This is a genomic window from Agrobacterium tumefaciens (assembly GCF_009649785.1).
GTDB classification, from domain to species: Bacteria; Pseudomonadota; Alphaproteobacteria; order Rhizobiales; family Rhizobiaceae; genus Agrobacterium; species Agrobacterium tumefaciens.
Genome location: NZ_WJOK01000026.1, coordinates 1 through 57,671, shown reverse-complemented (window position 1 = coordinate 57,671; position 57,671 = coordinate 1). Strand labels below are relative to the sequence as shown.

The window sequence follows — 57,671 nt, the reverse complement described above, 5'->3', positions numbered from 1 at the left end:
GTCAATCCTCAGGTCTTCGAGGAAGCGAAGCACTGGTATCCGTTGCAGCGCATCGTGAGGCCTGAGGATGTCGCCAACGCCGTCGCTTTTCTAGCCGGGCCACAGGCAGCGGCCATCAGCGGCGTGTGCCTGCCGGTGGATTGCGGCCTGACGGCAGGGCAGGCGCCGCTCGCCCGCACTTTCTCACAATCCGAACACTACTGACCGAAGTCCTCTCGGGCTTGAAGCACAATAAAGGGGAGCATCATGGCGCTCGCACAATTTCGTCTCGAAAACTCATGGCATCCGCTCGACGATTCCGCATCGGGTGGCTTCACCTTCACCCTGTTCAATCTTTCCAGCGAGCCGGTGAAGGATTTCCGGATCGTCTATACGTCGCTGACGCGGACCATCGACAAGCCCGTCTGCGGCAATGCCGTCTATCTGCGCCGCAATGCCAATTTCCATGAATTTGCGCCGCCAACGGGTTTCGTGCTCGAAGCCGGGAAATCGTGGCGTTTCACCGTTGACGGCCTGCTCAGGCCTGCCCGCCATCGCACAGACGGTGCGAAATCCGCCTATATCAGCCTTGCCGACGGCACACATCGCGCGGTTGATGTCGCTGACCTGATGCTTGACGGGCGCCATAGCGAGCCGGCGCCAGCCCTGCTTCCTGAAGGAAAGCTCGATCTGCCCTTCGCCATCCAGCCCTGGCCTGCGGAAATCGATGCCGCGCCGGGCGAAGACTTTCCCGTCGCACTCTTCCCGACGGAAGAGGCAGGCAAGGAAGAAGTGCTTGCGGTGGAAACTGTTTCGTCGCTGTTCCGCAGGCTTTTTGCCGTTGGTCACGTGCCTTTCAGCCTCGCGCCTGTTCATGAGGGCAAACCGCTTCGTTTCAAGCAACATAGCGGTCTGGAAGCTGAAGGTTATCGCCTGTCTTTCTCTGATGACGCCGTCGTCGTGGAATATTCGGCCGCTGCAGGTCTGCAATACGGCCTGACTGTGCTCGCGCAATTGCTGCACGGCGCGCGCACCGATACCAAATTCCGTTTCCCGGTTTCCGGCACCATCGCCGATGCGCCGCGTTACAGCTGGCGCGGTTGCCATCTGGATGTCTCGCGACAATTCTATCCGGCCGGTGATGTCGTGCGGCTGATCGACATTCTTGCATGGCTGCGCATGAACCGGTTCCATTGGCACCTGACGGATGACGAAGCTTGGCGTCTCGAAATCAAGGCTTACCCGCTGCTGACGACAGTCGGCGCGACGCGCGGCCCGGATGCGCCGCTTCTGCCGCAGCTCGGCAATGGGGCTGAGCCGGTTTCCGGTTATTACACGCAGGATGATGTTCGCATGGTCGTCGCGCATGCGGCGGCACTGAACATCGAAATCGTGCCGGAGGTCGATATTCCCGGCCACAGCACGGCAGCTCTCGTTGCCTATCCGGAGCTGACGGATGGGCAGGAAGCGCCGGACAGCTATCGCTCCGTACAGGGCTATCCCAACAATGCGCTCAATCCCGCCATCGAGCCGACCTATGAATTCCTTGGCAAGATATTCGACGAGATGGTGGAGCTTTTCCCCTCGCGGCTGATCCATATCGGCGGCGACGAGGTAGCAGATGGCTCCTGGCTTGCCTCGCCGCTTGCCAAGTCGTTGATGGAAAAGGAAGGCCTCGACGGCACCTTCGGTGTCCAGTCCTATTTCATGAAACGTATTCAGGGGATGCTGCATGAGCGCGGCCGCCAGCTTGCCGGCTGGGACGAAGTTTCGCACGGCGGCGGCGTCGATCCCTCGGGAACATTGCTGATGGCCTGGCAGAAGCCGGAAGTTGGCCTGGAGCTTGCAAAGCAGGGCTACGACGTCGTGATGACGCCGGGACAGGCCTATTATCTCGACATGGTGCAGGATGAAGCCTGGCAGGAGCCGGGCGCAAGCTGGGCCGGCACCGTTCCGCCGTCGCACACATATGCTTACGAGGCAGTCGGTGAGTTTCCCGAGGAATTGAAGGAGCGAATGAAAGGCGTTCAGGCCTGCATCTGGTCCGAGCATTTCCTCAATCGCGCCTATTTCAACCATCTGGTTTTCCCGAGGCTGCCCGCCATTGCCGAAGCGGCGTGGACGCCGAAAGCGCAGAAGGACTGGCTGCGTTTCTCCGCCATCGTCCGCTTGAGCCCGGTCTATTGAGAGGAAGGCGAGATGCGTATTGCCGTTGGTGGAATTCATACCGAATGCAGCACCTATTCGCCGGTGCTGATGCGTCAGGAAGATTTTCGCGTCTTTCGCGGCGCGGAGTTGCTGGAAGCAGAGTATTTCAATTTCCTCGGCGAAGGCGGAGCGGAAGTGTTGCCGCTTCTGCATGCGCGGGCGGTGCCGGGTGGTCCCGTGTCGCGCGCGGCCTATGATGTGTTCAAGCAGGAATTCTTGGAGCGTCTCAAGGCTTGCCTGCCGCTCGACGGGCTTTATCTCGCCATGCATGGCGCGATGAATGTCGAGGGAATGGACGATGCGGAAGGGGACTGGATTTCCAGCGCCCGCGCCGTAGTCGGACCGGATGTGATCATTTCCGCCAGCTACGACCTGCACGGCAATGTCAGCCAGTCGATCATCGACCAATTGGATATTTTCGCCGGCTACCGAACTGCGCCGCATATCGATGTGCGCGAGACGATGGTGCGGGCGTGGACGATGCTCATCAAGGCTCTGAAAACGGGCGAGAAGCCCGGTGTGGCATGGGCGAAAATCCCCGTTCTCCTGCCGGGTGAAAAAACCTCCACGGAAGATGAACCGGCCAAAAGCCTCTATGCCGTCTTGCCGGACTACGACGCGCGGCCCGGCATTTGGGATGCGAATTTCATGATCGGCTACGTCTGGGCCGATGAACCAAGGGCGACGGCCTGCGCTGTCGTTACCGGGACGGACAGAGAGGCCGCGCAGGCGGTCGCCTCGGAGATTGCGCAATCCTACTGGAATGCCCGACAGGATTTCCGTTTCGGTCCCGTGACCGAACCGCTCGAGGTCATCATGGATATTGCGGAAAAAACAACAACCGGGCCGATCATTCTGGCGGATTCCGGCGACAATCCGACCGGCGGCGGGGTGGGCGATCGCGCCGATGTTCTGGCGGCGTTGATTGCGCGCAATTGGCAGGGCGCGTTGATCGGCGGCATCACCGACAGGCCAGCGGTCGAGGCTTGTTTTGCGGCGGGCGAGGGCGCGGCGCTTTCCCTGAAGATCGGCGGCAGTCTCGATCCCGAAAGCCCTTCCATCACTGTCGAAGCCAAGGTCCTGAAACTGGACGATCCAGGTGCTTCCGATCAGCGGCAAGCGGTAGTCGTCATCGATGGCATTACCGTCATTCTGGCTGCAAGGCGCAGGCCCTATCACATGATCGCGGATTTCACCCGTCTGGGCTTCGATCCGAAGGCGGTAAGGCTGCTGGTCGTCAAGTCAGGTTATCTTTCGCCGGAGCTTGCGCCCATCGCCAATCCTAATCTCATGGCGTTGACGGAGGGGGTTATCAATCAGGATATCGAAAACCTCCCCAATCGCCGCCGGGATGGCGATTTTTACCCATGGAAACCGCATTTCAACTATATCCCGAAACCCATCCTTTCGGCCCGCTGGCGATGACAGCGGTTCGATAGCATTTCATTCAGCGATCCGGCCGTGCCGGATCATCTCAGGCGAACCTTCATGCCGTCGGCTCTTTCCATCGTTTTCAACAATCCGTCGATCCGCATCGGGGCGCTCGCCATCCTGTTCTTCGGATTTTCGAATGCCGCCACCGCCCCCTATCAGGCGGTGATCGGCATTCGCGAAATCGGGCTCAGCAACACCGTCTATTCCCTACTGATGCTGTTTGCCGCCATCATCAATGTCAGCGCCAGCGTCCTGATGGGCATCGTTGCAGACCGGCTCGGCGAATATCGCAAACCCATGCTGCTGATCGCGCTTTTCGGCGTCAGCGGCTATTTGCTGGTTTATCTTGTTGGCAATGCCACCGCCTTCGTGACCGCGAAGCTGCTGCTCCTGCCGATTTTCGGGGCAATGAACTCTCTGATTTTCGCGCATGTGCGCGCCGATGCCCGCAATCTTTCGACGGGCGACATGATCGCCGTGAATTCGATCATGCGGGCCACGATTTCGCTTTCATGGGTGCTGGTGCCTGGTATCGTCGGTATTTTTCTGGTAAATTCCGGCAATATGCTGATGGCTTTCCTGTTTTCAGGCATCTGCGCGCTTATCTGCTTTCTGCTTGTCGCTTTCTGCCTGCCGCGCACGGCGACGCCGGCATCGGTGAACACGCAGGCACGCTTCGGTGTCCGCGCTTCACTTGCGGAAATCGGGGAGCGACGGGTGCTGCTGCGGATCATCGCCATCGCGCTCATCTGCTCGATGCTGCATCTCAATGATTCCATCCGCTCGCTCATCATAACGGGTCAGGCAAAGGGAACGGTCGCGGATATCGGTATCGTCGCTGGCATCGTTGCCGCGCTGGAAATCGTCTTCATTCTGCTGTGGGGCTGGATCGAAAAAAAGGTGCCGCAAACACTGACCCTTGCGGCGGGAGCGGGGCTTTATGCCATCTACCTCATCCTGCAGGGTCTCGCGACGGCACCTTGGCATATCTACGCGCAGACCTTGATCAGCGCGCTCGGCGCAGCCGCCATCATCAGTATCCCGATCACCTATCTGCAGGAACTGATTGCGGATCGGCCGGGGCTTGGAAGCTCGCTGATTGCCGTCAACATCTTCCTCGGCGCGGGCTTGGGTGCGCTGATTTTTGCCGTCGGCACGCTCGTCACGAGCTATTCAGGCACTTCAATCCTGGGAGCGATTGTGGGTCTCGGCGGCGTTTACATGCTCTACGCGCTTGATGGGAAGGGCCGCCGCAGGTAGAGCGTCGGACCGAAAAGTGTGGGCGGTTTTCGGATAAGCCGGCGCGAAAACACGGCATGTTCAAAAGAAAGAGGTTACGATGATTCTCGAGATTTGCGTGGACGACGTGGCCGGTCTGGAAGCGGCGGTCAGGGGTGGGGCCGACCGAATAGAACTTTGCGCGGCATTGTCCGGTGGCGGTGTGACGCCGTCTGCGGGTTTCATGCACCGGGCGGCGGCCTACGCCCTGCCGGTGAGCGTGATGATCAGGCCGCGCGCCGGGGATTTCGTGTTCACGCGCGACGAAGCCGATGTGATGAAACGCGATATCGATGCGGCGCGCGCGGCGGGGCTTTCCGGCGTGGTGCTCGGTGCCTCGCTTGGCGATGGCTCGCTTGATATTCCCCTGCTCGAAGAACTGCGCCGCCACGCCGACGGGCTCGATATGACGCTGCACCGGGCGATCGACGTTGTTCCCGACATGGATGAAGCATTGGAGGCCGCTATCGCGCTGGGGTTCCCGAGAATTCTGACCTCCGGGGGCGCGCGTTCGGCGCTTGAGGGCATCGAGACCTTGGCGCGATTATCCGAGCTTGCCGCCGGGCGGATTGTCATCATGCCGGGGGCCGGGGTGCGTCCACCCGTCGTGCAGACATTGCTGGACCGCTTTCCCATTACGGAGATCCACGCATCCTGTTCCGCCATTCCGTTTTACGATCCGGAAAGCCGGGTGGCGAAACTCGGTTTCACCGGCGCGGGGCGCAAGGGCACGGATGAAGAGGCCGTTCGAGAGTTAAAGGCGATCCTCACCGCTCATCAAAAAGGCGGCGCAAAGCTCTAGCCGTTCCTGCGGCGCCATCGAGATCGAGGTGGATCACGTCCGGTCCCGGCAGGGCCAATGCCGCCCTGATGGCATCGGCCATGGATTGCGCAGAGATTTCCTTCTCTTCCAGAACCTGTGCCAGTCCCAGCCGCGCCAGCCGTTCGGCGCGGGCGCTCTGTTCCGTTTCGCCATCGGCCGCAAACGGGATCAGAAGCGAGCGGCATTTTGCCTGTAGAATATCGCAGACGGTGTTGTAACCGGCCTGCGAAACCGAAAGCCGTGCGCCGGCAAGCAGGCTTGCGAAATCCTTGCGGAAGCGGAAGATGGACACATTTTCGGGCGCCTGCGCCGAGATCGCATCGAAATCTGCCTGCGGCATGTTGGGGCCGGTTATGAGGCACCAGCTTTTGATCTCTTCCAGCAGAGGCGATGCCTCAAGTGCGGCCCGGATAAGGGCTGCACCAACGGCACCTCCGCCAGCGGAAACGACGATATCGAATTTTTCCGCCGGTTCCGGCGATGGCAGCGGCGCGACGAGGCCGGTATAGACAACGCGCTGGCTGATTTCGCCGGCAAGGGGAAAGGTCTCCTCCAGCCGGACGAAATCCGGATCTCCGTGGACCAGCACCGCGTCGAAATGTTTCTTCACCAGCGACACGGTTTCTTCGTCCCGGCCGGGTTTGGTTTTTTCCTGCAGAATATCGCGCAGCGACGTCATGACGAGCGGGCGTGGTTCACTGTCCTCGATCTCGTGCAGAAGCGGCAGCAATTCGAAACGCACCTGCCTGCGGCCGAAGGGGAAGGCCTCTATGATGACGATATCCGGCTTTGCGCCGTGATAAGCGCCGATCAGCATATCCGTTCGCAGCTTCTTGAAGTCGTCATCGACCGGTTTGCCGGAACTATCGACAAGGCCGGAAAAGCTGCCGTCGCTAACGGCGATCGGCGGCAATTCGACATGGCGGATGCCTTCGCCCGGAAAGCCGGGAACCGGGGTGCCACCTGTCACCAGAACGACATCGAAACCATCAGCCTGAAGGGCATTGGCAACGCGGCTGGCGCGGGCGATATGGCCGATGCCCAGAAGGTGCTGGACGTAGAAGAAAACGGAAGGGCGCTTTTCCGTATCGGTCATGGCGTTTTTTCCCACTCGGTTTCGAACAGCGTCTTCAACTCGGCAATGCTGGTGCGGTTGTCGAAGGCGGTTCGCACACGGTTTTCCGCCGCACTACCCAGACGCTCACGCAATTGTGGATCGGTAATCGCCGTGCGCAGAGCCTCGGCGAAGGCAACCGGATTTTCGGGCTCCGTCAGCAGGCCGTTTTCACCGTCCACGAAGAATTCCGGAATGCCTGATATATTGGTGGAAATGCAGGTCAGCGCCTGGCTGGCGGCCTCGACCAGCACATTGGGAAGACCGTCGCGGTCACCATCGCTGGTGATGCGGCAGGCAAGGGCGAAGAGGTCGGCCTCGCGGTAATTCTCCAGCACCTGTTTCTGTTCCATGGCGCCGGTCCAGACGATCCTGTCGGCGATGCCAAGCTCGTCGGCGAGTTTTTTCAACCCGGCAAGTTCGTCGCCGCCACCGATATGGGTGAAACGCCAATGGATGTCCTGTGGAAGCGAGGCCAAAGCCTGCAACAGAATATCGATGCCCTTTTTCTTGACGGCCCGTCCAACACTCAAAATCCTGACTGGATCATGAGCGTCCGATCCATCTCTTTGCGGACGCGGCGTGTCGAAATGCGGGAAGCGGGTGAGATCAAGACCGTGATAGCTCAAATGCACATTCTGTTTGACGCCGGAAAGGGTGCGAAGATGCTGAAAGCCGCTTGCGGTGCAGGTCACGGCCCAGCGGGCGCTTTCCAGCTTTGCGGCAAGGTCCCGGTCGCTGGAGGTCCAGATATCCTTGGCGTGGGCCGAAATCGTCCAGGGCGTGCCGGTGATAAGATGGGTATAGGCGGCGACCGAGGCGGGTGTGTGGATGAAGTGGACATGCAGCCACCCGGCATCTACAGGCCATTCGTGCGCCAACACGGCCGCCTGCCCGAAACGGCGGAAGCGGTTGCGGCTGAGATCATGCGGCAGATCGCTGAAAAACCGACGCAGCGCCTTGGTGAAGCCTGGCTTTTTGCGGCATGCCCACAGGGCCTTCAGCACGCGGATGGGCTCGTCATGCAGATATTCCGGCAGGTAGGTCACGGGTGCGCGGATTTCATCGTGAACGGGGTGGCGTTTTTTATCCGTCGGGCGGCGCATGGACATGAGTTCCAGCTTAAGGCCAGCCTTTTCAAGCCCCAGAAGTTCCTGGGCGATGAAAGTCTCGGACAGGCGCGGATAGCCCTTGAGGAGCACCACGATTTTTTTTGTGTCGGTCACGTTGCGCGTGTCTCTTTTGAAGCGGTGGTTGTCGGGGAGCCGGTCACGCCGTCAGCGTTATTGGCACCTTGTCGCCCTCGGGCGGCAGCCATTCGGCTATCCGTTTCGAAATGTTTTCCAGACCATCGAGCTTCAGGTCCTGCGAATTGACGGAAGGCGGCGCGCGATTCGGCAGCGCTTTAAGAGCTGCCGCCATTTTTGCCGGATTCTCGGCATCCTCAGGTAAAAGCATGTCGAAAAGGCCGAGCTCCGACGCGCGGCTTGCGCGGATAAGCTGCTCCTCTCTCGGCACCGTGCGCGGCACGACGAGGGCAGGCTTGTCGAACGACAATATCTCGCAGACGGTGTTGTAGCCGCCCATCGACACGACGGCCTGAGCGCCGGCAACGAGGTCTTCCATGCGGTTGTCGAATTCGATGATCTCGATGTACGGAATATCGGCAACACTGCTCATGAATCGCTGGCGCTGGTCTGCCGGCATGTAAGGGCCAAGCACCACGAGCGCCTTGTGTGTCAGTTCGCTATCATGACGGTAGGCGTTGATGACGTCATCGATCAATTCGCTGCCGTCACCGCCGCCGCCAGTGGTGATGAGAAGATAGTCGCCCTCCGGCCGGTGCGCCACGGTTTCCGCCTGCGTTTTGGAGCGTTGCAGGAAGCCGACGAAATCCATCTTGTCGCGAACGGTCTGGGGAACGTCGAGCCCCGTCAAGGGGTCGTGGAAGTCCGGCGGGCCATAAATCCAGACGTGGTCATAGAACTTGCCGATCTTGGTCATCACGTCATTGCGCTTCCACTCCGCTTCAAGCAGCTGCGGTGCATCCATGACGTCACGGAGGCCGATGACAAGCTTGGTTCCCTGTCCCTTGAGATACGCAAGCGTTTCCTCCACCTCGCCACGAAGACCCATGGGCTCCTTGTCGACGATGAAGATATCCGGCTGGAAGCTTTCGGCAGTGTGATAGATGATGGAGCGGCGCATCTTCAGTGTTTCCTGAAGATCGATATGCCGGTCCATGGAGGTGTATTCGCCGTTGCGCAGCTTGATGACGCTCGGGATTTTCACGAAATCGACACGAGCGCGATAATCGAAGGCGCCGGCGATAGTCGCGCCCGAAATGATAAGCACGTTGAGGCCGCGATAATCCTCCACCAGCGCGTGAGCGATCGTGCGACAGCGCCGCAAATGTCCGAGGCCGAAGGAATCGTGGCTGTACATGAGGATGCGTGCGTCGTTCAGACGGGAGGTCATCGGCCACACCTCTTTTTGCCTTTCCCAAAAAAGGCGATGGCGGAAGAGCAGTTTATCAAGGCGTGTTCCATTTTATCTGAAGGGATCCGCAGCATCACGTAGTCCGTCACCGAAGAAATTAAAGGCCAGAATGACGAGAACAACCGGAATCGTCGGGATGAGAAGCCACGGATATAGCGCAATGACGCTGACGCTGCGCGCCTCCGTGAGCAGAATTCCCCAACTTGTGATCGGCGGCCTGAGGCCGAGACCAAGGAAGCTCAGCGCGGTTTCGCCGAGAATCATGCCCGGTATCGTCAGCGTCGCCGAGGCGATCAGATGTGACATGAAGCCGGGGATAAGGTGCCTGCCGATGATGCGCGGTGTGCCGGCGCCCATCAGTTGTGCAGCCAAAACATAGTCTTCCTCGCGCAATGCCAGCAATTTGGAGCGCACGGCGCGCGCCAGTCCCGTCCAGTCCAGCATGCCGAGAATGATGGTGATGCCGAGATAGACGAGGATCGGACTCCAGGTCACCGGCATGATTGCTGCGAGTGCGAGCCACAGCGGAATGCTCGGAATGGATTGCAGGACTTCGATGATACGCTGGACGATGAGATCGAAAGTGCCGCCGCGATAACCTGCAAGTCCGCCGATCACAATGCCGAGAACGAAGCTCATGGCGACACCGAGAAGGCCGATCGTCAGAGAGATGCGCGCGCCGTAGATGATTCGCGACAGCACGTCTCGTCCAAGCCGGTCGGTGCCGAGCAGGAACATTTCACCACCTTCGGCCGGACATACGAGGTGGGTTCTAGCCTCGATCATGCCCCAGAAATGATAGGTATCGCCCTTGCAGAAGAAACGCAGCGGCTGGATATCCGTCGGCACATCCCGGTAGACGCGCCGCAGATTGTCCATGTCGAGCGTCATTTCCCGACCATAGACGAAAGGCCCGACAAATTTTCCGTCATTGAAAAGGTGAATGGCCTGGGGTGGGGCGTAGATATGCTCGATATTGCGGGTGTGAAGATTGTAAGGCGCGAGGAACTCGCTGATCAGGATCGAAAGATAAAGCACCACCAGAAAGGCGCCGGACCAGACGGCGATCTTGTGCTGGCGGAACTGCCACCACATGAGCCGCAGCTGCGACGCCTTGCTGAAGGCCGCCATTCCGGACGTATTGGGTTCGATGAGCGACGGGTCGAACGGCGCCGTCGAAACGTAGTGGGGCAGCGCTTCGCCGGATGTCGGGATGGATGAAGTCATTTGACGTTACCACCTCCGAAGCGGATTCTCGGGTCAAGTATGGCAAGGGCGATATCCGACACAAGAACGCCGATCACCGTGAGGAAAGCAAGGAACATCAGGAAGGAGCCGGCCAGGTACATGTCCTGGCTTTGCAGCGCCCGGATGAGCATCGGACCGGTTGTTTCGAGTGACAGCACGACGGCGGTGATTTCCGCGCCTGATATGATGGCGGGCAGGATCGAGCCGATGTCCGAGATGAAGAAATTCAGCGCCATGCGCAGCGGATATTTGATCAGCACTTTGAAAGGGTGAAGCCCCTTGGCGCGGGCGGTTACGACATATTGTTTCTGCAACTCGTCCAAGAGGTTGGCGCGCAGGCGGCGGATCATGCCGGCCGTGCCCGCCGTTCCGATGATGAGGACGGGTATCCAGATATGTTCGAGAATCGATTTGAACTTTGGCCAGCTCATCGCCTGGTTCAGATATTCCCGATCCATCAGATGGCCGATGGAGATACCGAACCAGATATTGGCGAAATACATCAGGATCAGCGCCAGCATGAAGTTGGGGATGGCGATGCCAAGCAGACCGAGGAAGGTCAGGCCGTAGTCGCCCCAGCTATATTTGTGCGTGGCGGAGTAGATGCCGATCGGGAAGGCAAGAATCCAGGTGACGATGATGGTGACGAAGGACACCAGAACCGTCAACCACAGACGGTCTCCCACAACCTCGTTTACCGGGAGCTGATATTCGAAAGAATAACCGAAATCGCCAACCAGCATGCCGGTTGCCCAGCGGAAGTAACGGATCGGCGCCGGCTGGTCGAAGCCATAGCGGACGCGCAACTCCTCGATTTCGGCAAGGTTTGCGGTCTCGCCCATGGCGCGCAGTTCGGCGACGTAGCTTTCGAAATAATCGCCCGGCGGCAATTCGATGATGGTGAAGACCAGCATCGAGATCAGGATCAGCGTTGGGATCATGACGAGGATGCGCTTGAGAATATACCGCAGCATATCAGGCGTCTCCGTCATACCAGAAGGCATCCGGCATGTAGATGCCGAGATACGATGTGGGTTCAAAGCCGAAAAGCGCCTTTTCCGGCACGTTTCGCATGCGTTTGACATGGACGACGGGTTGCAGCGCGCCGTTGACGATGCCGATGGAAAATACCTGCTGCGTGTAGATACCAAGCATTTCCAGCCAGATTGCCTCGCGCTCTTCCTCGGTGACGCTTCGGCGCCATTTTTTCAGGAGATCGAGCAGATGCGCTGCTTCCGGCAGGTCAGGCTCCTTGCCCTCGCGCCCGCCGGACAGATAGTGGATGCCCCAGACCGGCCATTGCAACTGGTCGTCGCCGGTGGGCGCAAGGCCCGAAGGCAACATGTCGGGGGTCGGCACGCCATTGTCCATGCCCATCCACACCGACATCAGCACCTCGCCGCCCATGGCACGCTTGCGGAAGACATCGCGCTGGGTCGGGCGGACCGAAACCGCAATGCCGATATGCCGCCAGTGGTCCGTGACCAGTTCCATCACGTCCGTTTCGAGCGTGCTTTCGCCTGTGGTCTCGACGATGATATAGGCTGGACGGCCGTCCGGCAGAAGCCGGTAGCCGGCGCTGTCGCGCTTATCGAGACCTGCTTCGTCAAGCAACCTGTTGGCCATCGCCCGGTCGAAGGCACTCCAGGCCTCGGCAAATTCCGGTCGGTAAAGCGGGCTTTCCGGCAAGACGGTGTCGGCGCTTTCCTTGGCCAGCCCGTAAAAGCAGACCATGTTGATTTCGTGCCGGTTTATAGCGAGCGACATTGCGCGGCGCACGCGCACGTCCTGGAAACAGCTCCGCCATACAGGATCGGCGCAGTTCAGATTGGGCAGAAGCGCAATGCGCGACCCTTGAGAGCGTTTGTAGAGGTTCACCTTCAGAGGAAAGCGCTTTTCGGCATCCTTCAGGAAGGTGTAGTCGGCGAAATCGAGGCCGAAATATTGCAGATCGCTGTCACCCGACGCCGTCTTGGCCGAGATGATGTCGGAGGAGGTGACGTTCAGCAGGAACCGGTCGAGATAGGGCAGTTGAAGGCCGTTTTCGTCGACACGGTGATAATAGGGATTGCGTTCGAAAACGAACTGTTCGGCCGGTGGCGAAGTCGTATTGCGCCAGGCGTCCAGCGTCGGCAGAGCGGGATTTTCTGGACGGACCTGCCGCGACATCTTGATATGCAGACCGCTCCAGTCATCCGCCTTGTTCTTCTTGATGAGCTTGGCGAGGTTTTCCGCGGTCTGATATTTGATGTGGAACTGCTTCATATAGGCGGCGGGCAGGAAAAGCCGCGCGGGCGATGCTGCTGCGAGCTTTGCCAGAAAATCGGGGTTCGGACCTTCCCAGGTATAGCGCACCGTCAGCCGGTCAATGACTTCGATCTGGGGAGGATTGTTGTTGACCAGCAGTTCGATTGGCGGGCCGCCCTTGTGAATTTCCTTGTTGAGAGCAACATCCTCCCAGAAATACCGGAAATCCTCGGAGGTTAAATCGCTGCCGTCGGACCATTTGTGGCCTTCTCGCAGCTTGAAGGTGAAGATGCGTTCGTCCTGAACGTCGTAGCTTTCCAGAATGTCGGGATGAAGCTCGAATTTTTCGTCGTAACCAACCAGGCGGGCATAGTTGCTGATGGGCATAAGCCGGATATCGCGCTGGCCGCCGATCAGCATGCGCACGGAACCGCCGTGTTTTCCGGGCTCCCGGCCGAGCGCCTTCATATCGATGACGCGCGGGTTTTTCGGCAAGCGCTCGGCAATATCAGGCAGCTCACCTTTTTCCCTCTTTTCCTTGAAGTAGGCGGGGTCGGTATAGGCAGCGCGCGCATAGGTCGGCAAAAAGACGGAGGCCATCAAGGCAAGGGTGGTGCGGCGCGTAATCACGAGCGAAGCTCCCTGATGTCGGCATTGCCATTTGCGAGAACGAAATGGCCATCGCCAAGATCGGCAGAGATCATTTCGCCGTCACCCTCGTCGCGGAATTGCTTGCCCCAGTCGAACTTGCCCGTCGCGCTGATCTTGCCGATGGTGCGGAAATCGAGCGGACGGTCGAGATCGGGAAAAGGCACGGCCGCCAGCAACGATTTTGTATAGGGGTGAACCGGAGAGCGCATCATGATTTCCCGCGGCGCCAGCTCGACGATGCGGCCCTCGCACATCACCGCCACGCGGTCCGCCATGTAATCCACCACCGCCAGATTGTGCGAGATGAAGAGGTAGGTAAGTCCGAGGTCCTTCTGCAAATCCTTGAGCAGGTTGAGGATTTGCGCCTGCACCGAGACATCTAGGGCAGAAACGGGTTCGTCGCAGATCAGCAGTTCGGGACCCAACGCCAGGGCTCTGGCAATGCCGATACGCTGCCTCTGGCCGCCTGAGAAACTGTGCGGATAACGGTTCAGCGCGCTTTCTCCAAGGCCGATTGCCTTGACGAGATTACGGACTTTTTCCGCGCGGTATTTCGCATCGCCCCGTCCATGGATTTCAAGTGGCTCGCTCAAAATATTGCGCACGGTCATGCGCGGTGAAAGCGATGAGATCGGGTCCTGGAAGACCATCTGTATCTTCGACCGCAATTCCTTTAGATCGCCGTCCCTAGCATTGAGGACGTCGATATCGCCCTGCGGCCGGTGAAATGTCACGGAGCCTTCATCCGGGCGAACGGCGCGCATGAGGATTTTGCTGACGGTTGTCTTGCCGCTGCCGCTTTCGCCGACGAGGCCAAGGCATTCTCCCCGGCGGATTTCAAAACTGACGCTGTTCACCGCCTTGGTGGCATTGGCATCGCGGCGGCTGAACCAGCTGGACTTCCGGGTCGTGAAGGTCTTGCTGATATTCTCCACGGTCAAGAGCGGGCCGGGGGTCTTGTTCACTGCGGCGGTCTTCTTGCCGACAAGGCTTTCGTGGTCGACGGTGATCTCACGAAGCGCCTTCAGCCTCTCACCCGGCTTCATGTCGAAATGCGGCACGGCGGCCATCAGGCCCTTGAGATAGGGGTGGCTCGGTGCCTTGAAAATATCGTCGACCGTTCCGGCTTCCATGATCTCGCCCTGATAGATCACGGCAACCTCGTCGGCGATGTTTGCCACCACGCCGAGATCGTGGGTGATGAGCAGCATGCTCATGTTCAGCCGGCTCTGGAGATCGCGCAGGAGTTTGAGGATTTGCGCCTGTATGGTTACATCAAGAGCCGTCGTCGGTTCGTCGGCGATCAGAAGCGCGGGGCGACAGATCAGTGCCATGGCGATCATGGCGCGCTGGCGCATGCCGCCCGACAATTCGAAGGGATACATGTTCACGACCTTCTTCGGGTTGGAAAACCCTACAAGGTCGAGCGTCTCATACATTTTTTCCGCGCGCTCGGCCGGCGACAGGATGCTGTGGATTCTCAGCGCTTCGTCAATCTGGTTGCCGATCGTATGCAACGGCGAAAAAGACGTCATGGGTTCCTGAAAAATCAGCCCGATGCGATTTCCGCGTATAGCGCGGATTTCCCGGCCGTCCTTCGGCAGTTGCAGCAGATCGACGGGGCCGGCTGCGGCATTTGCGGGATCGGTAAACAGCACGCGGCCGTTCACGCGCGCCGTCTTGGGGTGGATGCCCATGATGGTCTGGCCGATGACGGATTTTCCGGAGCCGGATTCTCCGACAAGCGCGGTCACTTTTCCCGGAAGAATGCGAAGGCTGGCACCCCTCACGGCGTCAATCGTGCCACCCATAAGAGAAAACGAGACCCGCAGATTTTCAATACGGAGCAAATCTGCGCCTGCGCTCATGCTAAAGGGTTCCTTGCCGTCTCTCTTTATCGTTGTCTTGTGACAATTTGCTCAGGAGGGCTTAAAGGCACGTTATCGTAGGGTTTGTTGTCTGTCTATGCCTCTGAAACATCGAATTGTTTAGCAAATTCAAAGCCGGCTTCCAAATTGCAATGGCTTGCCTGATGGCTTGTGTTTGGCGATATGTTAACGAACGTTCCCGGGTGAGGATCCATGTCCGACAAGAAATATTACGATGCCCAGCTGGATAGAGCCCGGCAGTTGCAAAACCAAGGACAATATGCGGAAGCGCATGCGCTTCTCTTATCGCTGGTTGCAGTAAAAGACGGGCACCTGATGGGTGAACGGACAGTGCTCGGTCTGCCGCGCCGGCTGCATGCGGCACGGCTGCGTCTTGCCAAGGCTGAAGGCGATGTGGTCGCGAGGATCGGCTATCAATATACGCTGGTTCCGCCGCCGCAGGTGCTTGCAAAATATGCGCATTTTTCCCTGGAGGAACACCGCGCTATCAATCTGAAAAGCAGGGAGGACGTGCCCAGGCGCATCCACCAGATTTGGATCGGAGACAAGGCCCCGCCCGTATCGGTCAAGGCCTGGGCCGCCCATGCCGCCTCGCATGGTTACGAATATCACCTCTGGCGGGAGGCCGATCTTGAGCGGGAAGGCGTGTTTTCGAATGACGTCTTCAGGACGATGCTGGAAGATGGCGATTATCCCGGCGCTGTCGATGTGGCCCGCTATGTCGTGCTGGAGCGTTTTGGTGGCATCTATCTTGATTGCGACTGGTATCCGGCGCGGGATGATGCGAGTTTCGATGCTTTCCTGCCACTGGTAGGGCTGACGGCGTTTGATGAAGAAACACCGCGCGATACCGGGCAGGGCAGCATGCTTCTTGCCAACTCTTTCATTGCGACACCTGCTGGCCATCCGGTCTTCCGCAGGATGCTGGAGGCGTTTCCGAGGATTCTTGAGGAAATGCCGCGTGCGCCAGCCTGGTGGTCGACGGGTCCGCTGATCTTTACCGTTATCGCTCGGGCTGGGAGCATCAGCCTTGCGCCAGCGGGGTTTGTTGCCGCTTCTCTTGCCGATCGCGCCGCGTTGCAGGAGGTCGAAGCTGTCAGGCGCGAACTTGCCACCAAGACGGGTGGTTTGCTGATTGCCTGGAAGTCATGGTGATATCTGGTTGATGAGTTCCGCCGAGGAACGCCAGCGCGCGGCAGGATGTTTGCCGGTAATTTCGAACAGCCGTTTCAGAAAACGCCAGACGTTGTCATCATGCACGAGATGATGGGTGAGGATGCCGGTCGTGCCGCCGTGCTCCGCAGTCTGCAGGATGCGGGCGGCGGTCTCGGCGAAAAGGATGTCGTCTTCGCGCCCACCGCGGCTGCCGTGCCAGTCAATCACGTCGACATGGGTGTTCAGGCAAGGTGGCACGGCGTCTTTCTCCGGGCCGAAAACCGAAAGCGCTCGATATCCGAGGTCTGCCAGTCCCTGCACCACATTGGCATCTATGCGGTTCCACGGCGGAACGAGCATAGGCACGAAACGCCTGCCATGCAGATCGTGCAGTTTTTCCAGCCCGGATTGCAATTCGTCGAGAACGATGGACAGGTCACGGTGTGATCCGAGTTCCTGTTTCTTTTCTTTCTCGGTGGCATAGTTCGTATGGGACCAGCCATGCACGGCGACATGGGCAATGTCAGTCGTATCCAGGTGCTGCGCGAGCTTGTCCGTCGTCATCTCGGGGATAACCGCAAGCGTGACCGGCGCGGAAAAGCTGCTGCAAAGATCGAGCAGCGTGTCGAGCGCCGGTGTCGGTTCCACCGCATCGTCGTCCCTGAGCCAGAGATCGGCCGTTATGCCGCGTCGTCCACATTCATCCAGTGCCGCTACGAGTGTTTCCAGACTCATGATGTTCGTGCCTTTGCTCGCAACAGGATATCGTTCAGTTCTCTTGCGGCGTTTTCCAGAGATCGTTCATTTTTTACGAACTGGCGGGCTGCACTTGCCAATTCCTCACGCCGCTTGTCGTCGCCGAGCAGAGTTTCGATTGCTCCAGCATAGGCGGCTGTATCATTTTCCGGTGTCAGTAATCCGGTGGTTCCGGATTTTACCACTTCGGGGACGCCGGCCACCGCTTCGGCGATAACCGGCAGGCCCGCAGCCTGTGCCTCGAGATAGGCGAGACCGTAGGCTTCGCCATGCCCCGGCCAGACGTAAACCGATGCTTTTGAAAGAAGTTCTGCGATTTCGTTTGCGTTTTTTTCTCCGTGCCAGACAAGACGGCGATCGGGGAAAGAGCTGAACATGGCTTGCACGGCAGCGCGTTCCGGCCCGTCGCCGATGATATCCAATGTCCAGTTCAAATCCTGCGGCAACAGCGCAAGCGCTTCGCGAAGCGCGCGATAGCTGTCGAACTTGTCGCCCGCCCGCATCATGGCGACGGTGATGAGTTTTCCCGGTGTGGGGCGCGGAGCAATTTCAAGAAAATTACTGGCATCGATAAAGGGCGCCAACATCGCCGAGCGGAGTGCGGGAGAGGCGCGGACAAGCCCGTCGCGATCACGCACGGTGAAGCAGATATTGATGGCGGCAGCGTTCAATGCGGCCAGTAACTCGTTCTGAACCGCCTGCCAGCCCATGCCATTGCGCTTGGGGGAATAGGAGGCCTCGGCGGTGACGTAGGCAATACCGAAACGTCTGCTTATTTCCGGCCCGAGCAAGTCCGGGGCCTTGTAATAGGGGTGATAACAAAACCACAGATCCGGCGCGCCTTCCCGCTGCCAGCGCTCCGTGATGGTCTCGATTTCGTGCGTCGCAGCATCGGCAAGCAAGGACCGCGCCGGATCGTCAGCCTGTTTGAGAAAGCTGCGCAGCTCGGAAGCGACGGAAACATCGTGGCCGCCCATCGCCATCGCCTGCATCAGCAGGCGGGCCATCAGCCGGTCTCCGGAGGGAACGGGATGGTTGGGCGATTTGAGCGGTGAATAAAAAGCGATCCTCATCCGGATGGTTGTGCGTCGCCCATGGCTCCGGCGTCAACCGGAATTTGAGAGGGCCGAGCCTTGACAGCCTGACCATTCTTGCCCAACTGAAAGGCATCTTTTGCACATGCGCGGAGCGTGACACGCTTTGACTTCCCCAGTCGTTTCCCAGAACCTGCTTTCCAGCATCGAAAACAAAAGCGCCAAAGCGGCGGTGATCGGCCTTGGCTATGTCGGCCTGCCTCTAGCCATCACGATCGCCAAGGCCGGTTTCAAGGTCGTCGGTTTCGATATCGATCCCAGCAAAATGGTCGCGATCGATGCCGGCCGCAGCTATATCGAGGCGGTTTCGGACGAGGTGCTGGCAAGCGTCAGGCGCGATGATGGCTTCATCGCAACGTCTGATTTTTCCAGACTGGCTGAATGCGATGTGATTGCCATTTGCGTGCCGACGCCCCTGACGAAATATCGCGAGCCGGACCTCTCCTATGTCGAAAAGACCTGCCGGGACATTGCCGCGCATCTGCGCAAGGGGCAGCTTGTGGTGCTGGAATCGACCACCTATCCCGGCACGACCGACGGAGTTGTGAAGACCATTCTGGAAGCTACCGGACTTGTCTCCGGCGTCGACTTCTTCATCGGTTTTTCGCCCGAGCGGGAAGATCCCGGCAATCGCGACTTCGAGACCTCGACCATTCCAAAGGTCGTTGCAGGCGATGGCGAGGCTGCCGGAAAACTGATGGCTGCATTCTACGGCTCAGTGGTCAAGAAGATCGTTCCGGTCTCGACAAACGCCACGGCCGAGGCGGTGAAAATCACCGAAAACGTCTTCCGTGCTGTCAATATCGCGCTCGTCAATGAACTCAAGGTCGTCTACGAGGCCATGGGCATCGACATCTGGGAAGTGATCGACGCGGCGAAAACCAAGCCGTTCGGTTTCATGCCGTTTTATCCCGGCCCGGGTCTTGGTGGCCACTGCATACCGATCGATCCATTCTATCTCACTTGGAAATCGCGGGAATATGAGTTGCCGACGAGGTTCATCGAGCTCGCCGGCGAGATCAACACCGGCATGCCGCGTCATGTCATCGGACGGGTTGCGGAAGCCCTCGACATCCGTTCCGGCAAGGCGCTCAGCCGCTCCAAGGTGCTGGTGGTCGGTCTCGCCTACAAGAAGAATGTGCCCGATATTCGTGAAAGTCCTTCGCTGAAACTCATAGAACTTATTCAGGAGCGCGGCGGCGAAGCGGCCTATTATGATCCGCACGTGGCAGAAATCCCGAAAACCCGGGAATATAGCCACCTGATGGGCATGAAATCCGTGGCTTGGGACAAGCAGACCGTCAGCGCCTTTGACGCTGTTCTGGTCGCGACCGATCACGACAATGTGGACTATGCCGCTCTTTGCGAATGGTCGCCGCTGATCATCGATACGCGAAACGTCTTCGCACGTCGGGATATCGCCGCAAAACACATCATCAAGGCCTGATCGGCTTCTCCCGGACATTTCCAGCAAAGTCGCCATACGCTTTTACTGAAAATGCCCGGCATTCATGAACGGACGGACTATGAGCAGATTGGACAGTTTTATTCGCCGGCTGACCGCGCAGCGCGATATCCTCAACCACGTCAAGGCCGATCTTGATCTGCCTGACGAAGGTGCGATCATGGAAATAGGCCTTGGAAACGGGCGCACGTTCAATCATTTGCGGGAACTGTTTCCGCAACGCCGTATCGTTGCCTTCGACAGGGCCATGGGTGCACATGCCTCTTCCGTTCCGGCGCAGGAAGATCTCGTCATCGGTGAAATATCGGAAACCGCTCCGGCCTTCATCGGTGTGGAGGCGGCCATGGTGCATGCCGATATCGGCACGGGCTACCCCGAAAAGGATGCCATTACCCTGACATGGCTGCCGGACCTTGCCGCGGGCATGCTGGCAAAAGGCGGCGTTGCGGTCAGCGGTCTGCCTCTGGATCATCCCATGCTGAAGCCTCTGCCGGTGCCGGAAAGCGTGCCGACCGACCGTTATTTTCTCTATCGCAAGATTTGAGGCCGGATGGCCCGTCAGCGAGCGCGCCGGTATTGCCCTATAGGTAACGCTCGCTCTCTTCTTTCGAGAGCAGGAAAACTTTCATTTGCGAGTTTCTCCCGCGAATGGCGATTTTTTCGCTTCGCAGATCGGCAATCTCTTGTCCCGCCTGAATGATGGCGGGTTCGGAAACGACAATGGCGGCGCCGAATTCCTTGGCCTTGGATTCCAGCCTGCTCGCCACATTCACGGTGTCGCCGATGGCGGTCAGGGTTTTCGCTGCGCCATAGCCCATGACGCCGACTATCGTCGGGCCGGCGTGGATGCCTACTACCACTTCCAGCCGGACGGCAAATTGTTTTTCCAGTCCCTCATTCAGGATTGAAAGCTCCCGCAATATGATAGCGGCGGCCTTCATGGCGTTGCGGCAGGCATTTTCTGCATCGTCGCCAAGTCCGAAAAGAGCCATGGCGCCATCACCGATGAATTTGTCGAGATGTCCTCCGGCCTGTTCTACGGCCTGCCCGACGATGGTGAAGTAGCGGTTCAGAAGAAACACGACGTCATATGGCAGTTTCGCCTCGGAAAGCGCGGTGAAATTGCGGATATCACAAAAGAGGATGGCGATCTCCTCTTCCTTGCCCGGCCGTGCCGGTTGCGCATCCGCTGGCAGGTCGCTCTGTTGGGGCGGCGATACCAGAAGCGCTATTCCAATATCCTGGGTGGGCCGCAACTGGCAGCCGAGCCGCACATCTGAATCGGCATGGATGCGCCTCAAAGTGGTTTGTTCGATATCTCCGGGAGGCGGAAGCGGGCCTTTGCTTTCGACAATCCTGACCCGGCAGGTCGAACAGCGTCCTTTGCCGCCGCATACGGAATAATGCGGTACGCCAGCCAGTCTGCTGGCCTCCAGAATGCTGAGCCCGGCAGGGACGCGCGCTTGCGCGCCATGCTCATAACGGATCTCGATAGCCGTCGATCTCTGTCGCCAGCTGCGCACGCCGCGCAAGACGAACACCAGCATGACCGCGCCGACAAAAATCGCTTCCGTTGCGTCGGTAACGAAACGGATACGCGTCTCCATCTCCCGTTGTAACGGTATGTCGTCTCTTTGAACGGTGGTATCTGCAAGCCCGGGAGGAAGTGAGTATTTTCTGTCCACCTCCTCCAGCCAGCGGCCGGCATCGCTGAAGCCCAGAAGCGCCAACAAAGGTAGCATCACCGCCACAGTCATGAATATCCCGGCAATTTTGGGATACCAGTCCCGGTACCGCAACCAGAAAAACAGGCCGATACACCCGTGGGTCCAGATCACGATCAATGCGAGGCTTTGCCACGCGCCGGCCATGGGGTTGTTGATCCAGAGCCGGCGAACGACCGAGTAATATCCCACGTCGATGTTGTAGATCATGTGCGACACGCGAATATTGACGGCGTGGCTGATGATCAAAAACGGGATCGACAGGCCAAGTATGGCTTGCAGCGCTTCGCGAAGCGGCATGCGCAATGTCCGGCGCTGATAAAGCGAGCGCAGGACAAGACAGACGTGCACCACAACCGACCCATAAAACAGCAGGCTGCTGACGGGATTGAGCCAGATCAGGCTGAACCATTTTCGCGCCCGCTCGGCGGTATCGATAGAGATGAGAGCGAGCGAATGGTTGAAAAGATGGGAAAATACAAAGGCAAAAATGATGAGGCCGGACAAGATCCGGGCGCGTCTCAAATTGGTCTCCGAAAAGAAACGGATCATGCAAATCCCATCATGCGGTCATTTGGCGCAGAATCATCATTAAGTGTGCTCTGGTGTCTTTAATGCAGGGTATCTCGTGGCAATATCGTGGAGCAATGGGCCGGCGATGGTCAATTGTGCGTGTTCGAACGTCGGTTCGCCGCATGATACAAATCAGGCTTCAAAAAAGCGTCAAACGCAGGCCAGCAACACGAGATTGGTGACCGCGATCAGAGGTCGATGATCTGGCCGTCCATTGTCGCGAATGCACCGCTGAACTGGGCTTTTGCCTGTTTTTCGATATCGTCCAGCTCATCGTCGCTGCGGCTTGGGGCGTGGTGGATGAAGCCGACATTTTTTGCGCCTGCCAGTTTGGCAAGGCGGATCGCCTCCTGCCAGGACGAATGGCCATAACCGCGATAAAGGCCCATCTCCTCATCGGTAAACATGGCGTCGTAGAGGAAGAGATCGACGTCCTTGATCAGATCAAGCACGTTCTTGTCGATATTGCCCGGTTCATGTTCCGTATCGGTGATGATGGCGAATGACTTTCCCGCCCAGTCCAGGCGATACCCGATGGCGTTGCCCGGATGATTGAGCATTCCAGTTCGGATCGAGAGGCCCGGATGAACATCCAGGACGTCGCCCGGCATAAAGTCACGGGTTGCCATTTTTGCGCAGCAGACTTCCAGCGGTACGGGGAACCATGGCGGGCTCATGAAGTCCTTGAGCATTTCCCGCGTTGTCATGGTGCCGGCTAGATGACCCGACCAGATGGCGACATCGTTGGAGCTATTGTAGAACGGCTTGAAATAGGGAAAGCCGACGATGTGGTCGTAATGGCAGTGAGAAAAGAACAGGTTGACGTCGGTAATACCTTCCGCCCGCAACGCCAGACCAGCAGGGTGTAACCCCGAACCCGCGTCGAACAAAAGAACATGATCTCCGCATCGTACCTCGATGCAGATGGTATTCCCGCCATATTTTCGGAAGTTTTCACCTGAAACAGGAAGCGTTCCCCGCGCACCCCAGATCTTTACCCGAAAATCTTTATTACCTTCCCGACTTACTATGTCGGAATCGAACGCCATGACACACCCCGATTACAACGGAATCTTGCACGCTTCCTCCCATGAAGCCCGTTGTCTCTACAGATTATTATATCCGCTCTCTTTTGGCGGACGCCCTTACCCTTATTCAGTCAGCATTTCATTTATATTGCAATGGTGCGACATTTATTTTTCCAACATCGCCATCCACGGTAGCAAGAAATTGCGGCTCATGTTCTCGCGTTTGCACGCGCTTTGCTAAGCTCCGTCGTCGTCTGGGTGAGACGTTCGGCAAGAACGCGCATGACCTTGATGGTAATGTCAGGGAAATCGGACATGAGCTTGAAGAACTGTTCCTTGCCGATACGCAGGGCTTCCACGTTGGTGGAGGCGCGCACGGTTGCGGTTCTGACGCTGTCGCAGAGAATGGCGATTTCACCGACGATCGCATTGCCGGTCATTTCGGCCACTTTTAACGTGCCCGACGGAGAATCGACCAGAACATCCACTTTGCCGGTCAAAAGGACGTAAGCCGCATCGCCGACATCTCCCTGCCGGAATAGCATGTCGCCGGTGTGATAGGACACGCGGTCGGATGCGAATGCGAGAAGTTTGAGCTTCGACGGTTCCATTTCCGAAAAAAACGGGACGCGTTTCAGCATTTGAATTTCGTCTTTGAAAAGCATTGCCTTACCCTGTTCTTGTTCCACCTCGGTCACTTTCTTGGATTTATGTTGCGACCATATCCTTGAATGTACCGTTTTCCTGCGCAAGAGTCTCGTAACTTCCATCAGCGCTGATAAGGCCCTGATGGACGACGATGACCCGGTCGAACATGCGCGAGAGCGTCGCATTCGACAGAACCCACACGATCGCCGGGTTATTATTGTTCTGTTTCAGGAATGTGATGACCCGTTCGACAATTTCCTCCTGTTGCCGCGGATCGAGGCCGGGAAGGGGGCGATTGAAGACGTAATAGTCGGACTTGCGGATGAGCGCCCTTGCGAGATTGAGCTTCTGCCGCTGGAGTGGCCCGAGCCGCTTGCCGCCGGCGCCGAGGTTGAAATCCAGACCCACCGCAAGCACACGCTCATAGACGCCCTGCTTGCGCATGACCTCGGCCACGATGTGGGTGATGCGCCGTGATGCGTCGGTATAACGATGGCTGACCTTGCCGAAGAGAATATTGTCCAGAAGGCTGGTGGCACTCATGTATTTCGTCGGATCGTAGATTTCGATCACGTTCTTCAGGCTGTCCGGCAGGTTTTCATGGAACATGTGCCGGACTTCAACGATCCGGTTCATGATTTCCGGTGACAGCAGGCCGAAACGCTGCCGGGGCTCAATGTAGAAAAAGCTCAGCCGCAGCATCGCGCGTCTTTCGCTTTCATTGGCCTCGTCGAAACTCCGGCTCTGAAGACGCTGCAGCATTTGCTGATAGACCGGAACATCGTCGGGCGTCATGAATGTGAGCTGCTGGAAGAAGGGGTGGTCACCCGGCAGGTCGGCGAAGATCTCCACGATGTTTTCGGCAATCGTATACCCCATTTCGAACAGGGTTTTGACGAGGCCTGTTTCGCGCATCAGCGAACGGAAATATTCGCTTTCGATGACGGTCCTGATCGACTGTGATGAGTCGCGCATGGTGCCGAACAACAGGTTCTCGCCCACGGTGGCCTCGCTGTTGTAGCTCTCCAGCTCAAATGGAGCGATGAGGCCGCTCAGGTTCTCCTTTTCCAGTTCGGCGCGCAGGACATGTCGCAGTTCCACAATGCGGGCCGCAAGATGCAGGTCGGTCAAAGGGTCGATCGTCGAGCGCAACGCGAATTCCAGAATATCCTGTGAAAGTTCCACGCTGTCGAGCACAGCCAGAACGGCCTGGATGAGGTTTTCCGGCTTGCCGTCACCGGCCGGGCTTGAAGCGTAGTCGATCCATTCGCTGTTGATGTCGATCGTCGGATTGCCCGCAAGCTTGGCTTCGCGGATCTCCCATTTGCGGTGTTCCAGCGCTGCACCTTCGTATTGCTTTTCGACAAGCGGTGCATGCTTGAGACCGTAAAGCAGATTGTCCTTCAGGCTGGCGTGGAAAAAATAGCTGTCCGAGGACACATAGGAGATGCGCCGGCCCGTCAGCGATTCAGGCAATTCCAATATGTCGACGTCGTTGATGCTCACCTTGCCGGAAGTCGGCCAGAGCGTGCGGCCGATAGCGTCCGCGAGCGCCTCTGCTCCCGATCCGCCGACGATGGCGATCACCTCGCCTGCCTCGATCTTCAACGATGCCTGTTCCAGAAGCCGGCTGCCGCTATCGTCTTCCAGCGTCAGATTGCTGACGACGATCGGTGCGGCAATTGCCGCGACTGCTCCCGGTGACAGTTTTTGCACCTTGTCATCGATCATGTTCGACGCATCGAACTGCTCGAAGACCTGCTCGTATTTTACCTGAACATCCTGACGCGCCTGATCCCAGTCGATCAGCTCCTTCAGCGGTCCTGGCAGTTCCTTATAAGCGTTGATGACGGCAACCAGCTGCCCGACATCGAGGCTGCCCTTGAGCGTGAGATAGCCGCCGAGTGCATAAAAGAAGAAAGGGGTGAGCTGCGCGAGGAAGTTATTGATGAATTTGACCAGAAACTTCCACTGGTAGAGATCGTAGCGGATCCTGAAGATGTCGCCGAGCCGGTGCGAGGCATCGGCACGCTCGAAATTGGAGGTGTCATAGGCGTGGATGGTGCCGATGCCGTCGACCATTTCGCCGATGCGCCCGGCAAGCTGGCGTGCGCTTAGCTGCCGCTGGCGCCCGAGTTCGATGAGGCGACGGCGCATTTTGGGGATGATGCCGACCTGGATGGCGGCCATGAAAGCCGCAATCAGACCCAGCCAGAAATTCTGCACGAGAATGAAGAAGAGTGCCGAGAGCGCCTGACCGCCCAGAAGCGCCGGCTGCACAAAGGCGTCGCCGGTAAATCCGCCCAGCGGCTCGACCTCGTCCTTCACCATGCTGGAGATTTCAGCACCCTTGACCCGCTTGAAATGCGTGGGCGGGAACCGCAGGATCCGATCGATAAGTTCGAAACGGATACGCCTGAGAAGCCGCTCGCCGAGGCGGCCCTTGAAGGTGTTGATATAATATTTGAAAAGCCCGTTGATGACGACAAGCGCAAGGAAGGTGAGGCTGAGCGCCATCAGCATCGACATGCGGTTGAGTTCGAGCCCGGGGAAGAGCGTCACGGTGCCCCAATAGGGAATATCGACCGTGAGATGCATGAAAAGCTGGGTCGCGTTTGCCCCTTCGAAGCCGTCTCCCTGAATAGGCCCGTTGACGATCTGTTTGGGCAGATCGAAGGCGAGGAAATAGGGGATCATGGACAGGGCGACGATCAGCAGAATGAAAAGCTGCTGCCGCTTCGTATGCGACCAGATATAACGCGTAAGGCTTTGTTCCATATAAAACTTCTATGACCTGTCGGGCAGGGCCCGGCGTGTTGGTTTGCGCGGTGTCAAGACGGTCAGGCTGCCGGGTGGCGGGATCCCCTCCTGCAAATAGGTATGTGACTCGCTATTTATCAGTATATTCAAGCGGTTTCGAGCAAAATAGCGCCCGTGCCGAGGCTGGCCCACGATCCCCGATATTTGTTTTTGTAACGTGCATTCCACATTCGATATTGAGACGACTACATTTTTAGACTTCCCTAATGTTATTGGTTTTACTGTAGAACAGGACGTTAGGACGCTCCGGTATAGTTATCCCGCAAATGGTTGAGCCGACAAAGGCGTAGTGATTGCAAGGTCGATGGCGATAGATATTTCAGAGCGTGCAAGCGGTGAACCGTCCCCTGACATGTTGTCGCTTTCGGGCATTGCATCCGATGGGTCGATCGCACATCCGGTTTCTTTTCAAGGATGCACGGGTGTTTTTCACCCGGCGCGCAAAGAGGTCAAACAGGATCATGCGGTTCTTTTCGTCAGCCCCTGGGGCATGGAGGAACTGTGCACTCGCAAGTTTCAGCGGGTTGTGGCTGAACGGCTGGCGGCGGCCGGCGTCGCCAGCCTGCGGTTCGACTATCATGGCGCTGGGGATGCGCTCGATCCGGAGAATGTCGGCCGTGCGGCGGATTGGCTTTCGGACACGCGAGCGGCGCTCGATTATCTAAAACGTCTTTCCGGCTGTTCCAGGGTGGTCGTCATCGCTCAGGGTCTCGGCTGTCTGATCGCCATACAGGCGCTCGCCGATGCGGCGGCCGTCGGTTCCATGGCGCTTCTGGCGCCCGTCGTCTCCGGTCGGAGCTATCTTCGCGAACTGGCGATGTGGTCGTCCATGATTGACGATGGCCTTGGTCTTCGTCCCGGGCAGCGCATGGCGGAGGCGGGGGCAATTGCAGGCATGGCCATGCCGGTGGGTGTTGCTGATGCTGTCAAGAAGGTCAATCTTGCAAAGCTGGATACTGCTCCTGCGCGCAGCATTCTGGTGCTGTCGAGACCGGGCCGGGCGAGCGACAGCGATTTTGCCAAACAACTCGCCGCGATTGGTGCCGAGATGGGGGAGGCGGAATTTGAAGGATATGACGATCTCGTATCCAGTCCTACACTCTCGAAAATACCCGGCGATGTGGTGAAGCGGCTTCGGGATTGGGTCCTGTCCCAAACTCATGCCGCGGATGCGGCGGGTCTGCAGGAGAATTTCATCGTCAACGCTCCGCAGCGCGGTCGCGGTTTTCTGGAACAGCCGGTGCAATTTGGCGAAGCCGGCCGGCTTTTCGGTGTTTTTTGCGAGCCTGACGATCGGCCGGCGGTCTCCTCGGTCCTTCTGCTGGGCGCAGCCTACGACCGGCATGCGGGTTGGGGCAGGCTTTCCGTGCAAACGGCCCGTTTGCTCGCACGGGAGGGTATCGCTTCGCTGCGGTTCGACGCGGCCAATATTGCCGACAGCCCCCCGGTCAAAAACGCGCCCGATCAAGTTCTTTACGATGCGGCGCAGAATGACGACGTGGCCGCAGCGCTCGATTTTCTCAGTCGGCGTGGCAAAGGACCCGTCGTTGCTGCTGGGCGCTGCAGTGGCGCCTACCTCGCCTTCAATGGCGCGCTTGCCGATGACCGGATCAGCGGGGTGGTTGCGGTTAATCCGGTTGTGTTCCACTGGCGAAAAGGCCGCTCTGTCGATGAAGCGCTGCACAAACCGCCACGGTCCTTTGGGGAATACAGCCAGCGTTTTCGCCAAGGCGCTACGTTCAAGCGTCTCGTCAGCGGCGATGTCGATGTGGTGAGCGCCGGTCGCAATATCGCCAAGGCGACGCTCAAGAAGCTTTCGATAAAAACGGCAAGGCTTTCCCGCCGGGGGAGCGAGGAAGGGCGTGCCGTCTACGGTGCTTTCGACAAGCTCAAGACAAGGGATGTGTCCATCAGCCTGCTTTACAGCGACAATGACGACGGGCTTGAGCATTTCCGGTATTATTTCAACGCCGATGGCAGGGGCCTGTCGGCCTATCGGAATGTGTCGCTGACGATTATTCCTGACGCCGACCATAATCTTTCAACGCCGGAGGCCAGAAAAGCCTACATCGATGCGGTGAAGCTAATGGCTCTAAAAGGAAAAACGCCGGCTGGAGCCTAGCGAGACGACATCGCCGGAAGGGGGCGTTTCGGATGTTGCTGTCTCCGGCATAAGGTCGATTTTTCTGGTTTCACCGGGTGCGAGATGGAACCAGCTTTCCGAGGCGCGGTAATCTTGCGCCGTGATATGGACGGATTGCGCCAGCCGGTCCGTGCCGATCTCGAGCGACCAGATGCCGTTCGCCTCGCTCACCCCCACCTGAAGGTTGGCGGCGTGCAGTGCTTTTTTCCGACCGAGAGGAAAATGGAACGCGTCTGCGATGACAGATCCGGTCGCGACATCGCGGAGCCGGGCTACCGTCACATCATGGGAGGGCGGGCCGAAGCGATAGGCATAGGTCGTATCGAAAAAGGCGCCGAACAAATCGGTTGCGGCGATGGTCTGGCTCTGTCGCGGCGAGAGCGTGAGCGGCCGTTTGGCATGGACGACAGGTTGCGTGCCATCGCGCAGGCAGGTCAGTTCCAGCATGGCGTCAAGGTTGTCGCCGGTTTCGTTGATGACATGAATGTCCAGCCCGTTGGTGCCTTCATCGGAAAGGCTGACCTGGATGGGACGAAACGCTCTTTTCAGCGCATGCCAGACGGATTTGGGTCTGGCGGTGGCATCGATGATACCCCAGCCAGCGCCGGGAACGAGATCCTGCAAGGTCCAGACCAGGGCGCCCCGGCAAGGGGACGCGTCGCGACGCCATTCGGCGAAGGTTGCTTCCATGACCTCGGCAGTGACGGCACGAGACATGTCGAGATAGAGGCCGCCATCCTCCCGACGCAGCACGTCCGGCTCAACGTCGTAAAGCAGTTTCAGATAATGGTCGCGAATATCCTCGAAATCCCAGGAAGCGCCGCGATCGCGTGGCGTGCGCGCCTTCCAGCGCGGATCATGCACCGCCAGAGCGGGAAGATGTCTGTCCAGCGTTTCCTGTTCGGGAATATTGGCGAAGGCCAGGCACTCTGCAGCAAAGCGGAGATTGGCCCGGCGGGCATCTTCCAGCGGACGGCAATAGGCGCCCACACCGTAATAATGACCAACTCCGGCATTGGGAAAGAAGGGCAAGGCGCCGCCTGAAGGGGAATTCGCCACATAGGCCGCGTCCGGCCGTTTTTCGGTCAGGACTTCGGGCAAAATTGTCTCGGTGAGGGTTCCCTTCCATATCTGCTCCGGCAGACCGAGCATCGCGCCCTGCTGGTACATTTCGCTACCACCGCAAAAAACGATCAGCGAAGGGGAAAGGGCGGTCGCCTCGAGGAACTGCGAGATTTCCGTAACGATGTGCTGGCTGAGCGCCTCATCCTTTGCTGGATAATCAAAATTGGCAAGCATGGCGTCCTGCCAAACCATGATGCCGAGTTCATCGCACAGCGTGAAGAACTCCGGCGTTTCATAGGCCATCGTGCCGCCGATGCGGATCATGTTCATACCGGCTTCGGCAGCTTTTCGAAGCCAAGGCTCATAGTCCGGTCTTGTTCCCGGCAGCCGCACGATGTCGGCGGTCGTCCAGACTGCGCCCCGGCAGAAAACGGGGTGCCCGTTTATCCGGATGCCGAAACCGTTGCCGTCTTTGCCGTAATCCACCTCAACGCGCCTGAAGCCGGTGCGCCCGAGCCTGTGTTGCTTACCATCCAGTTCCAGAACGACTTCATGGAGCGCCGGTCTGCCGTGGGTATGCGGCCACCAGGTCTCGACATCGGGTATCCGGAGTTCGCCCAAGAATTCGCCGTTTTCACCTCTGGAAAGATCGGTGCTGTAACCGGCGCAGGTGAGCCGTGCAGATGGAATGTCGTGGTTCGCCTCCAGGGCGATGTTGACCGTTCCCGTCCCGGTTTCGTCGAGTGAGGACCGGACTGAGCAACGCACGCCTGCCTGTCTTATAAGGCTGATCGGTCGCCATGGTCCGGCGGCATGGATTTCCGGGCACCAGCCTGGCATATATCCGAGCGCCGTGGTGCGGATCAGCCGCAGACCTTGGGTGTTCATCATCTGCGGACGCCAGCGGGCGCGCGGACCGGTTTTTTCGAGCCTCGGCGAAAGTGCCCGGAAGCAGATCGATAGTTCGTCCGCGCCTGTCAGTTCAACCGGCACTTCCAGCCTTTCGAACATGCTCTGGCTGGCGGCGATCAGTTCGCCGTTGAGGAAGATTTCTGCAATCGTCGACAGGCCATCGAAGCGCAGGATCGCCCGCTCCCGCACATCGGAAATCATCGTCAGACGGTACCAGGCATCCCTGTCGTTCAATGGTGTCGGATTGAAACGGTCGAATTTCCCGGCCAGTTCCAGAGCTTGCGCCACTGTTCCGGGAACGGATACGTGAAGGCTTTCAAGAGTTGCGGGAATTTCCGAGGGCGTTTCGCAGGCATTGGCGGACGTCAGTGTCAGCGTCCAGCCTTCGCTTAGTAATTTTTCGCTTTCGCGCGGAAGATAAGTCCTCACGCGGCCTCGCTGGTGTTCGACAATTTTGCCGCAAGGGCTTCCATCACACCATCCCATGCTTCCGCAGCCGGATCGAGCACCGAGGCGAGCGCGTCGAATTTACGGCGCGTGACGGCGCGAGCTAGCTGGAACTGCACGGTCTTGGCGACCTCGGATATGCGCAGCGCGTGGTCTCTCGCTTCAGCAAATTCGCTCTTGTCCAGCCATTCGAGGTGGCTCGCAGCCAGTTCGAAATTGGCGCCGAGCTGGCGCAGCGTATTGAAGGCATATTTGTGGAAAAAGCCGAACGGCCGGTCTGCCACCTTCTCGACCTGAGCCGGAAACACGGCTGCAAAAGACCTGACCGGATTGTCGGATGGTCGCCGTGAAAAATGAAACTTCAGCAGCCGTTCGGCCGTTTTGCGGATATGCGCCGGCGAAGGGTTGCTGTCTGCGAATTTCGCAAATTCCGTATAAGGCAGAAAGGGCGGCTCGCTCTCTGACAGGTGATGCTGGAACAGGCCGTCGAAATCTTCGCCCGACAGGTGGAAAAAGCCGGCATTGTGGAAATAATCGAGTTCCCGGTTTGCGAGGTCCATCCGGTTGATGGCGATGGTGGTCTTGCCATGTTCCTTCCGGTAGCCCACCCCGTGGGTATCGGGCATATAGAAGCTGTCCATCTCGATCAGGCAGATGCGGCCGCGCTCCAGCTGCGCTTCGATATGGTTTTCAACCCGGTCGAAGATCGCAAGTTCGGTGGCGCGAACGCCATAAAGTGCTTCCAGATCTTCCAGCGGCACCTTGAAGAAGGTGAACTGGTCGCCTTCGAAATCCTGCGTCAGTGTGAAGCCGAACATGGCCTCAGGCGGCAACCCTTTCGAGGCCAGCACCTCGATCCACAAATCGATGTAGCAATTGGTCTCCGGCCACATTCTTTCCGAAGAATGAAGCGGGTGCTGCACATAGTTTTTGGGATCGAGACCGGGGAAAATCTGCCGCATGAATGGTTAGCCCCAGAGTGTTTTCAAGGCCTTTTCGGGCCAAGTTTTTACATCCAGTCCGTGATGCGCAAAAAGTGCCAGCGCAATGCGCTCAAGGCCGAAACCGACGCAGGCGGTGTGAGCCACATCACCATTGTCGAGGTTCAATCCCCATTTCTGGCCAAAGGCGTCCTGATGGTAATTGAAGCTCATGCAGGCCGTCGGGTTGGTGGCGGATGTGACGGGGATCAACAGTTCGAATTTCAGGTTCTGGTCGCGCTGGTTGTTGGCGAGCATTTTGCCGGCGCGGCCGAAGAAGGGATCGTTGGCCACGTCGATGGTCACATCAAGGCCCACGGCTTCCATCATCGCCACGCCGCGATCCATCCATGTCTGGCGGAATTCGGTCACATCGCTCTCCGTGCCCATGCGCACATATTCCCGCATGCGGAAAAGCTGCTGACGTGCCGGGTCCTTCGAGGGTTCATGGCGGAAACAATAGGACTGGATGTCGTAGAGACCGCCGCCGAAAGGCAATGCGCCGCGCTTGGCGATGGTCGGATAAAGAGGGTAGCAAGCGGCCGGCGTCAGCACGATATCGGTTGCTTTCTGGTCCTTTGTCCAGTCGCCGCCCTCATCCATGGATTTGAGAAGGCTGACATGGTCAAGTTCGCAACCGCAGAAGGAATGCACCGTGCCCGCAAGCTGCGGGAAGCTTTTCATGTAACCGCTCTTTTCGAAATAGGCGCGGTTGATGCCGGGCGGGAAGCGGATCGCCTCTGCACTGTCCGGGCCGCCGGTGCGGTCGATCAGGCGTTCGAATGCGGCAATGACGTCCTCGAACTGGCCGCTGCGTCCGTAAAGACCATCGACACCCGTTTCAATCAGCAGGCCTTCTTCGAACAGTCGATCGAGAAACGATGTTTGCATATCCATGGTCTTATCCCAAGAGGCTGGTGTCCTGCTTGTGAACCAGCAGGAGATTGGCGGAATTGCCGAGAATACGGTCGTTGGAAATCATCAGGCGCGCGGAATGCGCGTCGCGAAGGTGTCGGCCAAGGCTGTAGGGCGTACCGTTCTTGTAACCCATGATGCCGCAGACCAGCATCGCTTGGTCGATGATCTCTAGAATGGTTTCCGAAGAACAGATCTTCACATTGTTCATGGCAACCGCGAACGCCATGGACATCAGCTTGTCCGGGTCGCTCTTGGTGTCTTCGTAAGCCTTTACGCCCGCAATGACGTTGGATTTGACCACCTGCAATTTCGTGGAAATTTCGGCAATGTGGATAGCGCCTGGCGGTGTGACACCGGGCGACTTGCGTGCAGCCGTCCTGACGAAGGATTGCGCGCGCAGCACCGCATCCGACGCGATGCCATACCAAACGGCGCTCCACAGAAGATGCGAGCTTGCAAGCATGGATTGCGCGGCGATTTCCGCAAAGGGTTTTGGGAATATCTGCACCGCCGGCGCCTCGCCGCGGAACAGGAAACCGTCCGAACAGGTGCCGCGCATGCCGAGTGTGTCCCAGACATGGGTCTTCTCGAGCCTGTACTGATCTTTCAGGAAGACGGTCATCACCTGATCGGCCGGGGCGGCATCCTTGTGGGCGCGCGAGGTGATGAGGATGGCATCCGCATTGCTGCCGTAGGAAATGACGGTGGCGTCCTTCTCCAGCCGGCAGATGTCTCCTTCGACCTCAATCGCGCAGATGGAATTGCGCAGATTGCCGCCGATTCCGCCTTCGGTCGTGGCCGATGCGAGCAGAAGCTGTTCGCTTGCGATGCGGCTCATGAAGCCCGCATGCCATGGGCTTGTCTCGCCGTGTTCCACAAGGCTCGATGCCTTGATGTGGTGCATGGCGAAAATCATCGCGGTTGCCGAACAGGCCTGGCCAAGCCGGGCGCAGATATCGGCGATTTGCTGTATGGATGCGCCTTCGCCACCAAGAGAGGACGGGACCTGAATGGCGAGAAGGCGCTCTTGTCTCAGCGCCTTGACGGCTTCCTCCGGGAAGCGACCGGTGACGTCCACCTCGTCCGCGTGTTTGGCGGCAATTGCTGCGACGCGGCTTGCGCGCGCGGACAGCGTTTCATCCTGCGGCGCAACGGTCACATTCATCAGGCTGCCTCTTTACCATCCAGAATGAGCTTAACGGTGTCTTCAATGGCCTTGATGCTGGCAAAGGACTTGCGGTTCAAGAGGTTGTCGGGGAATTCGATATCGAAAGCTTCCTCGATACCCAGCATCAATTGCACCGAGGCAAAGGAAGAAAGACCTGCTGCATAAAGATCTGCTTCGTTTTCAATCGTATCGACGGGGGTAGGAAGCTGGCCGAATTTTGCCAGTATTTCACGAATAGTCGCATTCATTCCGACTTATCTCCCATGAATTTAACATCAGGATGGTTTGTGCTTATCGTTAATTTGAAAACGATAATATTCGCCTAAACCGTTAGGTTAATTACCGCTAACGGCGCTTTTGTTGTTCGTCCACCTTTGCCAGCCATCAGCAGCACCCTTGACAAATGTCGGGCGGTGTTTTCTCTTGTGTCCATTCACCAGGGGTGTCCCGTCAAGGGGCTGAGATTCTGCTTTTATGCGCAGTGACCCGTTGAACCTGATCCAGTTCATACTGGCGTAGGGACGGTGCAAAGACCGAAGGTCGGATTGCGTGTAACTTGCGCTGCCGACGCGTCGGTATTTTCCATCATTCCGGCTCGAACTGGGTCTCCACTGTCAAACTTTGGAGCCTCATGATGAATATCGTTGCCAAGAATATCCCGCTTGTCGTCACAACCGGGCCGCATCCCGCCTCCACGAAAATCCACAAAACCGGAATTTTGCATCCGCAAATTCGCGTGCCGATGCGCGAAATCGCCGTCCACCCGACGGCGGGAGAACCGCCGGTCACGGTCTATGATTCCTCAGGCCCCTATACCGATCCATTGCATAACGTTCTGATCGAAAAGGGTCTGCCGCGCCTGCGTCGCGACTGGGTTGTAGCGCGCGGCGATGTCGCGGCTTACGACGGTCGGCACGTCAAACCGGAGGATAACGGCTTTGCCACTGGCGAGCGCCTGACGCCGGAATTCGCCGTGCGCCACCAGCCGCTGAGGGCCACGGAAGGAAAAGCCGTAACGCAGCTTGCCTATGCGCGGGCAGGCATCATCACGCCGGAAATGGAGTTCATCGCCATCCGCGAAAATCTGGGGCGCGAAGCGGCGAAGGAGAAGCTGGCTCGTGATGGCGAGAGTTTCGGTGCGCAGATACCCGATTATGTGACGCCAGAGTTCGTCCGTCAGGAAGTCGCATCGGGTCGCGCCATCATCCCGGCCAACATCAATCACCCCGAGCTTGAGCCGATGATCATCGGCCGTAATTTTCTGGTCAAGATCAACGCCAATATCGGAAATTCCGCCGTCACCTCCTCCATGGCCGAAGAGGTGGAGAAGATGGTCTGGGCGATCCGCTGGGGTGCCGATACCGTCATGGACCTTTCGACCGGGCGCAACATCCACAATATCCGCGAATGGATCATCCGCAATTCGCCGGTACCGATCGGCACAGTGCCGCTTTATCAGGCGCTGGAGAAGGTCAACGGCATTGCAGAGGACCTGAACTGGGAAGTGTTCCGCGACACGTTGATCGAACAGGCGGAGCAAGGCGTGGATTATTTCACCATCCATGCCGGTGTTCGGCTGCATTACATTCCGCTTACCGTCAACCGTGTCACCGGTATCGTCTCACGCGGCGGGTCGATTATGGCCAAGTGGTGTCTGCATCATCACAAGGAAAGCTTCCTCTACGAGCATTTCGACGAGATCTGCGACATCTGCCGTGCCTATGATGTTTCCTTCTCGCTGGGTGACGGGTTGCGGCCCGGTTCGATTGCCGACGCCAACGACGCCGCGCAATTTGCCGAGCTGGAGACGCTCGGTGAGTTGACACAGATCGCATGGGCGAAGGATTGCCAGGTCATGATCGAGGGCCCCGGCCATGTGCCGATGCACAAGATCAAGGAGAACATGGACAAGCAGTTGAAGACCTGCGGTGAGGCGCCCTTCTATACGCTTGGGCCGCTAACGACCGATATCGCCCCCGGTTACGACCACATCACTTCCGGCATCGGGGCAGCGATGATCGGCTGGTTTGGCACGGCGATGCTCTGCTATGTCACGCCGAAGGAACATCTCGGTCTGCCTGATCGTAACGACGTGAAGGTCGGTGTCATCACCTACAAGATCGCGGCTCACGCGGCCGATCTCGCCAAGGGCCATCCGGCAGCACAGGTGCGGGACGATGCGCTGTCGCGTGCAAGGTTCGAGTTCCGTTGGGAAGACCAGTTCAACCTGTCGCTGGATCCGGACACGGCGCGCTCCTTCCATGACGAGACCCTGCCGAAGGAGGCGCACAAGGTCGCGCATTTTTGCTCCATGTGCGGGCCGAAATTCTGCTCAATGCGGATTTCCCACGACATCCGCGCCGAGGCGCAGAAGGAAGGGCTGGAGGCCATGGCCGCGCGCTTCAAGGAAGGTGGCGAGCTTTACATGCCGCTCGCGACCCCGGCAGACGGCCAGTAGCATGCGTGTCCTTGTTAAGGGAACGGGGGTCGCCGGTCTGACGGCGGCCTTCGAACTGGCGCGGCGCGGCGCAACCGTGGAGGTTTCGGAGCGCAATGCTGAAGCCTCGCGCGGCGCATCCTTTTATGCGGGCGGAATGCTGGCACCCTGGTGCGAGCGTGAAAGTGCGGACGAGGCGGTACTAACGCTCGGCCAGGCGGCTCTCGACTGGTGGGATGAGGCGACCCCCGGCCTTGTCATCAGACACGGCACGCTGGTCGTCGCGCCCGCCCGCGACAAAGCCGAGCTTTCGCGTTTCGCATGCAGAACAACTGGATACCAGTGGGTGGATGAGGGTGAAATCGCCGCTCTGGAGCCTGACCTTGCCGGGCGGTTCCGCTCCGGGCTTTATTTCGCGGGCGAGGGGCATCTCGATCCGCGCCTTGCGCTCAAATCGCTGCATACGCGGCTTTGCGGCTTGGGCGTGCGGTTTCATATGGGTATTCCGGTGGATGAGCAGCCGTTCGATCGGGTGGTGGATTGCACCGGCGCTGCGGCGGTGGGCGAGATTGCCAATCTTCGCGGCGTGCGGGGAGAAATGCTCTATCTAGCCACGTCAGAGGTTTCCCTGTCGCGCGCCGTCCGGCTCTTACATCCGCGCATTCCGCTTTACATTGTGCCGCGTGAGCCGGGTCGCTTCATGGTGGGGGCCACGATGATCGAGACAGAGGATGCCGGAGCCATTTCAGCGCGCTCGATGATGGAGTTTCTGAACGCCGCCTATGCCGTACATCCGGCCTTCGGCGAAGCGGAAATCATCGAGACCGGAACGGGCGTGCGCCCCGCCTATCCCGACAATCTGCCGAAAGTTACGCAGGACGGCCGGACCGTCTTCATCAACGGCGCCCACCGGCATGGCTTCCTGCTGTCGCCGGCGATGGCGCGGCAGGCGGCTGAAATCGTCTGCCAAGATATCTCTGGAAAGGAACAGGATCATGAAACTTCTGGTGAATGGCGACGAGCTTGATCTCGCCACCGAGACGCTGGCCGGGTTACTCACCAGCCTCGATTATGAAGGCGAGTGGCTGGCGACGGCGGTCAATGGCGATCTGGTGCATTCGGAAGAGCGCGCCGATTATCGATTGAAGGCGTTCGACCGTGTCGAAATCCTTTCGCCGATGCAGGGAGGTTGAGGCCATGCTGACGCTTTATGGCCGTGAGGTCTCGTCGCGCCTCCTGCTCGGCACGGCGCGTTATCCGTCTCCCGCCGTACTTGCCGATGCAGTGCGGGCCAGCAACACGGATATTCTGACGATTTCGCTGCGTCGGGAAACGGCAGGCGGCAAGAAGGGTGGCCAGTTTTTTGAGCTGATCCGCGAGCTGGATCGTTCCATTCTGCCCAATACGGCTGGCTGCCATACCGTGAAGGAAGCGGTGCTGACGGCGAAGATGGCGCGTGAGGTTTTTCACACCAACTGGATCAAGTTGGAGGTCATCGGCCATCACGACACCTTGCAGCCCGATGTGTTTGCGCTCGTCGAAGCGGCGAAAATTCTCTGCGACGATGGTTTCGAAGTCTTTCCGTATACGACTGATGATCTTGTCGTGGCGGAAAAGCTCCTGGATGCGGGTTGCAAGGTGCTGATGCCCTGGTGCGCGCCGATCGGCAGCGCCATGGGGCCGCTTAATCTGATGGCGCTGAAATCCATGCGGGCGCGTTTTCCGGATGTGCCGCTGATCGTCGATGCCGGTATCGGCCGGCCGTCACATGCGGTGACGGTGATGGAGCTTGGTTACGATGCCGTTCTGCTCAACACGGCGGTCGCGGGGGCGGGTGACCCGGTCGGCATGGCGGAAGCTTTCGCCCGCGCCATTGAGGCCGGGCATCAGGCTTTTGTGGCGGGGCCGCTGGAGCCGAGAGATATGGCCATTCCCTCGACACCGGTGATTGGCACGGCGGTATTTTCCTGATTCACCTTTTGCGTTGACAGTGCCCCGTGGCGGCGGGATACCGGGAGAAAAGGGGAACGGCATGGCGGCACGCAATAATCTTCTGACGGATATCAATGGGATTTTGGTCGGCAATGTCACCGATCTTGCACTCGGCTCCGGCGTCACCGCAATCGTTTTCGAAAAACCCGTAATCGCCTCCGGTTCGGTTCTTGGCGGGGCGCCCGGTGGTCGTGATACCGGCCTGCTCGACCCGGCGATGACGGTGGAAACCGTGGATGCCTTCGTACTTTCAGGCGGTTCGGCCTTCGGGCTGGATGCGGCGGGTGGTGTTCAGGCCGGTCTGCGCGAGATCGGGCGTGGCCTGCAAGTCGGTTCCACCCGTGTTCCCATTGTGCCGCAGGCGATCCTCATGGATCTGTTGAATGGTGGCAACAAGGAGTGGGGGCTGCATTCGCCCTATCGCGAGATGGGCTATGCAGCTTTCAGGGCGGCGCGTGCGGAGCCCTTCGGGCTTGGAACAGTCGGCGCGGGAACGGGGGCGACCACCGCCACCTTCAAGGGCGGACTTGGTTCGGCAAGCGCTATCAGTTCCGGCGGTTACAAGGTGGCGGCCATCGTCGCCGTCAATGCGCTTGGCTCGGCAACCGTTGGCGCCAGCCGCCATTTCTGGTCTGCGCCTTTTGAAGAGCAGGGCGAGTTCGGCGACTGCGGTTTTCCTGATCGTTTCGAACCGGATCATACCGCGCTTCGTCTCAAGGGCGTCAACCTCACCGCGACGACCATCGGCGCCGTGGTCACCGATGCCGTCCTTACCAAAGCGCAGGCGCACCGCCTTTCCATCATGGCGCATGACGGGCTGGCGCGCGCCGTGCTGCCCGCCCATCTGCCGAGCGACGGCGACACCATGTTTTCGGCTGCGACCGGTGAGAAGCCGCTTGAGGGCGGCGCTCATTTCGCGGAACTCTGCCATCTCGCTACCATCGTTATGGCACGCGCGGTGGCGCGCGGTGTTTACGAGGCGACGGCTCTGCCGCAGCACGGTGCGCAGAAAGCCTATCACGATCTTCATGGCCGGGGTTTCTAGCCGATGAGCAATATACATCAGCCACTGAAGCCCGTTCTCCGCATCGATTTTCCGCCCGGAGATCGTCTCGGCCACGGTAAGATCGAGTTGATGGAGCTGATTGTCGAGACCGGCTCGATATCGGCCGCCGCGCGAGCGATGGACATGTCCTATCGCCGTGCATGGCTGCTTGTGGATGCGCTGAACCATATGTTCAGGCAGCCGGTGATCGAATCCCAGCGGGGCGGCAAGCAGGGTGGTGGGGCCGCGCTGACCGCATTCGGTGCCGAATTGCTTGAACGGTATCGCAGCATGGAAAAGCGGATGAATGAGGCCCTGCGCAAGGATATAGACTGGCTTGAGGCCAACCGCAATCCGGATGCCGCCATCACTAATATGGATCGAGAGCCGCCGACTTTATGATCGCGTGTACCGGTTTCCCGGGTTCCAGCTGGAGACGTTCGCGCGACAGATCGGTGATGCGCGACTGGATAATATCGCCGCCGCAATCCACCTGAACGGTTACCATGCCATCTTCGCTGGCGGAGATACCGGCAATATGGCCTTCGAGGATGTTAAGTGCGCTCAGGCCTTCGGGTTTTGCCGTGGCAAGCATGACGTCACGCGCTGGTATCAGCACGCGTGCCGGGGTGCCGCGTGTTCCTCTTTTTGCTGGAACCTGCAGGAGCGACGAGCAGAGCCTTACGGCAGCAAGCCCGTGACTTTCATCGAAGCTTTCGATGTGTCCCGAAAGGATGCTGCCCGCTTCTCGTCGCTCAAGATGTGCGCTGAAATCCGACCGTGACAGCACGTCGGCCGCTTTTCCCTGTGCCTCCACCTTGCCGTCCTTCATAACAACTATGCGGTCGGCAAGGCGGGCGACTTCCTGGATGGAGTGGCTGACATAGACGATCGGGATTTTCGTCTCGTCGCGCAGCCGTTCCAGATAAGGGATGATCTCGGCCTTTCGTTCCTCGTCCAGTGAGGCGAGCGGTTCGTCCATCAACAGTAGTCTGGGCGATGACAGGAGTGCGCGGCCGATGGCGACCCGCTGTTTTTCACCGCCGGAAAGCTTGTTCGGACGACGCTGGAGAAGATGGCCGATGCCAAGCATATCGATAATGCGGTTTTCATTCGCCCGCTCAGATTTTTCCGTAGCGAACCATTTGCCGTAGTTCAGGTTCTGGGCAACGCTGAGGTGAGGAAACAGCCGCGCGTCCTGAAAAACATAACCAAAATGGCGCCTGTGCGCCGGCAGGAACAGGCGCTTTCCGCTATCGGCCAGCACTTCGCCATCGAGCGATACCTGACCACTATCTGGTCGCATCAGACCTGCGATGATGCGGATCATCGACGTTTTACCGGAGCCGGAGCGTCCGAAAAGCGCCGTGATGCCGCCATCAGAGGTGAATGACGCGTTGAGTTCGAAGGAGCCGAGGCGGTGGCGGGTGGAGACAGAAAGCGTCATTCCATGCTCACCCGTTTGCCAATGATGCGGGCCAGAAACTCGGAGACGAGCAAGGCCAACATGGAAATCACGACGGAAACGATGGTCAGCCGCAATGCGCCTGCATCGCCGCCCGGAACCTGCGTGAAAGTGTAGATGGCAGCGGACAGCGTCTGGGTTTCGCCGGGAATATTGGAAACGAAGGTGATGGTCGCGCCGAATTCGCCCATGGCCTTGGCAAAAGCGAGGATCATGCCCGCGATGATGCCGGGCAGGATCAGGGGAAGCGTGACGGTGAGGAACACCCATAGGGGACTTGCACCCAGGGTTCCGGCCGCCTCTTCCAGCTTGCTGTCCACCGCTTCGATGGAGAGGCGGATGGAGCGCACCATCAGCGGAAACGCCATGACGGCGCATGCGAGCGCCGCCCCCGTCCAGCGAAAGGAAAAGACGATGCCGAACCAGCTGTCTAGAAACTGGCCGATGGCGCCTCTGCGGCCGAAGAGGACGAGCAGCAGAAAGCCGGTGACGACGGGCGGCAGAATGAGCGGCAGGTGGACGATGCCGTTGAGCAGCGACTTGCCCCAGAAGCGCCCGCGCGCCAGCGCGACGGCAACCGCAATGCCGAAGGGCAGGCTGGCGAACATGGCGATGGAGGACACCCACAGGCTGAGCCTGATCGCCGTCCATTCTTCAGGGCTGAGTGTCCACCAATGCAAAGCCATATCCTACAATCGTCATCTCTCGCGGTCCCGCACGGGATCGGGCCGCGAGACGCAGTTTATTTCAAAACGGTAAAGCCTTGCTTTTCGAAGAAGGGCGTAGCTTTGGCGGACTTCAGGAAATCCAGATAGGATTTTGCCGCCGGAGATTTTGCTTCCGAGAGAATGGCGACGGGGTAGATGATCGGCGGATGGCTGTCTTCCGGGAAGGTGCCGACGATCTTCACGCCCGGATCGGCGGCCGCATCGGTCTGGTAGACGATGCCATAGGGCGCTTCGCCGCGCGACACGAGCAGCAACGCTGCGCGCACGCTTTCCGCGCCGGCGACTTTCTTTTCCACGGATGACCAGACGCCGAGCTTTTCCAGCGCAGCCTTGCCGTATTTACCCGCCGGAACGGAATCGACCGCGCCCATGGCCAGTCGGCCATCGCCCACCAGTCCGGCGAGATCGAAGTCCTTTTTGATATCGACCGGCTTGGCCTTGTCGGCCGGGGCGACGAGAACGATGCGATTGCCAAGAAGATTGGAGCGGCTTTGGACGTCGATCAGCTTCTTTTCGGCAACATAATCCATCCAGGCGAGGTCGGCGGAAATGAAGATATCCGCCGGTGCACCCTGCTCGATCTGTTTGGCGAGTGCGGAGCTTGCGGCGTAGGACACGGTCGCTTCATTGCCGCTTTCCTTCGCCCATTCGGCATTGATCGCATCAAGTGCGTTTTTCATGCTCGCGGCAGCAAACACCGTGACTTTTTCGGCGGCATGGGCGGGAACCACAGCAAAGGATGCAGCCACCCAGAAGGATGTTGCTGCGGCGATGGTTTTGAAGAAGGTGCGGCGTAAGAGTCTCATGGTGTGTTCCCCCGGCTCGAGATATCCTGATGAATATATCGATAGGCCTATAGGGCAATCATTATATTTTCAAGAATATATCGATGCCGTTTAAAAAAGCCGCCACGACCGGCGGCTTTCGGCCTGGTTGATCAGAAGCGTTCACCGGTGAAATGGGCAATCTGTGCGCCCGCCTCGTAATAGGCTTCCTTCACTGCCCGGAAGGCCAGCGCTTTTGGTTCGGTCACGGGAAGAGGCAGGTCGTTTTCGGCGATATCACCGAGAATATGTTGCGCAATCACCTTGCCGAAGGCAGTACCGGGTGCGATGCCGCGGCCATTATAACCGGAAAAACCGACGACATTTTCCGCGAATTTATGGAAACGCGGCACGGCATTGTCCGTCATGCCGATCTGGCCGTACCATTCGCATTCGAATTCCGTCTCGCCCAATTGCGGGAAAAGCCGCTTCAGCGATCGTTTGGCCCATGCCCGGTGAATGGCGGCACCCGTGCTGCGCAAGGCGCCGACGCTGCCGAAGACCAGCCGACCCGCTTTGTCCATGCGGAACGAGGAGAGGATTTCCTTTGTATCCCAGCAACCTTCTCGGTTCGGCAGGATACTCTTTTGCAGATTGTCGCTAAGCGGTCTGGTCGCGAAGTTGAAGTAGGGCAGGTAGGTCTGTTCGTCGCGGACGATCTGCCACGGCCCGGTGCTGTATGCTTCGGTGGCGACCACGATCCAGTTGGCGGTCACCGATCCCTGCGGCGTTTTTACCACCCATTTTCCACCACTACGTTCGGTCGCTACGACGGGGCTGGCGGTGTGCAGCCGTGCTCCTGCCTTTTGCGCGGTGGCAGCCAGACCACGAACATAGGCAAGCGGCTGAAGCGTGCCCGCGCGCGTATCGAAAAGTGCGCCGGAATAGGCGGTGCTGCCGGTGTGTCTTGCCGTTTCATCGGCATCGAGAAGGCGGACGGGAGCGCCTCTGGCTGCCCATTGTTCGCAGCGCTCGCGAATTTCGGCGAGCCCTTTTTCACCGACGGCGCAGTGCAATGTGCCATTCTTTTCTATCTCGCAGGGAATCGCGTGTTTTTCCACCAATTCGCGCACCAGCAACGGCGCATCACCCAGAAGGCTGAGAAGCCGTTCCCCGTAGGTTTCGCCCAGCACGCCGGGCAACTCCCTCGGCATGACCCACATGCCGCCGTTGATGAGACCGACATTGCGGCCGGCGCCGCCGAAGCCGATTTCCCTGGCTTCGAGAAGAACGACATCCATGCCCTTTTCAGCAAGATGAAGGGCGGCGGATTGTCCGGTGAAGCCGCCACCGACAATCACCACATCGGCAACCGCCTCGCCTTGCAGAGCAGGCGTTGCGGGCGGCTGCGGCGCGGTCTTTTCCCAGAGGCCGTGCGAGCGGGGGTCATTATACATCGTTCCACCATTTTCCGGGCGAGTTCATTTGTTTTCCGTATGAGTCACAAGCCCTTGTTTATGAGACTTTACAAGCGGCCTCACCTGTTGAATATCGACATATCGTCAAGAGTTCATTCCGTGAGGGAATATGGTTCTGCCGCCTCGGCGCTTCTTACCGTCGCTTTCACTTCTTGCGGCCTTTGAAGCCGCCTCGCGCACGGGCAGCGTGACCGCGGCTGCGAGAGAACTCGGGCTTACTCAAGGCGCGGTCAGCCGGCAGATCCTCGCGCTTGAGGAGCAGCTTGGCGTGGCGCTGTTTCTGCGCGAGCGGCAGACAATCCGGCTCACCCGGGCGGGAGAGGGTTATGCGCGGGAAATCCGGGAGGCCCTGCGGCGAATATCGACCGCGTCGCTCAATCTGCGCGCCAATCCAGATGGCGGCACGCTCAATCTCGGTGTTCTGCCAAGCTTTGGTACGCGCTGGCTGGTGCCGCGTCTTCCCGATTTCATTGCCCGACATCCGGGCGTTTCGGTCAATCTTCTTACGCGTTCGTCGCTGTTCGATTTCCGTACCGATACAGTCGACGCGGCGATTCATTTTGGTTTGCCGCATTGGCCGGGTACCGAACTCGTTTTTCTGATGCATGAAACAGTCATTCCGGTGTGCAGTCCCGCTTTCAGGGAGCGCTACGGGCTTTCACAGCCGGGCGATCTGCTGCATGTGCCGCTGCTGCACATGACGACTCGGCCGGACGCCTGGGAACAATGGTTTCGCAGCCATGATGTGGTTTTCGACAATGTGCATGGCATGCTTTTCGATCAGTTCACGACGATTGCCGAGGCGGCGAGCGCCGGGGTCGGGGCATCGCTCATTCCGTCCTTCATGATCGAGGAGGAGTTGCGAAGTGGCCGGCTTGTCGCGGCGGTTACCGGCGAGGTGGAGAGCGAAGAGGCCTATTATCTCGCCTGCATGCCCGATCGCGCCGGTTACGCTCCGCTTGAAAGTTTTCGAAGCTGGATCGTTTCTCAGGCCGCGATCGGGGCTGGTAGCAGCGGATGAGACTTTTCTGCCTAAACCGGCAGGCGGTCTTGCAAGACCGGCGCGGCTAAGCCAATAGTGCGCCATGACGCATGGCGAAGAGCCACGCACCACAAGTTCCAATACGGGAGATGTCCGTGAAGCCCATTTTTGTCCAGCTTCAATGCGAGCCCGGCAAGACCTATGATGTCGCCGATGCCATCTATAAAACGGAGCTGGTTTCCGAGCTTTATTCCACCAGCGGCGAATATGATCTGATGCTGAAGATCTATCTTCCACAGGAAGAGGATATCGGCAAGTTCATCAACCAGAACATCGTCAACATTCCGGGCATCGTCCGCTCGTTGACGACGCTGACCTTTACCGCGTTCTGACGCGCGTCTGGGCGGCGAGAGAGTCTTTTCAGCACTAGGATCTGGGCTGGCTGGTTTCCTGTGACAAGCACAGAAACGAGGAGAGGTGGGAGTTCTAGGAGCGCGTGGCTTTTGCACTCCAATCCGGATTTGAAAAAGCTATTTCACCTTAGTGCAGGGCGTATTGATACACCCGGTCGTGGTTTATGACAGACCAGTGGACGGATTGTCAGGCAATAGAAAAGCGCGCCATCGACCCGGTATTCTGGATCCGATATTGGGCGCACTTTGGTTTTGAAAGGTCCGTGAGCGGGTGATGGGTTTCCCGCATCAGGCCGCGGCCAGGTTCCGGCTGCGCACGAGATTGCGAATTGCAATCCGCACATCGTCGGCGCTGTCGAACTTCTGTTCGTCCAGGTCGTGGACGTGGAACTTCACCGCGATGAACTTCAGCCGGTCGTTGTCCGGTATGACGATGCCGACGGGTTCGCCAGCGAATTCAATAACTTGCTTTTGCATAGGTATACTCCCGCTGTGGCTCATTAACACAGCATGTCGTCGAACTGATTTTCAGAAAATTGAGACCGTCAGGTCACATTCGACAGCAGCGGGAACACGTGGATTTAAATCCAGCATTCCAGGACTCAAGACCAAGGATTGCGTTGATGCGAATATATTTTGACATGACACACTCCCTGTATTGGTGTTGATCCGGAATCAGGAGACTCGCTCTCCAGTTCCACACTGATAATCCAGACCACCATTAAAATCAATGCTGATTGTTATAGGTAGAATATTTTTCTTTATGATGACAGGAGGGGGGCGGAAATGTGAAATTTTTGTTTTCGTTCGACGCCGCTTTGAAAAGCCCGGCACGGCGGGCTTTTTACGCTTTTTTTAAACGTCGCCGGATGCAGGCGGCGGGTAAATATGATCGTTTCCGTTGAAGTCCGAGACGGAGTAGCAGCCATCGCGGGTTTTTTCGGCCGCATTCGGGCCGATCGTGGCCTTGCCGTGACCGCCCGGAATGTCGAGAACGTAGGTCGGCTGGCAAAGACCGGAGACATGCCCGCGCAACGCGGAAACGATTCGCTGACCTTCTTCTATCGTCAGCCGGAAATGGCTGGTGCCGGGCGCAAGGTCGGGGTGGTGCAGGTAGTAAGGCTTGATACGGTTCTCGACAAAGGCGCGCATCAGTTCGGCGAGAATTGCCGAATCATCGTTGATGCCCTTCAAAAGTACGGTCTGGCTGACCATGGCGATGCCGGCATCGATCAGGCGCGCGCAAGCACTTCTGGCTGCTTGCCCAAGTTCGCGTGCGTGGTTGGCGTGCAGGGCCACATAGGTGGTTTTGCCGCTGGCCTTCAATGCTTCGATCAGCGGCCCGTCGATTCGTTCGGGATCGACGACCGGTACACGGGTGTGGAAGCGAACGATCTTGACGTGCGGTACGTCTTTCAGCCGCGTCATCAGGTCGGACAATCGCCGCGCCGAGAGTACCAGCGGATCGCCGCCGGTGAGGATGACCTCCCAGATGGCCGGGTTGGCTTTTATATAGTCGAATGCGGCGTCCAGCTCTTCCGGGCTCATCATGCCGTTGCCTTGCGGCCCGACCATTTCGCGGCGGAAACAGAAACGGCAATAGACGGGGCAGACATGCACCGCCTTCAAAAGCACCCGGTCCGGATAACGGTGGACGATGCCATGGACGGGACTATGTGCACCGTCGCCGATCGGATCGTCCCGTTCTTCGGGAAGGTGGACGAGTTCGGCTAGGTCCGGCACGAATTGCCGCGCGATGGGGTCCTGCGGATCGCCGCTGTCCATCAGATCGGCCATTGTCGCTGTGATGGCTAACGCGTAACGCTGCGTCACCGCGCGCACGTCCTCGAGCGCCTCGGTCTTGATCAACCCCGCCTCAACAAGTGCTTCGGGTGTCTTGATGGTTTCAAGCCTTGTCATCGTCCGTATTCCGCGACGGGTGCCCACATGACCAGATCGATTCGGGGCGCGCCGGTTGCCAGCATCACTAGTCGGTCGAAACCGAGTGCTATGCCGCTTGCCGGCGGCATGATCGCCAGCGCCGCCAGAAAATCCTCGTCCAAAGGATAGGTCTCGCCGTAAACCCGCTGCTTCTCAACCATCTCCATTTCGAAACGCCGTCTCTGCTCAGTAGCGTCGGTCAATTCGCCAAAGGCATTGGCAAGTTCCACGCCACACGCATAAAGCTCGAACCGTTCCGCCACCCGCGCATCCCCAGGCGATTTGCGGGCAAGCGCAGCCTCGCTTGTGGGGTATTCATCGAGAATGGTGGCGCGGCCGAAGCCCAGTTCTGGTTCCACCCGCTCCACGATAACGCGGCTGAACATATCCGCCCAGGTGTCGTCCTTAGCCACACGAATTCCGGCATTGGTGAGGCTCGCGGCAAGGTGCTGGCTATCCGTCTCGCCGTTTCGGTCAATCGTCGCCAGAAGATCAATTCCCGCATAGCGATCGAAGGCTTCCGCGACGCTCAGACGTTCCGGTTCGAGGAACGGATCGACGCTGCGGCCACGATAGGTGAAATTGTTTGTTTTGGCGGTTTCCGCCGCCAGCGCCAGAAGATTGGCGCTGTCCTTCATCAGGATCTCGTAGGTTTCTCCTACCCTATACCATTCCAGCATCGTGAATTCTGGGTGGTGCAGGGGGCCTCTTTCCCGGTTTCGATAAACATGGGCGAAACAGAAAATGCGTTCTTCACCGGCCGCGAGCAATTTCTTGCAGGCGAATTCGGGCGAGGTGTGGAGATAGAGCGGAGCGGCGTCGCCGGCCGGCGTCAGTCCCTGGGTGGCGAAGGCATGCAGATGTGCCTCGTTGCCAGGAGAAATCTGCAATGTGGCGGTGTCGACCTCTAGAAAGTCCGCGCGCGCGAAATAGCTGCGAAATTCCGACTGGATCGCGTTGCGTCCAAGCAGAAAGGGGCGGCGGTCGGCATGGACGTCGGGCGTCCACCAGGGCGACATTGTCTCGTTGCTTGAGCCCATCTCTTTTTTCTTTTCCGTCTTACCTGCTGGCCTTGTTACGGATAAACGGCCCGCAAAACGCCTGATCGCATCATTTAAAGCAATTCCGGGCGGAAAACCGCTAGGCACTCTTCCGCGAATTGCTGTAGAAGGCTGGCAATTCGCGCGGATTTAAGGTAGTTGCGCCCCAGAAAAAAGACAAAACGTCTGCCGGGCCGGTGCTATCGCGCAGTCCTTTACGACGCATTTCATCGAGTTACAAGGAAGTCATATGGTCAAGGTTATCGCCTCATCCGTCCGCAAGGGCAATGTTCTCGACGTGGACGGCAAGCTCTACGTTGTTCTCACCGCGCAGAACTTTCACCCGGGCAAGGGCACGCCGGTCACGCAGGTTGACATGCGCCGCATCGTTGACGGCGTGAAGGTCTCCGAGCGCTGGCGCACGACCGAACAGGTTGAGCGTGCTTTCGTCGAAGACCTGAACTTCCAGTTCCTTTATGAAGATGGCGAAGGCTTCCACTTCATGAACCCGGCAAACTACGATCAGGTCGTTGTCGATGTCGAGACGATGGGCGACCAGAAGGCCTATCTGCAGGAAGGCATGACCTGCGTTCTTTCCATTCACGAAGGCAATCCGCTGGCTGTCGAACTGCCGCGCCACGTCACGCTGGAAATCGTCGAAACGGAACCGGTTGTGAAGGGCCAGACGGCTTCTTCTTCCTACAAGCCGGCAATTCTTTCCAACGGCATCCGCACCATGGTGCCGCCGCACATCGACGCCGGTATCCGCGTGGTCATCGCGACGGAAGACAATTCCTACGTCGAGCGCGCCAAGAACTGAGCCTGACGGCAGGTTAAACAAAAAGCACCGGGCGACCGGTGCTTTTTTGTGTCTGGAATACAAAAAAAGCCCGCGTCTCGACGCGGGCTTTTCATTTGCCTTGAGGCGTTTCTTACATGCCCTTTGCAGCGACCACGGTTGGGCCAGCGGACTTCTTCGGGACAGGCTGGCCAACGGCATAACCGCCGCCGAGAGCCACGTTGAGCGATACATAATCCTGCGCGGTCGTCTGGATCGCCGTTGCAAGGTTTGCCTGCGCATCGGAGACCGACCGCTGGGCATCCAGAACGTCGAGCAGAGACGACGCACCGTCACGATAGCTGGCTGTCGAGAGCTGCAGCGCTTCCTGGTAGGATGAGACAGTCTTTCTCAGCGCGTCGACGGTACGCTGGTCGCGATTGATGGCGGCCAGGGCGTTTTCGACTTCTTCAACCGCGTTGAGAACGGTTGCCTTCCAGACGAGATATTGCTCGCGTGCTTGCGAGTTCGCGATGTCGACATTGGCGCGCAGTCTGCCACCATCGAGGATCGGGAGAGTGAGGCTCGGACCGAAGGACCAGCTATTGGCCGTTCCCCTGCCGCCGCCACTCAGGAAATTGTAGCTCGGGGTGATCGCGCCACCAAGCTCGATGCTTGGATAAAGCTGTGCCTCGGTTACACCGATCGTGGCGACCGCAGCGGCGAGATTGCGTTCAGCGACGCGGATGTCCGGACGGTTGCGGATCAGGTCGGCCGGGATGCCGGTGCGGGGAACTGCGCGCGCAACAGGCTGGCGTGCGCCCTTCTGCAGCTCGGCGATGAGCGACGAGGCCGGCATGCCGAGCAGGGTCGCGATGCGGTGGGCTGACTTGCGGAAGCTGGTTTCGAGGCCGGGTATCTGCGACAGCGTTGAATTGACCAGACCTTCGGACTGGACGACATCGAGACGCGAGGCCGCACCCGCTTCGAGCTGCAGCTTCGTCAGATCGAGCGTTTCGCGGCGTGAACTCAGGTTCTGGCGGGCAATCGCCAGGCGCTCCTGATAATAGCGCACGTCGATATAGGCCGCGGCGACTGAGGAAATCAGCGTCAGGCGCTGAACGTCGACGGTGGAGTACGCGGCGTCGAGCGAAGCATCGGCGCTTTCCGTTGCCCGGCGATAGCGACCGAAAAGGTCGAGGAACCAGGAAACGCTAAGGCTGCCGTTGGACACGTTGGTGACGGGAACGTCACGGTAGCTGCCCTTGGTCTCGCTGGTCGTGTGGCTGCCACTGCCAGTCAGGCTCGGCAGGCCGCCGGCGCCGTCCACGATCACCTGGGCCTGCGCCTGATTGATGCGCTCGATTGCCTGCATCACGGTGAGGTTCTGCGCAAGGCCGGTGGAGACGTAACCGTTCAGGCGGTTGTCGTTAAAGGCCGTCCACCATGCAACGCTGCTGATGTCGCCATTACTGGTTTTTCCGGCTTCCGCGAACTTTCCCGGCAATTGAATTTCCGGCGTCTTGTGGTCGGGTCCGACAACGCAGCCCGAAAGCAGTAGCATTGTCAGGGGAATAGTAGCGCGAATAGACAGCATATAATTTTCCCAATTCTCTGGTTGGCTTACCAAGCGCGGCTTGCTGACAAATGGGCTGCGCGGTCGATATGCCCTAGAAACGTGCGTTTGCCAAATCGGCCATATTTCTAGCAGCGTATTAACGGTTGGCACAGCCCATTTTTGTTTTGTTAACGCCTTGAAAGGCGACGAATGATGACGAAAAAGGACGGAACGAAGAAAATTCCGAGCAGTGTTGCAGAAAGCATACCACCCAGCACCCCGATACCGATTGCATTTTGCGCGGCAGAACCCGCTCCGGTTGCGATCGCGAGAGGCACGACGCCGAGGATGAAGGCGAGCGACGTCATGATGATCGGACGCAGGCGCAGCTTCGCCGCCTCCAGTGCCGCCTCCACCAGACTTAACCCGTGCTCCTGCCTCTCCTTGGCGAATTCAACGATCAGGATCGCGTTTTTCGCGGCAAGGCCGATGGTCGTCAGCAGGCCCACCTTGAAGTAGACGTCGTTCGTCTGGCCGAAGAAATGGGCCGCAGTCAAAGCGCCGAGGACACCCACCGGGACAGCCAGAATGACCGAGAACGGGATCGACCAGCTTTCATAAAGGGCAGCCAGGCAAAGGAACACGATGAGAACCGACAGCGCGTACAGCATGGGCGCCTGCGAGCCGGAAAGGCGTTCCTGATAGGAGATACCCTGCCATGCCACGGTGTAACCGCCTGGCAAGCTTGCCGTCAGACGTTCCATCTCGTCCATGGCTTCGCCGGAAGCAACGCCTGCGCCGGCGGTGCCTTCAAGCGAGATCGCGCCCGTACCGTTGTAGCGTGCCAGTGACGGCGGCGCGTTGATCCACTTCACCTCGCTGAAGGAGGAGAAAGGTACCATTTCGCCGCTGGTGTTGCGGGCATACCAGAACTTCAGGTCGTCCGGCTGCATGCGATAGGGTGCATCGCCCTGAACATAGACCGGCTTGAGCTCACCGTTCAGGGTGAAGTCGTTGACATCCCGGCCGGCAAAGATCGTCGACAGCATCAGGTTCACGGAGGAAAGATCGACGCCCATGGCCCCCATCTTTTCCTGATCGAGAATGATCTTCATCTGTGTTTCGTTGTCCTGGCTGTCGCTTCGCAGAGAGCTGATTTTTGGATTGCTTGTTGCAAGCGCAATCAGGTCCTTGGAGGTTGCGGTCAGAGCGTCGGTGCCGTTGCGGCCGCTATCCACGAGATACATGGAGAAACCGCTCGACGTGCCCATGCCCTGAATTGCCGGCGGCAAAAGCGGGAATACCTGTGCATCGCGGAAGCCGAAGAACGTACCCATTGCCCGCTGCACAATGGCGGCGGCGTGTTGATCGGGTGCGGTTCGCTCGGAAAAGTCCTTGAGCTTGGTGAAGACGATCGCGTTGTTCTGACCCGAACCGCTGAAGCTGAATCCAAGCACGCCGAAAACCGATTCGACATTGGCTGCTTCTTTTTCACGGAAGTAGCTTTCGACCTGTTTTACCACCTCGTTGGTGCGTTCGATGTTCGAACCGGTCGGTGTCTGGATGATCGTCAGCAGCACGCCCTGATCTTCCTGTGGGAGGAAGGAGCTTGGCAGTTTGGTGAAGAACCAGGCGCAGCCGCCGACGACGATCAGGAAAAGAATCGTCACGCGCAGGGGCCGTTTCAGCAGATAGCCGATCGACGAGACATAGCCGTCCGTCGTCTTGCCGAAGCCGCGGTTGAACCAGGCACCCGGTCCACGCTGCTTTTTGGTATGGTCGATGGGCTTCAGCATTGTGGCGCACAGCGCCGGCGTCAGAACGATGGCGACCACCGCCGAAAGCAGCATGGCCGAAACGATCGTGATAGAGAACTGGCGATAGATGATACCAGTCGATCCGCCAAAGAAGGCCATGGGAATAAACACGGCGGTCAGGACGAGCGCGATGCCGATGATGGCGCCGGTTATCTCGCCCATCGATTTTTCCGTCGCCTCGACCGGCGACAGGCCCTCTTCCGACATGATGCGCTCGACGTTTTCAACAACGACGATGGCGTCATCCACGAGAAGGCCGATCGCCAGAACCATGGCGAACATGGTCAGCGTGTTGATGGAATATCCGGTTATTGCGAGGATGCCGAACGTGCCGAGGAGCACGACGGGCACGGCGATCATCGGAATGAAGGTGGCGCGCAGGTTTTGCAGGAAGACCAGCAGCACGACGAAGACGAGGATGATCGCCTCGATCAGCGTATGCACCACTTTCTCGATCGACAGCTTCACGAAGGGTGTCGTGTCGTAGGGATATTCGATCGAGACGCCTGCAGGCAGCGAGCCCTCAACGGCGGTAAGCGCGGACTTGACACGTGCTGCAGTATCGAGCGCGTTGGCGCCCGTGGCGAGGTTGACCGCGAAACCGGCGGAAGGACGGCCGTTCGAGCGGGAATCACCGCCATAGGTTTCCTGGCCGATTTCGATGCGGGCCACGTCGCTCAGGCGAACGGTTGCGCCGTCCTTCTCAACCTTCAAGATGACCGATTCGAAATCGGCGACGGTGGTGAGCTGGCTCTGCGCCGTCACCGTCACATTGAGCTGTTGGCCCTGGACGGCGGGAACGGCACCGAGGGAGCCGACCGAAACCTGGGTGTTCTGGCTTTCGATGGCGCCGGTGACGTCAGCCGTGGTCAGCTGGTATTTGTTGAGCTTGAACGGATCGAGCCAGATGCGCATCGCATATTCGGAACCGAAGACGTTGATGCTGCCCACGCCTTCAAGGCGCTTGATCTGGTCTTCGACGCGCGAAGAGAACACGTCGCCGAGATCGGCCGAATTGCGCTTGCCGTCCGTCGAGATCAGCGCACCCACCATCAGAATGCTCGATGTGGAGCGGCTGACCTGAATACCGCGCTGCTGCACGGTGTCGGGCAATTGCGACTGCACGAGCTGCAGCTTGTTCTGCACCTGAACCTGCGCAATGTCAGGCAGGATGCTGTTACCGAAGGTCAGTGTCACTTCGGCGCTGCCGGTCGAGGAAGACGAGGTCATATAGGTGAGATCGTCGAGGCCGGTCATGCCGTCCTCAATGATGGTCGTCACCGATTTTTCGACCGTCTCCGCGCTAGCGCCGTTATAGGTTGCGCTGACGCGGACCGTCGTTGGGGCAATATCGGGATATTGCGAGATGGAGAGCGTCACAATTGCCAGAGCGCCGCCCAGCATGATGACGATGGCGATAACCCATGCAAAAACGGGGCGCCTGATAAAGAAATGGGCCATGGCAGTCCTGCCTTACCTTTTACGAGCTTCGACCGAGGGTTTCGTGCTCATGTTTATTTCGAGGGGGCGGCGGCAGGCGGAGCTTGCTGCGGCAGAACGACGATACCGCGATCGTCGATGGTCACTTCCACGGGCGCGACCGTCGCGCCGTCGGCAATCCACTGGAAGCCGTCAACGATGAGTTTGTCGCCATCCTTGACATTTTCCGTCACCAGCCAGGCATTGCCCGACTGCTGGCTGGACGGGAAGGTGCGCGTTTCCACCTTGTTTTCCGCGGTGACAAATTTTGCGGTCAGTTCGCCATTGGCGTTCCGGCTCGCTGCGCGCTGCGGGATGCGGAAACCCGTTTCCTTACCGATGGTCAGCGTTGCGCGAACATAGGTGCCGGGAAGCAGAAGATCGTCCGGGTTATCGAAGAGAGCACGGATGGAGAAGGTGCCCGTGGTTTCGCTCACCGCCATGTCCGACATGTCGATCTTGCCGTCATGCTTGTATTCGGTGCCGTCTTCCAGCGTCAGGTGAATGCCGGTTTCCTTGGTATCGCCGCCGAGCTGGCCCGACGAGATCGCCTTTTTCAGACGCAGAAGATTGATGCTGGATTCCATCAGATCGATGTAGATCGGATCGATGCGGCGCAGCGTCGTCAAAGCCGTCGTCTGGTTTGCCGTCACCACGTTGCCGATGCTGAAAGCGGTTGCGCTGGTGATGCCATCGAAAGGCGCGCGGACCTTGGTGAGATCGAGATTGATCTCAGCCGTTTCCAGCGCAGCCTTGGTCTGGGCTACGTCGGCTTCGGCCTGAAGCAGCGTCACCTTGGCGTTTTCATATTCGATCTGCGTTGCGCCGCTGTTGACCAGCCGCTCGTAGCGGGCAAGGTTCGCCTGGGCGCTCGGAACGCTTGCTTCGGCTTTCGCTACGCTTGCCTTGGCCTGTGCCACTTCTGCCAGATAGGTGTTGTCTTCAATCTGGTAGAGAATGTCACCCTGCTTGACCTCGCTGCCTTCCTTGAAGGGAATGTCGCGGATGATGCCAGTGACGCGCGGGCGGATTTCCGCCGTCTGGAACGCGCTTGCGCGGCCGGGAAGAACGGTGGTCAGGGGATATTCGCTCGTCTTCATCACAATGATGCTGACCGGAGACGGGGGACGCGCGGCGCCCTGGCCGGCGGTCTGGCTGCTTTCGCCGCCATCGCTGCATCCCGCGAGAACTGCGGTCATGCACAGAGAAGCAAATAGGGGTAAAATACGTCGGCTCATTGTTCTTCCCTGCGTATCGGTCGCATTCAACTATAAGCGCAGTGTCGCTCGGCGGATGCTGGTCCGGGTGCAGGGACGATGGGTAAAGGCCCTATGGGGACCTTCTTCGTTCAATCTGCTCGGACCGCCATTCGCATAGAAGCGCAGGCTTTCACGCTTCGCAAGCAATTGCGAGAAGGTGACGTAAGTTGAGAATCGTCACTTAGCAAGCGGATTGCGCAATCCTGCCTCGATTAAATCAACCAGTTGATCGCAACGTGTTGCTAAATTGCCGATATCTTCCCGTGCGATGAGGACGGGATGGATGACGCTCGCGAGTGCGTGGAGGACGGTTTCCGCCAGAGGCGGGATGTCGGCGGGGGCGTAAATTCCCTTATCTACGCCATCGCGAATAATGTCAGCCACCAGGTTTGCTATGACGGATTTGTAATAGTCACCGCACTTCATGTCCTGCTTGGCCGTCATCAGGATCATTTCGAATATATAGGGATTGTCGTTGAGGTTCTGATGGTGTTGTTCCATCAGGGTGCGGGCGAGATGGCGCAGCCTTGAAACTGGTGCATGACTTTTATCGAGCGGGTGGATTTCCCGCTCGAATGCACCGATCTGCTCAAACCCGATGGCATCGACGAGCGCATTCTTCGAATTGAAGTTCTTGAAGACGTTCGCGGGCGACATGCCGAGTGCTGCGGCGATATCGGCAATCGCCACTGCATTGAACCCACGCTCGCGAAAAAGTTCTTCGGCTTTGGCAAGAATGTCCCGCCGCGTCTCTTCGGCGGAACGGCGAGGCCGGCGCTTGACAGGAACGTCGTTCTTCCTGTCACCCTTTCTCGCCTGTTCGATCGTTTTGCTCAAGGTCAGACTCCGGGGAAAAATTGCTCCAGGTTCCGGCGTACTCTTGCCAGCGGCGTCTCACCGCTATCGTCGGGAACGAAGCTTTGTCCGGTGATGCGTTCGTATGCATCAATATATACCCTTGACGTCTGCAATACGAGTTCCCGCGGAATTTCCGGAACGTCGTCCTTATAGGGATCGCAGCGTTCGGCAACCCAGGCTCTCACGAAATCCTTGTCGAAGCTTGCCGGCCGTGCGCCGTTGCGGAAGCTCTCTTCATAGGTTTCAGCCATCCAGTAGCGGCTGCTGTCAGGCGTGTGGATTTCGTCGGCCAGAATGATCGTGCCGTTTTCATCCGTGCCGAATTCGTATTTCGTATCGACGAGGATGAGGCCCTGCTTTGCGGCAATCTCCTGTCCGCGCTTGAACAGTGCGAGCGCGTAACGGGAAAGCGTGTCCCATTGCTCCTGCGTCAGAAGTTTCTTCTCCACTATCTCGGCCGGCGTCAACGGCTCGTCGTGACCACCATCGAAGGCCTTGCTCGTCGGCGTGATCACCGGCTCGGGCAAGATCTGGTTGTCCTTCATCCCGTCCGGCAGGCTCATGCCGTACATCTGTCTCTGGCCTTTCTTATAAAGGGTCAGGATCGATGTGCCGGTGGTGCCGGCCAGATAACCGCGAACCACCACTTCGACCGGCAATATTTCAAGCCTCTTGCCGATGACGACATTAGGATCGGGATAGCTGACCACGTGGTTGGGGCAGATATCCTTCGTCTGCTCGAACCAGTAGCGTGCCGTCTGGGTCAATACCTGCCCCTTATAAGGAACACAGGTGAGGATGCGGTCGAATGCGCTGAGGCGATCGGTTGATATGATAATGCGGTTGCCGTCGGGCAGATCGTAATTTTCACGCACCTTACCACGGTAGTAATTCGGCAGCTCGGGAATGACGGCTTCATCGAGAATGCGCACGGGCTCTCCAATTCTTAAGGCTATAAGGGGCGTCGGACGCCCCAGTCTGGCTGAAACTCTTATCCGTTCCTATTGCATGTTTCCCGAAACAGAACCAGTCGGCACATACAGGAGGCTCCTCTTGCCCTCCCTGGCGGTCCACCTTGAAACTATCTTTTATTTTCATATGTTTAGCAAAAATGTCAGTTTTTTGACGATAGGTGTGTTGACTTGTTTGAGGGTGATCTCTTATAAGTCCGCTCACTGAACGAGGGCGGCGGCGCTGCTGGCGACGAAGTCTTTCGTTCTAAAGAAATCATGTTGATGAGCTGACTGCTTGTTGTTTTCCAAGGGCTTTTGCTTTTGGGGTTTGATTTTGTGACTGCATTGAGCGGTCTGTTTTTTGACAATTGAATATGAGAAGAAAGAGAAACGTGGGCGGCGAAGCTTGCGGGGTCTG

At 58.5% G+C, this 57,671-nt stretch carries 49 protein-coding genes and 1 riboswitch (1 of these 50 running past the window's edge); of the genes, 18 read left to right on the top strand and 31 right to left on the bottom strand.

The window, feature by feature from the left end:
- The 5 genes from GH784_RS22610 to GH784_RS22590 all read left to right on the top strand — a co-directional run.
- On the top strand, positions 1-204 hold the 3' end of the coding sequence (locus tag GH784_RS22610; RefSeq protein WP_065703402.1) for an SDR family oxidoreductase. It extends 579 nt beyond the left edge of the window; only the last 204 of its 783 coding nucleotides appear in the window; the start codon falls outside the window, past its left edge; its stop codon occupies positions 202-204.
- 42 nt (positions 205-246) lie between these two features.
- Positions 247-2,166, top strand: coding sequence for a beta-N-acetylhexosaminidase (locus GH784_RS22605; RefSeq protein WP_065703405.1), 1,920 nt, complete (start codon positions 247-249; stop codon positions 2,164-2,166).
- Between the two features lie 12 nt (positions 2,167-2,178).
- Positions 2,179-3,612: a M81 family metallopeptidase gene (locus GH784_RS22600; protein WP_065663006.1), complete on the top strand. Its 1,434-nt coding sequence runs from the start codon at positions 2,179-2,181 to the stop codon at positions 3,610-3,612.
- Between the two features lie 63 nt (positions 3,613-3,675).
- Positions 3,676-4,881 carry an MFS transporter gene (locus GH784_RS22595; RefSeq protein WP_065703407.1) on the top strand — a complete coding sequence of 402 codons (1,206 nt, stop codon included), beginning with the start codon at positions 3,676-3,678 and terminating at the stop codon, positions 4,879-4,881.
- A 79-nt stretch (positions 4,882-4,960) separates the two neighbouring features.
- Positions 4,961-5,701 carry a copper homeostasis protein CutC gene (locus GH784_RS22590; RefSeq protein WP_025594519.1) on the top strand — a complete coding sequence of 247 codons (741 nt, stop codon included), beginning with the start codon at positions 4,961-4,963 and terminating at the stop codon, positions 5,699-5,701.
- On the opposite strand, the gene GH784_RS22585 is transcribed toward GH784_RS22590, so the two are convergent.
- The 7 genes from GH784_RS22585 to GH784_RS22555 all read right to left on the bottom strand — a co-directional run bounded on the left by GH784_RS22585 (position 5,667) and on the right by GH784_RS22555 (position 15,349).
- On the bottom strand, positions 5,667-6,818 hold the full coding sequence (locus GH784_RS22585) for a glycosyltransferase family protein (RefSeq protein WP_065703409.1): 1,152 nt from the start codon (positions 6,816-6,818) through the stop codon (positions 5,667-5,669). The genes GH784_RS22590 and GH784_RS22585 overlap by 35 nt on opposite strands.
- Entirely contained in the window at positions 6,815-8,062 is a 1,248-nt protein-coding gene (locus tag GH784_RS22580; protein WP_065703411.1) for a glycosyltransferase family 4 protein, read from the bottom strand. Before GH784_RS22580 ends, GH784_RS22585 begins: the two co-directional genes overlap by 4 nt.
- A gap of 43 nt (positions 8,063-8,105) precedes the next feature.
- Positions 8,106-9,314: a glycosyltransferase family protein gene (locus GH784_RS22575; protein ID WP_003516795.1), complete on the bottom strand. Its 1,209-nt coding sequence runs from the start codon at positions 9,312-9,314 to the stop codon at positions 8,106-8,108.
- Between the two features lie 72 nt (positions 9,315-9,386).
- Positions 9,387-10,562 (bottom strand): ABC transporter permease, encoded by a 1,176-nt coding sequence (locus GH784_RS22570; protein WP_003516796.1) that lies wholly within the window; start codon positions 10,560-10,562, stop codon positions 9,387-9,389.
- Positions 10,559-11,557 carry an ABC transporter permease gene (locus GH784_RS22565; RefSeq protein ID WP_003516797.1) on the bottom strand — a complete coding sequence of 333 codons (999 nt, stop codon included), beginning with the start codon at positions 11,555-11,557 and terminating at the stop codon, positions 10,559-10,561. The genes GH784_RS22570 and GH784_RS22565 overlap by 4 nt, the downstream gene beginning before the upstream one ends.
- Before the next feature lies 1 nt (position 11,558).
- Positions 11,559-13,460: an ABC transporter substrate-binding protein gene (locus tag GH784_RS22560; protein WP_019566081.1), complete on the bottom strand. Its 1,902-nt coding sequence runs from the start codon at positions 13,458-13,460 to the stop codon at positions 11,559-11,561.
- Positions 13,457-15,349 (bottom strand): ABC transporter ATP-binding protein, encoded by a 1,893-nt coding sequence (locus tag GH784_RS22555; RefSeq protein ID WP_025594512.1) that lies wholly within the window; start codon positions 15,347-15,349, stop codon positions 13,457-13,459. Before GH784_RS22555 ends, GH784_RS22560 begins: the two co-directional genes overlap by 4 nt.
- 213 nt (positions 15,350-15,562) lie before the next feature.
- On the opposite strand from GH784_RS22555, the gene GH784_RS22550 reads away from it, so the two are divergent.
- Positions 15,563-16,525, top strand: coding sequence for a glycosyltransferase family 32 protein (locus GH784_RS22550; protein ID WP_065703414.1), 963 nt, complete (start codon positions 15,563-15,565; stop codon positions 16,523-16,525).
- On the opposite strand, the gene GH784_RS22545 is transcribed toward GH784_RS22550, so the two are convergent.
- Positions 16,517-17,260, bottom strand: coding sequence for a polysaccharide deacetylase family protein (locus tag GH784_RS22545; RefSeq protein ID WP_065703416.1), 744 nt, complete (start codon positions 17,258-17,260; stop codon positions 16,517-16,519). The genes GH784_RS22550 and GH784_RS22545 overlap by 9 nt on opposite strands.
- On the bottom strand, positions 17,257-18,354 hold the full coding sequence (locus GH784_RS22540) for a glycosyltransferase family 4 protein (RefSeq protein ID WP_065703418.1): 1,098 nt from the start codon (positions 18,352-18,354) through the stop codon (positions 17,257-17,259). The genes GH784_RS22545 and GH784_RS22540 overlap by 4 nt, the downstream gene beginning before the upstream one ends.
- 127 nt (positions 18,355-18,481) lie before the next feature.
- On the opposite strand from GH784_RS22540, the gene GH784_RS22535 reads away from it, so the two are divergent.
- Positions 18,482-19,822: a nucleotide sugar dehydrogenase gene (locus GH784_RS22535; RefSeq protein ID WP_065703420.1), complete on the top strand. Its 1,341-nt coding sequence runs from the start codon at positions 18,482-18,484 to the stop codon at positions 19,820-19,822.
- A 79-nt stretch (positions 19,823-19,901) separates the two neighbouring features.
- The gene (locus GH784_RS22530) at positions 19,902-20,384 is read left to right on the top strand and encodes a class I SAM-dependent methyltransferase (RefSeq protein WP_003516804.1); all 483 of its coding nucleotides are present in this window, start codon (positions 19,902-19,904) and stop codon (positions 20,382-20,384) included.
- Between the two features lie 37 nt (positions 20,385-20,421).
- Here GH784_RS22530 and GH784_RS22525 read toward each other — a convergent pair whose 3' ends face one another.
- The 4 genes from GH784_RS22525 to GH784_RS22510 form a co-directional block, all read right to left on the bottom strand.
- A complete protein-coding gene (locus tag GH784_RS22525; RefSeq protein ID WP_003516805.1) occupies positions 20,422-22,116 on the bottom strand; it encodes an adenylate/guanylate cyclase domain-containing protein in 1,695 nt (564 codons plus the stop codon).
- Between the two features lie 209 nt (positions 22,117-22,325).
- Complete coding sequence (locus GH784_RS22520; protein WP_019566087.1) at positions 22,326-23,186, bottom strand: MBL fold metallo-hydrolase; 861 nt, start codon at positions 23,184-23,186, stop codon at positions 22,326-22,328.
- Positions 23,187-23,374: 188 nt separating this feature from the next.
- Positions 23,375-23,830 (bottom strand): cyclic nucleotide-binding domain-containing protein, encoded by a 456-nt coding sequence (locus GH784_RS22515; protein ID WP_003516807.1) that lies wholly within the window; start codon positions 23,828-23,830, stop codon positions 23,375-23,377.
- Between the two features lie 43 nt (positions 23,831-23,873).
- Positions 23,874-26,591 carry an ABC transporter ATP-binding protein gene (locus tag GH784_RS22510; RefSeq protein ID WP_003516808.1) on the bottom strand — a complete coding sequence of 906 codons (2,718 nt, stop codon included), beginning with the start codon at positions 26,589-26,591 and terminating at the stop codon, positions 23,874-23,876.
- 346 nt (positions 26,592-26,937) lie between these two features.
- On the opposite strand from GH784_RS22510, the gene GH784_RS22505 reads away from it, so the two are divergent.
- Positions 26,938-28,755: a serine aminopeptidase domain-containing protein gene (locus tag GH784_RS22505; RefSeq protein ID WP_083211573.1), complete on the top strand. Its 1,818-nt coding sequence runs from the start codon at positions 26,938-26,940 to the stop codon at positions 28,753-28,755.
- Here GH784_RS22505 and GH784_RS22500 read toward each other — a convergent pair.
- Genes GH784_RS22500 through GH784_RS22480 form a run of 5 tightly spaced genes read right to left on the bottom strand, consistent with a single transcriptional unit; the run spans position 28,726 to position 34,514 of the window.
- Entirely contained in the window at positions 28,726-31,182 is a 2,457-nt protein-coding gene (locus GH784_RS22500) for a glycoside hydrolase family 2 protein (RefSeq protein ID WP_111828570.1), read from the bottom strand. The two genes, GH784_RS22505 and GH784_RS22500, sit on opposite strands and share 30 nt — an antisense overlap.
- Positions 31,179-32,162, bottom strand: a complete 984-nt coding sequence (locus GH784_RS22495) for a DUF1839 family protein (protein ID WP_065703423.1) — start codon at positions 32,160-32,162, stop codon at positions 31,179-31,181. Before GH784_RS22495 ends, GH784_RS22500 begins: the two co-directional genes overlap by 4 nt.
- Before the next feature lie 6 nt (positions 32,163-32,168).
- A complete protein-coding gene (locus GH784_RS22490; protein ID WP_065703425.1) occupies positions 32,169-33,077 on the bottom strand; it encodes an amino acid--[acyl-carrier-protein] ligase in 909 nt (302 codons plus the stop codon).
- 4 nt (positions 33,078-33,081) lie between these two features.
- Positions 33,082-34,263: an acyl-CoA dehydrogenase family protein gene (locus tag GH784_RS22485; protein ID WP_065703427.1), complete on the bottom strand. Its 1,182-nt coding sequence runs from the start codon at positions 34,261-34,263 to the stop codon at positions 33,082-33,084.
- Complete coding sequence (locus tag GH784_RS22480) at positions 34,263-34,514, bottom strand: acyl carrier protein (RefSeq protein ID WP_003492279.1); 252 nt, start codon at positions 34,512-34,514, stop codon at positions 34,263-34,265. Before GH784_RS22480 ends, GH784_RS22485 begins: the two co-directional genes overlap by 1 nt.
- 180 nt (positions 34,515-34,694) lie before the next feature.
- Positions 34,695-34,806, top strand: a riboswitch (TPP riboswitch).
- A 94-nt stretch (positions 34,807-34,900) separates the two neighbouring features.
- Between GH784_RS22480 and thiC the strand changes: the two genes are divergently transcribed.
- The 6 genes from thiC (at position 34,901) to GH784_RS22450 (ending at position 40,142) form a co-directional block, all read left to right on the top strand.
- Positions 34,901-36,724, top strand: coding sequence for a phosphomethylpyrimidine synthase ThiC (gene thiC, locus GH784_RS22475; RefSeq protein WP_065703455.1), 1,824 nt, complete (start codon positions 34,901-34,903; stop codon positions 36,722-36,724).
- Position 36,725: 1 nt separating this feature from the next.
- Entirely contained in the window at positions 36,726-37,730 is a 1,005-nt protein-coding gene (gene thiO, locus GH784_RS22470; RefSeq protein WP_065703429.1) for a glycine oxidase ThiO, read from the top strand.
- Positions 37,699-37,896 (top strand): sulfur carrier protein ThiS, encoded by a 198-nt coding sequence (thiS, locus tag GH784_RS22465; protein WP_003516823.1) that lies wholly within the window; start codon positions 37,699-37,701, stop codon positions 37,894-37,896. Before thiO ends, thiS begins: the two co-directional genes overlap by 32 nt.
- Before the next feature lie 4 nt (positions 37,897-37,900).
- On the top strand, positions 37,901-38,674 hold the full coding sequence (locus tag GH784_RS22460; protein ID WP_065703431.1) for a thiazole synthase: 774 nt from the start codon (positions 37,901-37,903) through the stop codon (positions 38,672-38,674).
- 61 nt (positions 38,675-38,735) lie between these two features.
- Complete coding sequence (locus tag GH784_RS22455) at positions 38,736-39,740, top strand: P1 family peptidase (protein ID WP_065703433.1); 1,005 nt, start codon at positions 38,736-38,738, stop codon at positions 39,738-39,740.
- Between the two features lie 3 nt (positions 39,741-39,743).
- Positions 39,744-40,142 carry a winged helix-turn-helix domain-containing protein gene (locus GH784_RS22450; protein ID WP_153793818.1) on the top strand — a complete coding sequence of 133 codons (399 nt, stop codon included), beginning with the start codon at positions 39,744-39,746 and terminating at the stop codon, positions 40,140-40,142.
- Here the strand turns inward: GH784_RS22450 and modC are convergent.
- The 4 genes from modC to GH784_RS22430 all read right to left on the bottom strand — a co-directional run bounded on the left by modC (position 40,111) and on the right by GH784_RS22430 (position 44,154).
- On the bottom strand, positions 40,111-41,187 hold the full coding sequence (modC, locus tag GH784_RS22445) for a molybdenum ABC transporter ATP-binding protein (RefSeq protein ID WP_065703439.1): 1,077 nt from the start codon (positions 41,185-41,187) through the stop codon (positions 40,111-40,113). The two genes, GH784_RS22450 and modC, sit on opposite strands and share 32 nt — an antisense overlap.
- Positions 41,184-41,891, bottom strand: a complete 708-nt coding sequence (modB, locus tag GH784_RS22440) for a molybdate ABC transporter permease subunit (protein ID WP_003516834.1) — start codon at positions 41,889-41,891, stop codon at positions 41,184-41,186. The genes modC and modB overlap by 4 nt, the downstream gene beginning before the upstream one ends.
- Positions 41,892-41,947: 56 nt before the next feature.
- Positions 41,948-42,739 carry a molybdate ABC transporter substrate-binding protein gene (gene modA, locus GH784_RS22435; RefSeq protein ID WP_065703441.1) on the bottom strand — a complete coding sequence of 264 codons (792 nt, stop codon included), beginning with the start codon at positions 42,737-42,739 and terminating at the stop codon, positions 41,948-41,950.
- 131 nt (positions 42,740-42,870) lie between these two features.
- Positions 42,871-44,154, bottom strand: coding sequence for an NAD(P)/FAD-dependent oxidoreductase (locus tag GH784_RS22430; RefSeq protein WP_065703443.1), 1,284 nt, complete (start codon positions 44,152-44,154; stop codon positions 42,871-42,873).
- Between the two features lie 130 nt (positions 44,155-44,284).
- On the opposite strand from GH784_RS22430, the gene GH784_RS22425 reads away from it, so the two are divergent.
- On the top strand, positions 44,285-45,196 hold the full coding sequence (locus tag GH784_RS22425) for a LysR family transcriptional regulator (RefSeq protein WP_013636833.1): 912 nt from the start codon (positions 44,285-44,287) through the stop codon (positions 45,194-45,196).
- 116 nt (positions 45,197-45,312) lie between these two features.
- The gene (locus tag GH784_RS22420) at positions 45,313-45,549 is read left to right on the top strand and encodes an Lrp/AsnC ligand binding domain-containing protein (RefSeq protein ID WP_003516842.1); all 237 of its coding nucleotides are present in this window, start codon (positions 45,313-45,315) and stop codon (positions 45,547-45,549) included.
- 309 nt (positions 45,550-45,858) lie between these two features.
- On the opposite strand, the gene GH784_RS22415 is transcribed toward GH784_RS22420, so the two are convergent.
- From GH784_RS22415 to epmA, 3 genes are all read right to left on the bottom strand, one after another.
- Positions 45,859-46,047 carry a hypothetical protein gene (locus GH784_RS22415; RefSeq protein WP_003516843.1) on the bottom strand — a complete coding sequence of 63 codons (189 nt, stop codon included), beginning with the start codon at positions 46,045-46,047 and terminating at the stop codon, positions 45,859-45,861.
- 378 nt (positions 46,048-46,425) lie between these two features.
- Complete coding sequence (locus GH784_RS22410; RefSeq protein ID WP_065703445.1) at positions 46,426-47,490, bottom strand: lysine-2,3-aminomutase-like protein; 1,065 nt, start codon at positions 47,488-47,490, stop codon at positions 46,426-46,428.
- A complete protein-coding gene (gene epmA / locus GH784_RS22405) occupies positions 47,487-48,551 on the bottom strand; it encodes an EF-P lysine aminoacylase EpmA (protein ID WP_111828571.1) in 1,065 nt (354 codons plus the stop codon). Before epmA ends, GH784_RS22410 begins: the two co-directional genes overlap by 4 nt.
- A 250-nt stretch (positions 48,552-48,801) precedes the next feature.
- On the opposite strand from epmA, the gene efp reads away from it, so the two are divergent.
- On the top strand, positions 48,802-49,371 hold the full coding sequence (gene efp / locus GH784_RS22400; RefSeq protein ID WP_003516849.1) for an elongation factor P: 570 nt from the start codon (positions 48,802-48,804) through the stop codon (positions 49,369-49,371).
- A gap of 112 nt (positions 49,372-49,483) precedes the next feature.
- Here the strand turns inward: efp and GH784_RS22395 are convergent, their stop codons facing one another.
- The 6 genes from GH784_RS22395 to GH784_RS27310 form a co-directional block, all read right to left on the bottom strand.
- Positions 49,484-50,926 (bottom strand): efflux transporter outer membrane subunit, encoded by a 1,443-nt coding sequence (locus tag GH784_RS22395; RefSeq protein WP_065703449.1) that lies wholly within the window; start codon positions 50,924-50,926, stop codon positions 49,484-49,486.
- Positions 50,927-51,075: 149 nt separating this feature from the next.
- Positions 51,076-54,165 (bottom strand): efflux RND transporter permease subunit, encoded by a 3,090-nt coding sequence (locus GH784_RS22390; RefSeq protein WP_065703451.1) that lies wholly within the window; start codon positions 54,163-54,165, stop codon positions 51,076-51,078.
- A 53-nt stretch (positions 54,166-54,218) separates the two neighbouring features.
- Positions 54,219-55,421 (bottom strand): efflux RND transporter periplasmic adaptor subunit, encoded by a 1,203-nt coding sequence (locus tag GH784_RS22385; RefSeq protein ID WP_003516855.1) that lies wholly within the window; start codon positions 55,419-55,421, stop codon positions 54,219-54,221.
- Between the two features lie 198 nt (positions 55,422-55,619).
- Positions 55,620-56,279 (bottom strand): TetR family transcriptional regulator, encoded by a 660-nt coding sequence (locus GH784_RS22380; RefSeq protein ID WP_013636828.1) that lies wholly within the window; start codon positions 56,277-56,279, stop codon positions 55,620-55,622.
- 2 nt (positions 56,280-56,281) lie between these two features.
- On the bottom strand, positions 56,282-57,232 hold the full coding sequence (locus tag GH784_RS22375) for a phosphoribosylaminoimidazolesuccinocarboxamide synthase (protein ID WP_065703452.1): 951 nt from the start codon (positions 57,230-57,232) through the stop codon (positions 56,282-56,284).
- A gap of 240 nt (positions 57,233-57,472) precedes the next feature.
- On the bottom strand, positions 57,473-57,671 hold a 199-nt coding region (locus GH784_RS27310), incomplete at its 5' end, for a hypothetical protein (RefSeq protein WP_210251788.1).

Coding starts and splice junctions, on each gene's coding strand:
- GH784_RS22605 (WP_065703405.1), top strand. CDS start 247: ATGGCGCTCGCACAATTTCGTCTCGAAAACTCATGGCATCCGCTCGAC.
- GH784_RS22600 (WP_065663006.1), top strand. CDS start 2,179: ATGCGTATTGCCGTTGGTGGAATTCATACCGAATGCAGCACCTATTCG.
- GH784_RS22595 (WP_065703407.1), top strand. CDS start 3,676: ATGCCGTCGGCTCTTTCCATCGTTTTCAACAATCCGTCGATCCGCATC.
- GH784_RS22590 (WP_025594519.1), top strand. CDS start 4,961: ATGATTCTCGAGATTTGCGTGGACGACGTGGCCGGTCTGGAAGCGGCG.
- GH784_RS22585 (WP_065703409.1), bottom strand. CDS start 6,818: ATGACCGATACGGAAAAGCGCCCTTCCGTTTTCTTCTACGTCCAGCAC.
- GH784_RS22575 (WP_003516795.1), bottom strand. CDS start 9,314: ATGACCTCCCGTCTGAACGACGCACGCATCCTCATGTACAGCCACGAT.
- GH784_RS22570 (WP_003516796.1), bottom strand. CDS start 10,562: ATGACTTCATCCATCCCGACATCCGGCGAAGCGCTGCCCCACTACGTT.
- GH784_RS22565 (WP_003516797.1), bottom strand. CDS start 11,557: ATGCTGCGGTATATTCTCAAGCGCATCCTCGTCATGATCCCAACGCTG.
- GH784_RS22555 (WP_025594512.1), bottom strand. CDS start 15,349: ATGAGCGCAGGCGCAGATTTGCTCCGTATTGAAAATCTGCGGGTCTCG.
- GH784_RS22550 (WP_065703414.1), top strand. CDS start 15,563: ATGTCCGACAAGAAATATTACGATGCCCAGCTGGATAGAGCCCGGCAG.
- GH784_RS22545 (WP_065703416.1), bottom strand. CDS start 17,260: ATGAGTCTGGAAACACTCGTAGCGGCACTGGATGAATGTGGACGACGC.
- GH784_RS22540 (WP_065703418.1), bottom strand. CDS start 18,354: ATGAGGATCGCTTTTTATTCACCGCTCAAATCGCCCAACCATCCCGTT.
- GH784_RS22530 (WP_003516804.1), top strand. CDS start 19,902: ATGAGCAGATTGGACAGTTTTATTCGCCGGCTGACCGCGCAGCGCGAT.
- GH784_RS22525 (WP_003516805.1), bottom strand. CDS start 22,116: ATGATCCGTTTCTTTTCGGAGACCAATTTGAGACGCGCCCGGATCTTG.
- GH784_RS22520 (WP_019566087.1), bottom strand. CDS start 23,186: ATGGCGTTCGATTCCGACATAGTAAGTCGGGAAGGTAATAAAGATTTT.
- GH784_RS22515 (WP_003516807.1), bottom strand. CDS start 23,830: ATGCTTTTCAAAGACGAAATTCAAATGCTGAAACGCGTCCCGTTTTTT.
- GH784_RS22510 (WP_003516808.1), bottom strand. CDS start 26,591: ATGGAACAAAGCCTTACGCGTTATATCTGGTCGCATACGAAGCGGCAG.
- GH784_RS22505 (WP_083211573.1), top strand. CDS start 26,938: ATGGCGATAGATATTTCAGAGCGTGCAAGCGGTGAACCGTCCCCTGAC.
- GH784_RS22495 (WP_065703423.1), bottom strand. CDS start 32,162: ATGCGGCAGATTTTCCCCGGTCTCGATCCCAAAAACTATGTGCAGCAC.
- GH784_RS22490 (WP_065703425.1), bottom strand. CDS start 33,077: ATGGATATGCAAACATCGTTTCTCGATCGACTGTTCGAAGAAGGCCTG.
- GH784_RS22485 (WP_065703427.1), bottom strand. CDS start 34,263: ATGAATGTGACCGTTGCGCCGCAGGATGAAACGCTGTCCGCGCGCGCA.
- GH784_RS22480 (WP_003492279.1), bottom strand. CDS start 34,514: ATGAATGCGACTATTCGTGAAATACTGGCAAAATTCGGCCAGCTTCCT.
- thiC (WP_065703455.1), top strand. CDS start 34,901: ATGAATATCGTTGCCAAGAATATCCCGCTTGTCGTCACAACCGGGCCG.
- thiO (WP_065703429.1), top strand. CDS start 36,726: ATGCGTGTCCTTGTTAAGGGAACGGGGGTCGCCGGTCTGACGGCGGCC.
- thiS (WP_003516823.1), top strand. CDS start 37,699: ATGAAACTTCTGGTGAATGGCGACGAGCTTGATCTCGCCACCGAGACG.
- GH784_RS22460 (WP_065703431.1), top strand. CDS start 37,901: ATGCTGACGCTTTATGGCCGTGAGGTCTCGTCGCGCCTCCTGCTCGGC.
- GH784_RS22455 (WP_065703433.1), top strand. CDS start 38,736: ATGGCGGCACGCAATAATCTTCTGACGGATATCAATGGGATTTTGGTC.
- GH784_RS22450 (WP_153793818.1), top strand. CDS start 39,744: ATGAGCAATATACATCAGCCACTGAAGCCCGTTCTCCGCATCGATTTT.
- modC (WP_065703439.1), bottom strand. CDS start 41,187: ATGACGCTTTCTGTCTCCACCCGCCACCGCCTCGGCTCCTTCGAACTC.
- modB (WP_003516834.1), bottom strand. CDS start 41,891: ATGGCTTTGCATTGGTGGACACTCAGCCCTGAAGAATGGACGGCGATC.
- modA (WP_065703441.1), bottom strand. CDS start 42,739: ATGAGACTCTTACGCCGCACCTTCTTCAAAACCATCGCCGCAGCAACA.
- GH784_RS22430 (WP_065703443.1), bottom strand. CDS start 44,154: ATGTATAATGACCCCCGCTCGCACGGCCTCTGGGAAAAGACCGCGCCG.
- GH784_RS22425 (WP_013636833.1), top strand. CDS start 44,285: ATGGTTCTGCCGCCTCGGCGCTTCTTACCGTCGCTTTCACTTCTTGCG.
- GH784_RS22415 (WP_003516843.1), bottom strand. CDS start 46,047: ATGCAAAAGCAAGTTATTGAATTCGCTGGCGAACCCGTCGGCATCGTC.
- GH784_RS22410 (WP_065703445.1), bottom strand. CDS start 47,490: ATGACAAGGCTTGAAACCATCAAGACACCCGAAGCACTTGTTGAGGCG.
- epmA (WP_111828571.1), bottom strand. CDS start 48,551: ATGGGCTCAAGCAACGAGACAATGTCGCCCTGGTGGACGCCCGACGTC.
- efp (WP_003516849.1), top strand. CDS start 48,802: ATGGTCAAGGTTATCGCCTCATCCGTCCGCAAGGGCAATGTTCTCGAC.
- GH784_RS22395 (WP_065703449.1), bottom strand. CDS start 50,926: ATGCTGTCTATTCGCGCTACTATTCCCCTGACAATGCTACTGCTTTCG.
- GH784_RS22390 (WP_065703451.1), bottom strand. CDS start 54,165: ATGGCCCATTTCTTTATCAGGCGCCCCGTTTTTGCATGGGTTATCGCC.
- GH784_RS22385 (WP_003516855.1), bottom strand. CDS start 55,421: ATGAGCCGACGTATTTTACCCCTATTTGCTTCTCTGTGCATGACCGCA.